Here is a 56,438-nt window from a genome sequence, read left to right as displayed (position 1 = left end):
ACGACGGCGACAGAGTATTCCTCGCGCATCGCCTTGCAGAGCTTTTCGGTAAGCGCCGTCTTGCCCGAGCCCACCGGGCCACCAATGCCAACGCGCAAAGGTCCATTTCTCGATTTCATGTCTGAAACTCCAATAAAGCGGCATGATAGCCAAGCCTACATGCCAAGCACAGCGGCGAATGACGTAGAGGTCTCCGCTCCCGCATCATTTCCCTCACGAACGGAAGAGCCGGGTCGTCTGCGTCTCGTGGCGAAGGCTCGCAATGTCCGCCTGGATAGCTGCAGCGCCGAGGTCATCGATGCTTGACCCAGCTGCCCGATGGGCAAGGCGTGCAATCAATTCTTCGACACCCGCAAGGATGGTCACGCCGTCACGCTGACCAGCCACGCCGAGACGGATGCCGGCAGAGATGCCCTGCGACGCGACTGCGTGCAGGAAGGCGGCGATCGCTTTCTCGCAGTGCAGTTCGTGGGCGCCTGCGACGGCACCTACCGCCACCGGATAGGCAGTCCGCTCGGGGAGGATCGAAAGGACCGGATGAGGCCATGCGTGCGCTGCCGTCAGAAAGGCTTCGCCGAGCAGCATCGTCTCCTGGTGCCTTTCGCGCGAACCGGCAAGCGCCTCGGCGAGATCCGCGACGGCTGCGAGTTTCTCGGCGTCGGCGTGGGCGCGATGGGCCTCCGCAAGAAGCACTGCGTCGTTCCAAATGGAGCCATGCGCAAGCAGCGTCTCGATCCAGGCGCGCAACCCTGCCGCGTCGGTGACGAGCCCATCGTGAACAGCCCGCTCCAGACCCCCGGAATAGCTGAACGACCCCACCGGGAAAGCCGGCGAGAGCCAGGCCATCAGCCGCAGAAGGGCCTGGAGTTCTCTATCCTCGCTCATGGGCGCTCAATCGTGGGAGTGATGATGCCCGTGGTCGTGCCCATCGTGATCATGACCGTCGTGATCGTGACCATCGTGATCATGGTCGTGGTGGTCATGCCCATGGGAATGGCCGCCGTGGGCGTGATAGGCTCCGCGTGCAGGCTGGAATGGCTCGGTCACTTCACTGACTGTTGCCCCTAGCCCCTGCAGCATGGCACGGATGACATGATCGCGCAGGATGAGGATGCGCTCATCCTCGATCTGCGCCGAAAGATGCCGGTTGCCGAGATGCCAGGCAAGTTCGATAAGATGGCGGCTGTCCCTGCCCTTGATCTCGAAGAGTTTCTCCTCGGCAGCGACGATCTCGATGAGTTCGCCATCTTCGAGCACCAGGAGGTCACCGCTCGCAAAGAGCACAGGCTCCTTGAGGTCGAGCATGACCATGTCGCCATTTTCGAGATGAAGCACCTTTCGGCGCAGATGACGCAGGTCATGCGGAAGCACGACTTTGTCGACGGGGTTGGATGATGGTGTGCCCGCAGGCAGATAGGAGGTGATGCGCTGCATGATGAATCCGCTAGATCAGAACTGACCGCGCACGATAGACCCCTACCCGGCAAGCTCCAAGGCGAAATCTGCTGTTCGGGATCATATTCCGCCGAAGCCGTATCGCGGGTCCACCTCGAGCAGTTCGTCGGCGGCGCCTGCCCTGTCTTCGCCCTGCATCGCGCGGATATGCTTCAATCCCTCGCTTTCATGTACGACGCGATTGCGGCCCAGCGCCTTGGCGAGATAGAGCGCCTTGTCCGCCGCCGCATAGACCGCGTCCTTGCCGGTGCCTGTCCAGATATCCGCAATGCCCGCCGAAATCGTAATCGCGACCTCGGAGCCGCCGGCATGGACCGCCCGGGCGCCGATGGCCGCCCTCACCTTCTCGATGCGGGCGATCCTGTCCTGGATGCTGCCGCCGCGGACGATGACGCCAAACTCCTCTCCCCCCAGCCGCGCAACGGTATGCGAACCGCCAAACGTATCCGCAAGGATAAGCGATACCGCGACGATGACAGCGTCGCCGCAGGCGTGGCCGTACCTGTCGTTGATCGACTTGAACCGATCGACGTCGAAGATGACGAGCGAGGCCCCGTTCTCGGTCGCATCGAGCGCCTCGGTGAAGGCGCGTCGATTGAGGAGGCCGGAAAGCATGTCCGTGCGGCTAAGCTTCTCGAATTCGGCGCGTGAGACGGCAAGCTCGTGAAGGGCATGTCCTGCGAGCAGCGCAAGCACGCCGGAAACCAGACCGCAGACCAGCCAGGAGAGGACGACGCCGAACTGGATCGCATGCGCCAGGGGCAACGGAAGGAAACCTATGAAGTCGAGCGTCGGCAGCATCGCGGCAATGGCAAAGCCGGAAAGGATGACAGCGAGAAAGCTCATCTTTAGCGCGAACACGTAAACGGTGCGCCTGTGCTGGAATTTACCGAGCTCCGCGTGGAGTGAAATCCATCTTTTCATTTGATCGACCTCCCCAGGCCCCTGCAATACCACATGATTAAAGGGCCATTTACTTCCAACGACCTAAGACGGTCATTAAAATGCCAGCCATCCCAAGCTTGTGAACGCCAATTTCCACAGAATTGCAGTTGCGGCGAATGCATGTTTTGGTTGTGCAAATATCCCTAAAAAAGAAGGGCGCGGCAAAAATGCCGCGCCCCTATGCTCTCACCCGTAATTTCCGGCCTGTCAGGCGGCCTGCTTGACCGACTTCAGGGCCTCGAGAATGTTCTGCGGCGAGGAAACGCCATAGGGGTCCGAATCGCAATTGTCGGAATAGCCTTCTTCCTCGAACCACTGCTCGACGACGCCATTGCTGACGACCGCAGCATAGCGCCAGGAACGCATGCCAAAGCCGAGATTATCCTTGGCGACCAGCATGCCCATCTTGCGGGTGAATTCGCCCGAACCGTCCGGGATAAGCTTCACGTTTTCGAGGTTCTGCGACTTGCCCCAGGCATTCATGACAAATGCGTCGTTGACCGAGATGCAGTAAATCTCGTCGATGCCTTCAGCGCCGAACTCGGCGGTGAGCTTTTCGAAGTCCGGCAGCTGGTAGGTCGAGCAGGTGGGCGTGAAGGCGCCCGGCAGCGAGAAGAGAACGACGCGCTTGCCGGCAAAGTAGTCGGCGGTCGTCTTGTCTTCCCAGCGGAACGGATTGGGGCCGCCGACGGCTTCGTCGCGGACGCGCGTGCGGAAGGTTACTGCGGGCACTTTCCTGCCGAGCATTTCGATCTCCTTCGTGTTGGAAGGGACCGCAGCAAGTCTTGGGAAAATCCGCGGCCCCGAAAATGGAAGCCCCTCACTAGCGAAGATTCTGCTGCGGCGCAGCACGAAAGAGCGGCCGCATGGCAGCTATACCGGAATTGCATAACCGGACCAAAGACTTCGGCTAATTTTCAGGCAGCCGCCCTCGCCAATTGAGCACCTCGCGTGTCAAAAGAGGAAATATCGCTGTGCCATCGGCAGCACCGTCGCCGGCTCGCAGGTCAGAAGCTCGCCGTCGGCGCGCACCTCGTAGGTCTCGGGGTCGACTTCGACATGCGGCGTCAGGCTGTTGTGAACCATCGAAGCCTTGGAGATGCCGCCGCGCGTATTCTTGACCGCCAGAAGCTTCTTCGCGACGCCGAGCCGCTGCGCAAGACCGCCGTCGAGCGAAGCCTGGCTGACGAAGGTGACGGAGGAGTTCGTGCGCAGCTTGCCGAAGGCGGCAAACATCGGCCGGTAGTGCATCGGCTGCGGCGTGGGGATCGAGGCATTCGGATCGCCCATCGGGGCTGCCGCGATCGAGCCGCCCAGAAGCACCATTTCCGGCTTCACGCCGAAAAAGGCCGGGCTCCAGAGAACGAGGTCGGCGCGCTTGCCCACCTCGACCGAACCGATCTCGTGGGAAAGGCCGTGTGCAATCGCCGGGTTGATCGTGTATTTGGCGATGTAGCGGCGTACGCGGAAATTGTCGTTCTCGCCGGTCTCTTCCTTCAGGCGGCCGCGCTGGCGCTTCATCTTGTCCGCCGTCTGCCACGTGCGGATCGCGACTTCGCCGACGCGGCCCATCGCCTGGCTGTCCGAGGAGATGATCGAGAAGGCACCGATATCGTGGAGAATATCTTCGGCCGCAATGGTCTCCTTGCGGATGCGGCTTTCGGCAAAGGCGATGTCTTCCGGGATCGACGACGAAAGGTGGTGGCAGACCATCAGCATATCCAGGTGCTCGGCGATGGTGTTGACCGTATAGGGCCGCGTCGGATTGGTGGACGACGGAATGACGTTCGGCTGGCCGCAGATCTTGATGATGTCAGGCGCATGTCCACCGCCGGCACCTTCGGTATGGAAGGCGTGGATCGTCCTGCCCTTGATGGCGCCGATCGTATCCTCGACGAAGCCGCTTTCGTTCAGCGTATCCGTGTGGATCATCACCTGCACGTCGTAGGCATCGGCGACCGAAAGGCAGTTGTCGATAGCAGCCGGCGTCGTGCCCCAGTCCTCGTGCAGCTTCAGGCTGGACGCACCGGCAAGGATCATTTCCTCCAGCGGTGCTGGAAGCGAGGCATTGCCCTTGCCGGCAAGAGCGAGGTTCATCGGGAAGGCATCGAAACTCTCAATCATCCGCTCGATATGCCAGGCGCCGGTGCAGGTGGTCGCAAGCGTGCCGTGAGCGGGACCCGTGCCGCCGCCCAGCATGCAGGTGATACCCGACATCAGCGCCTCTTCGATCTGCTGCGGGCAGATGAAATGGATGTGCGCATCCATGCCCCCGGCCGTCACGATCTTGCCCTCGCCGGCGATCGCTTCGGTGGACGGGCCGACGATGATGGTCACGCCCGGCTGGGTATCCGGATTGCCCGCCTTCCCGATGCCGGCGATGCGGCCGTCCTTGAGGCCGATATCGGCCTTGTAGATGCCTGTGTGATCAAGGATCAGCGCATTGGTGATGACGGTATCGACAGCCCCCTCGGCGCGCGTCGCCTGGCTCTGGCCCATGCCGTCGCGAATGACCTTGCCGCCGCCGAACTTCACTTCCTCGCCGTAGACGGTGAAATCCTTCTCGACCTCGATGAACAGCTCCGTATCGGCGAGGCGGACCTTGTCGCCGACGGTCGGGCCGAACATGCCGGCATAGGCAGCGCGGGAAATCTTGTAGGGCATATGTCAGGCTCCTTGCGAGGGAAGGGTCTTGCTGCTTTCGTCAATGCGTCTGAGGCGGCCTTCGGAAACATATCGATCGACGAGCTTCCTCTCTGCGGCGAAGGGATGCCACTCCCAGCCGGAATGGCCGAAGCCGGCGAGCGCAACATCAGCTCCAGGATACTTGTCGAGGACTTCAGCAATCACGATCATGCCGCTGCTCGGAACGACGTAGGGCGCCGGATCATAGGCGCTCAGCGCGGCGTCGACGCCTTCATGAATCAATTTGTCAACGACCACATGTGCCTTGCCAGCTTCTGCGCAGAACTCATTGAACTGACTCGTATAGTCGTCGCAGAGATCGTCGAGTTCCGGATGCGAGATCGCAAGCTGTGGGCGCAGCTCGGCAAACTTCTCCGGATCGCGCACGCTCCAGATGGCGGAGGCCTCGCGCACGGCCGGATGCTCCCGCCAGGCCTCTGATCCGAGCATGGCCTTTGCCGGTCGGCCGGTGTTGCAGACGGCGACGACATCGGTTCGCCCCGGACTTGCCTCGTAGGACCGGCATTCGTTGAAGCGGATGACGAGGTCAGCGGTCGCGATCTCCGCAACCGCGGCCTCCGCAATCGGACCGTTGCCGACGATGATGATCTTCTGCCGGGTGCTCAACTCAATTCCCCAGTCCTTGAGCGAGATCCTTGAGTTCCTTCGTGCGGGCCCGCGTCAGCGTCGCCAGGCAACTGGAGACCAGAAACGGCTCCAGGCTGCCGCCCCGCGCCTGAAAGCCCTCGGCCGCGCATTCGGCATCCCTGTAGGCGATCCACGCGCGCTGAGCCGCAAGCAGTGCTTTCTCGGCACCCTTCAGGTTTTCGCTGAGATCCTTATCCCACTCCACCATCCTGGCCTTGGTCTGGCGGTATTGCTCGTTCAGCTCCTTGTCGGCTGCCTCATAATCCTTCTGGGCACAGATGTTCATATCGGCCTGTGCGTTCTGGTCGCCGCAGTTGTTTGCCGATTCCTGGGCAAGCGCGGAGCCTCCCGCCATCATCACAGCCAGCAACACGCCCGCCGGCAGAAAATTCCTATGCATAATCATCGTATACTGCCTCAGAGCTTTCCCATGACGAGCTGGCGAAAGCCGTAGACCTCGCGCTTGCCGGAAAGCGGGATTAGGGTCACGGAACGCGTCTGACCCGGCTCGAAGCGCACGGCGGTGCCAGCCGGGATGTCGAGCCGCATGCCATGGGCCTTGTCGCGTTCGAAGGAGAGGCCGGCATTGGTTTCAGCGAAATGGTAGTGGCTGCCGACCTGCACCGGCCGGTCGCCGGTATTGGCAACTTCCAGCGTTATGGTCGGCGCGCCCGCATTCAGTTCGATCTCGCCGCTCGCGGCAATGATTTCGCCTGGTATCATCTCTTCTTCCTTTTCTCAGGCCACCCTCGCCGGTCCGCAGCCCTCGGCCTTGAGGACGCGTCTCGTCGAAGCCGGATTCTTCGCGAGCATGGCCGCCGGCCGGATCGGGCGGGTGACGAGGTTGCCACCGCAATTCGGGCAGACGCCCTTCAGGACATTGTCGGCGCAATCCGCACAGAATGTGCATTCGAAGGTACAGATCCTGGCCTCCTGGCTCTCCGCCGGCAGATCCTTGTCGCAGCATTCGCAGTTGGGCCTCAGTTCCAGCATCGTCTTCCTCAGCGGATCGGTTCGTGCACCGTCACAAGTTTCGTTCCATCCGGAAAGGTCGCCTCCACCTGCACGTCGTGGATCATTTCGGCGACCCCTTCCATGACCTGCTCGCGCGAGATCACATGCGCACCCGCCTCCATCAGTTCGGCAACCGGCCGCCCGTCGCGGGCACCCTCGACGACGAAATCGGTGATTAGCGCGATTGCCTCGGGATGATTGAGCTTCACGCCGCGCTCCAAACGCCGCCGTGCCACGACTGCCGCCATGGAAATCAATAGCTTGTCTTTTTCTCTTGGAGTGAGATTCATCGTCTACCTATCTGCTTGACCGATGTATGATGCCGAAAAATGCGGAGCGGTTTTCGGAGAAAATTGTGCATGTGCTTGAACTCATAGATGCCAGACTTTCGGCACCGGTGCACCATTGCGCAAGGCGGAAATCACTGGGATCAGGATTTTTCTGAGAGCGAAGCCATCGGCCGCAGCAAGGCGCAGCACGAGCTTGCCCTGCCACTGGCTGGCACCGCCCATCGTTCCTTCGATCAGACCTCGGACCTTCGAAAGGTGACCTTCCGCCAAGGGCCCGGTGTAGAGCACGGTCGCGAAGGCGACCTGACCGCTGAGTACGGCATTCCTGGCCCCGATCCCCGCGACATCGCCTTCGAGCCGCAGGTCCTCGCCGTGGATTAGCTTTCCTGCCCGGTAAATGCGCCAGCGATCGCGAAAAAGCCCGGTCTCCACCGTCTCGCCCATTGCCTTCCGGCCGAGCAGGATGGCCTCTACGGCCAGGAATTCAGCACTTTCTGAAAGCCGCACGTCGAGAGTTCGGCTGAGAGATGCCCGATCGAAGAGGATGGTTTCCTGCGGCAGCCAATCGACGCGGCTACCCTCCCCGACTTCGATCGTCGTCGTCACGGCGGCCGTTCCCGCTGATGCCTTGTAGATCTTCTCGCAGGCCTGCGTCGTCACGTCGACGCGGGTTCTCGGCCCGGCGACGACGCGCCAATCCATCCGGTCGCCGCCGGTAAGCCCGCCGGCAGTATTGATGAGGACGGCTTCCATCGAGGCGTCGAATGTATCGGGAAGGCGGATTTTTGCCGCTCCCTCCTGGTAGAGTTCGCGTATGCGCGTGCGCCCATCAAGCGCCTTTGCCGCCAGGTGGCCGCGTCCCTCGGCTCTTTGTGGTCTCGTCGCTGCGAGCACGCTCGTCATCCGTTCGTCTTCCCACTTCTTGCCGGCGCACCGGGCTTTACAAGCCTCGGCGCGTTCAAGGCATTGAAAGGAAGCAATTTCCATGCCTCCCGCTGCCGAAAGAGATGCAAAGCTGCGCCGGCTCCCGGAAGGCGGGGCGCCGTCGCCTGGTTGCCGCCTATTTGGGCAACAGATGAATAACCCGGCAGATGGGCACTAGACGGTCAGGTGACGCCGCGCTTCCGCGGTATCGAGCGTCTCGGCCAGCCCCTCGTGGACGATCTCGCCGCGATCCATGATGTAGACGTAGTCGGCGAGTTCACGACAAAAATCGAGATACTGTTCGACGAGCAGGATCGCCATGCCGGTGGAGTCGCGCAGGTAGCGGATCGCCCGGCCGATATCCTTGATGATCGAGGGCTGGATGCCCTCCGTCGGCTCGTCGAGGACGAGGATTTTCGGCCGCGTCACCATGGCCCGGCCGATTGCGAGCTGCTGTTGCTGACCGCCGGAAAGATCGCCGCCGCGACGGGACAACATCGACTTCAGCACCGGGAAGAGACTGAAGATATCATCGGGGACGTTGCGGTCGCGGCGGCCAAGCGGAGCAAAGCCGGTTTCGAGGTTTTCCTTGACAGTCAGCAGCGGGAATATCTCCCGACCCTGCGGCACATAGCCGACACCATGCCTGGCGCGCGCAAAAGGCGCCATGCCATCCAGCTTCGTGCCGTTGAAGGACACGGTGCCGGCAGAGAGTGCATGCTGACCCGTGACCGCGCGCAGCAACGAACTCTTGCCGACACCATTGCGCCCCAGCACGCAAGTGATCTTTCCCATCTCGGCAGTGATGGAGATGCCGCGCAGCGCCTGTGCCGCGCCATAGTGCAGATTGGCGTTTTCGACGCTCAGCATGGTCGTGCATCCTCCTCTGCAACAGTGTCTTCTGTCGGCCTCGCCAGTATCTCCAGTGAAAGGGAGGTCGGCAGGACACGGCCCGCTCGCGCGCCTATCGCGAAGATTGCGAAATCGAGCAGACGCCGCAGGCGGCCGGCGCGATCTCCGCCGTCTTCGCGAGCATGCCTCGCTGCGACGAGGGAATGCATTCCCGATACGCTCCAATCCAAGAACATCGATCGCATCATCACCGCCCCAGATAGTTCTCGATGACCTTCGGGTCGTTGCTGACGAAGTCGATCGTGCCTTCGGCCAGCACCGAGCCTTCCGCAAGGCATGTGACCTTCACCCCGAGATCGCGCACGAAACCCATGTCGTGCTCAACGACGATTACCGAACGCGTCTTGGCGATATCCTTGAGCAGGATTGCCGTCTCCGTCGTCTCGGCGTCCGTCATGCCGGCGACCGGCTCATCCACCAGGAGAAGCTTTGGTTCCTGCGCCAGCAGCATGCCGATCTCCAGCCACTGCTTCTGGCCGTGCGACAGGCTTGCCGCCAGTTCGTCCCGCCGGTGGCGCAGGCGCACGATCTCAAGAATCTCCTCGATGCGGTCGCGATCCTCGCCGCTCAGTCGATAGAAGAGCGTCGGGAAAACGCCGCGCGGCCGGTTCAAGGCGAGTTCCAGATTATCCCAGACCGTGTGGCTCTCGAAGACCGTCGGCTTCTGGAATTTCCGGCCGATTCCAAGCTGGGCGATGTCGGCCTCGTCCTTCTTCGTCAGGTCGATTGTTCCGTTGAAGAAGACCTCACCCTCGTCCGGGCGCGTCTTGCCGGTGATGATGTCCATCATCGTCGTCTTGCCGGCTCCGTTCGGCCCGATGATGGCGCGAAGCTCTCCCGGTTCGACGACGAGCGAGAGCGAATTCAGCGCCTTGAACCCGTCGAAGGAAACGGAGACACCGTCGAGGTAGAGCATGCTGGTGGGCTTGATGTCTGGAATCATGAACTCACTCCGCAGCCTGGATTTTCACGTCGGATTCGCCCATCTCCACGTCCGCAGGCGGTGCCTTGCTGGGACGGCGCGCCTTGCCGAGATATTGCGCGACCGTGCCGACGATGCCCTTCGGCAGCAAGAGGGTCACGGCAACGAAGAGACCGCCCAGCGCAAACAGCCAGAACTCCGGGAAAAGCCCTGTAAAGAGCGTCTTGCCACCGTTTACGAGGACTGCTCCGATGATCGGGCCGATGAGCGTCGCGCGGCCGCCGACGGCGGTCCAGATCACGACTTCGATGGAGTTCGCCGGCGCAAATTCGCCCGGGTTGATGATGCCGACCTGCGGCACGTAGAGCGCTCCCGCGATCCCAGCCATCATCGCCGAGACTGTGAAGGTGAAGAGCTTGACGTGCTCGACGCGGTAGCCGAGGAAGCGCGTCCGGCTTTCGGCATCGCGCACACCGACCAGCACCTTGCCGAACTTGGACCGTACGATCGCAGAGGCGAGGACCAGCGAAAGGGCGAGGAAGATCGCGGTCACTGCAAAGAGGGCCGCGCGCGTGCCGTCGGCCTGAATGTTGAAGCCGAGGATATCCTTGAAGTCGGTCAGCCCGTTATTGCCGCCGAAACCCATGTCGTTGCGGAAGAAGGCGAGCAACAACGCATAGGTCATGGCCTGGGTGATAATCGACAGGTACACGCCGTTGACGCGCGAGCGGAAGGCGAACCAGCCGAAGACGAAGGCGAGGAGCCCGGGCACGAGCAGTACCATCAGGGCCGCAAACCAGAAATGGTCGAAGCCGTGCCAGAACCAGGGCAGTTCCTTCCAGTTGAGGAAGACCATGAAGTCCGGCAGGAGGGGATTGCCATAGACGCCGCGGGTGCCGATCTGCCGCATCAGGTACATGCCCATGGCATAGCCGCCGAGCGCGAAGAAGGCCGCGTGGCCGAGCGAGAGTATCCCGCAGAAGCCCCATACGAGATCGAGCGCCAAGGCAAGAAGCGCATAGGTCAGGTACTTCCCGAACAGCGAGACGAGGTAGGTCGGCACGTGCAGCGGATTGCTCTCGTCGAGCAGAAGGTTCGACACGGGAACGAGGATGGCGATCGCCAGCAGGATCGCGATGGCTATGCTGATCTTGCGGTCCAGCGAGCGGAGGATAAAGGCGGTGATCATGCTTCCACCGCCCTTCCCTTGAGTGCGAACAGCCCGCGAGGACGCTTCTGGATGAAAAGGATGATGAGGACGAGAACGAGGATCTTGCCGAGCACCGCACCGGCATAGGGCTCCAGGAACTTGTTGAGGATGCCGAGCGAGAAGGCGCCGACCAGCGTCCCCCACAGATTGCCGACGCCGCCGAAGACGACGACCATGAAGCTGTCGATGATATAGCTCTGGCCGAGGTTGGGCGAGACGTTGTCGATCTGCGAAAGTGCGACGCCGGCCATGCCCGCAATGGAGGAACCGAGTGCAAAGGTGAAGGCATCGACCCAGGGGGTGCGGATGCCCATGGAGGACGCCATGCGCCGGTTCTGCGTCACTGCGCGCATCTGCAGGCCGAAGGCGGAGCGCTTCAGCAGCATCAGCAGCGCGAAGAAGACAGCGAGTGCAAAGACGATAATCCAGAGACGGTTCCAGGTGATGGTGAGGCCACCGAGTTCGAACGCGCCGGACATCCAGGATGGGTTGCCGACCTCCTGGTTGGTCGGCCCGAAGATGGTGCGCACCGCCTGCTGCAGGATGAGCGAGATGCCCCAGGTGGCAAGCAGCGTCTCCAGTGGCCGGCCATAGAGGAAGCGAATGACGCCGCGTTCGATGACGAGACCGACGGCGCCGGTGACGAGGATGGCGACCGGCAGCGCGATTGCGAGCGACCAGTCGAAGAGCGACGGATAGGAGGTGCGGATGATGTTCTGCACCACGAAGGTGGAATAGGCGCCAAGCATGACCATTTCGCCATGCGCCATGTTGATGATGCCCATGACGCCGAAGGTGATGGCGAGGCCGATCGCCGCAAGCAGCAGCACCGAACCGAGCGACAGGCCGTACCAGACGTTCTGCGCGGCATCGGCAAAGACGAGCGAACTCTCGATGCTGGCGATGGCCGCATCGATATCCGGCCTCAGGCTCTCGTCGACGGAACCGGCGACGGACGACAGGATGCCGATCGCGTCGCGCCCACCCTTGACCTTGATGGTCTCGATCGCGGCTTTCTTGTCCTCGACGGAACGGTCGGAGTTCAGGATGGATACCGCGCGCGCCTCTTCCAGAACCCCTCGGACCTCCGGATCCTTTTCGGCGGCGATCGCCGCGTCCAGCGGTTCGAGCGAATCTGCGCTCGGCGATTTCAGCACCGATTCAGCCGCGGCAAGACGTACACCGCGGTCCGGGCTCATCAGTGTCAACCCGCCGATAGCCGCACGGATGGAGCGACGGAGATTGTTGTTGACCTTGACCTTGGTCATTGCGCCCTTGGCTTCCTCACCGGTCGTTTCTCCGGTGACGGGATCGATAAGCGCGAGGTTCGAACCTGCTGATTTCGTGATGAAAACCTGATTGTCCGACTTGCGGACATAAAGATCGCCGGCGGCAAAGGCCTCAAGCCCGGGCACCACTTTCGGATCACCCGTCTTGGCGATGCCCTTCACGATCTCATCGGCCTGCTGAAAATTGGCCGAACCCAGTCCATTGAAAAGCGCCTTCACATCGTCCTGCGCCCGCGCAGTGCCGGCCAGCAGCATCAGGATGAGGAAGAACCCCGCGACGGTCGTCCCGAGAATGCGGTAGGAAAATCTGTCAAGCATAACCATGTCCCCTCATGGGATCGCGGGCGAAGCAGCCCGCCCGCGATCTTCGTCAGACGTGGGACGGCAAATCAGGAGCCCTTGCCGCCGCACTTACCGGTGGCAACATTGAAGTTGCCGCAGTTCATCGGCAGACGCCAATCGGAGATCAGGTCCTTGGAGTCCGGCAGGAAATCGGACCACTCGTCGCCGACGATCAGGCCAGGCGTCTGGCTGACGATGTCGAACTGACCGTCTTCCTGGATTTCGCCGATCAGCACCGGCTTGGTGATGTGGTGGTTCGGCATCATCGTGGAGAAGCCGCCCGACAGGTTAGGAACGGATACGCCGATCATAGCGTCGATCACCTTGTCCGGCTCGGTGGTTCCGGCCTTCTCTACAGCCTTAACCCACATGTTGAAGCCGATGTAATGGGCTTCCATCGGGTCGTTGGTGACGCGCTTGTCGTTCTTGGTGAAGGCGTGCCACTGCTCGATGAATTCGGCATTGGCAGGCGTGTCGACGGATTCGAAGTAGTTCCAGGCAGCCAGATGGCCGACGAGCGGCTTCGTGTCGATGCCGGCGAGCTCTTCCTCGCCAACTGAGAAGGCCACGACCGGAATGTCTTCGGCCTTGATGCCCTGGTTGCCGAGTTCCTTGTAGAACGGAACGTTCGCGTCGCCGTTGATGGTCGAGACGACGGCGGTCTTCTTGCCGGCGGAACCGAACTTCTTGATCGAGGAAACCTCGGTCTGCCAGTCGGAGAAGCCGAACGGCGTGTAATTGGTCATGATGTCCTCGGGCTTGACACCCTTGGCGATCAGATAGGCTTCGAGGATCTTGTTGGTCGTGCGCGGATAGACATAGTCCGTGCCTTCGAGAACCCAGCGTTCGACGCCTTCGTTCTCCATCAGGTAGTCGACGGCCGGGATCGCCTGCTGGTTCGGCGCAGCACCCGTATAGAAGACGTTACGCTCGGACTCTTCGCCTTCATACTGGACGGGGTAGAAAAGGATGTTGTCGAGTTCCTTGAAGACCGGCAGGACCGACTTGCGCGAAACCGAGGTCCAGCAACCGAAGACGGCCGCAACCTTGTCCTTCTCGACCAGTTCGCGTGCCTTCTCGGCAAAGAGCGGCCAGTCGGAAGCCGGATCGACGACGACAGCCTCGAGCTTCTTGCCCAGTACGCCGCCCTTCTTGTTCTGCTCGTCGATGAGCATCAGCATGGCGTCCTTGAGCGTTGTCTCGGAGATGGCCATGGTGCCCGAAAGCGAGTGGAGAATACCGATCTTGATGGTGTCGTCGGCTGCGAAAGCGCCGTGGAACGCGGTCGTCGACAGGATGGCGCCAAGCAGCGCGCCGGTGACGTGTGCCTTCAGTTTCATTTGAGTGAACCCCTCTTCTAGTTCCGCAACAGCGGTAAATTAACCGTTGCTTAAGGGACTATCGGGCGCTGCACTGCAAAAACGTATACGCAATATAACGTAGGCATGGGGGCGAAATGTGCAGATATATGCGCTGCAGCATCTTAAGCGCCAAAACGATCCGTGTTACGAAACAATGACAAGGGGAACTTAAAGACCGATAGGAGAGGCATGGCGGCGCGGCAACGCATCATCCCGGTCAGACGTGAATATAACCGATGGGTCGCCAACCAGACCCTGGAAGACTATGCGTTGCGTTTCACCGCAAAGAGCGCCAGGCAATTTTCCTCGCAACGCATCTCGCACACGGCGATCGGCGCCATCTCCTTCCTCGCGCTCGAAGCGATCGGCGGCGCGATCACGCTTTCCTACGGCACGACCAACGCATTCTTCGCGATTGTGGTGGCCTCGATCGCCATGCTAGCAATCGGCCTGCCGATCAGCCGCTACGCGATCCGCCACGGCGTCGACATCGATCTTCTGACGCGCGGCGCGAGCTTCGGCTATATCGGCTCGACAATCACCTCGCTGATCTATGCGAGCTTCACCTTCATGCTGTTCGCGATCGAGGCTTCGATCATGTCGGGGGCGCTGGAGCTGACGCTCGGCATCCCCTTGTGGATCGGCTACATCATCAGCGCCGTGATGGTGATCCCGCTCGTCACCCACGGCGTACGGCTGATCAGCAAGTTCCAGCTCATCACCCAGCCGTTCTGGATCGTTCTCAACATCCTTCCCTTCATCTTCATTGCCTTCCTCGACTGGGAGAAGTTTGATCTCTGGCGCGCCTTCGCGGGCATCAGCCATGCCTCCGGCCCGCCGGGTACCGTTGCGCCCTTCGACGTCGTCGAATTCGGCGCCGCCTCTGCGGTGATCCTCGCACTCATGTCCCAGATCGGCGAACAGGCCGACTTCCTGCGCTTCCTGCCGCCCGACGGCCAGCGCAAGTGGCGCCACCGGCTCGCCGTCTTCCTCGCCGGCCCGGGCTGGGTCGTCATCGGTGCTCCGAAGCTGCTAGCGGGCTCCTTCCTCGTGGTGCTCACCTTCACGTCCGGCGTACCCGTCGATCGCGCAGCCGATCCGGCGCAGATGTACCTCACTGCCTTCGGCTACATGATACCGTGGCACAATGCGGCACTTCTGCTGATGGCGGCCTTCGTCGTCGTCTCGCAGCTGAAGATCAACGTGATGAACGCCTATGCGGGGTCGCTTGCCTGGTCGAACTTCTTCTCGCGGCTGACGCACAGCCATCCTGGCCGCGTGATCTGGCTCGTCTTCAACGTTGCGATCGCTCTCCTGCTGATGGAACTCGGCATCTACCGGCTGCTCGAGGAGACGCTCGGCATCTTCTCGATCATCGCCATGGCCTGGCTCTGCACGATTTCCGCCGATCTTTTCATCAACAAGCCGCTCGGCCTCGCCCCTCCCGGCATCGAATTCAAACGTGCCCATCTCTACGACATCAATCCGGTCGGCCTCGGGGCGATGACGCTGTCGGCAACGATATCGCTCATCGCCCATTTCGGCGCCTTCGGCGAAATCGCGGCCTCGCTCGCGCCGTACATTACGCTCGTGGTGGCCCTCATCGCCTCTCCTGCCATCGCCTGGGCCACGAAGGGCCGGTTCTACCTGGCCCGCAAACCCCGGGCGAAATGGCGCGAGAGCGCGACGATCACCTGCTCGATCTGCGAGCATCCCTTTGAGCCAGAGGACATGGCATGGTGCCCGGCCTATGCCGCGCCGATCTGCTCGCTCTGCTGTTCGCTGGACAGCCGCTGCCACGACATGTGCAAGCCGAAGGCACGCTTCAACACACAGGTGGGCACCGTTGCGCGCGCCGTCCTGCCGGAGACGGTCGTCACCAAGCTCAAGACGCGACTGGGGCGCTACGGCATTGCGGTCGTGCTGGCCCTGACCGCCATTGGCGCGATCCTTGCCATGATCGCGCATCAGGTTGCTTCGGCCTCGCCCGAGACGGCAGAGGTCGTCAACCGCACCATCTTCATCGTCTTCTTCGTCTTCTCCGTCATCGCCGGTGTCGTCTGCTGGTTTTATGTGCTCGCCCATGACAGCCGCGTCGTGGCCGAGGAGGAATCCTCGCGCCAGAACACGCTGCTCCTCAAGGAGATCGCCGCCCACAAGAAGACCGATGCGGCCCTGCAGAACGCCAAGGAGACCGCGGAAGCGGCAAACCGGGCCAAAAGCCGCTATGTCGTCGGCCTCAGCCACGAACTGCGCACGCCGCTGAACGCCGTGCTCGGATACGCGCAGATCCTCGAGCGCGACGACACCATTCCGACACCGCGACAGTCCTCGATCAAGGTGATCCGCCGCAGCGCCGAGCATCTTTCCGGCCTGATCGACGGTTTGCTCGATATTTCGAAGATCGAAGCCGGCCGCCTGCAGGTCTATTCCAACGAGATCAACATCCAGGACTTCCTCGACCAGATCGTCGACATGTTCCGGCCGCAGGCACTGGCAAAGGGCCTCGCGTTCATTCACGAGCGCTCTCCCGCGCTGCCGCAATATGTGCGCACTGACGAGAAGCGGCTTCGGCAGATCCTGGTCAACCTGCTTTCCAATGCCATCAAGTTCACAGACGAGGGGCGCGTCACCTTCGAGATCGGTTATCGCAACCAGGTGGCAACCTTCACCGTCGCCGACACCGGCCGCGGCATCGCCGAGAAGGACCTCGGCCGCATCTACGAACCCTTTCAGCGCGGCGAGGCGGACAGCATACGGCCGATGCCGGGTCTTGGCCTCGGGCTCACCATTACCCAGTTGCTGACCAACACGCTCGGTGGCGAAATCTCCGCGAGCAGCGAGAAGGACAGAGGCTCGACCTTCAGGGTGCGCCTGATGCTTTCGGCTGTGCTGCGCCAGAACCTGTCGCCGCCGCAGGAGCAGAGGATCCTGACCTACGAAGGCCCGCGGCGCACTATCGTCGTCGTCGACGACAACGAGGACCACCGCGAGCTGATGCGCGAGGTGCTGACACCGCTCGATTTCGTCGTGCTGACGGCCATGAGCGGTCCGGAGTGCCTGACGCTGATCGAAGGGATCGAACCGGACCTTTTCCTCATCGACATCCTGATGCCCGGCATGAACGGTTGGCAGCTGGCATCGCGCCTGCGCGAGAACGGGCTGGCCGCACCGATCGTAATGCTGTCCGCCAATATCGGCGATGCCGCAGCCATGGCCGAAAGCGACGACAGCCATGACGATGCGATCGGGAAGCCGGTGGATATCCGGCAGCTGCGCGACAGGCTTGCGCTTCATCTCAATCTCCAGTGGATCTATGCCGACAATGGCGGCGCACCTGCGGCCAAGCCTGTGGGCCAGCAGAGGAATCCTGACGGCGAACACGTGCAGGAACTCCTGCGCCTGACCGAGATCGGCTATATCCGCGGGATCGAAGCGAAGCTGGAAGAGTTGGAGAATTCCGGACAGCATGGCTTGTTTGTCGAGAGGGCGCGCAGCTTTTCCCGTGCCTTCGATCTGGCGGGCCTGACGGGATTTCTGAACACATGCATGAATGAAAAGGTGGAATCCGTTGGCTGAGTCATCCCTGCCCCGCGACATCATACTGCTGGTGGATGATTCACCCGAAGCCCTCGGATTTCTCACCGATGCGCTGGAGCAATCGGGCTTCTCGGTGCTGATCGCCACATCGGGAACTGCCGCGCTCAACATCGTCGAACGCATCACGCCCGATCTCATCCTGCTGGATGCGGTCATGCCGGCCATGGATGGCTTCGAGACCTGCCGCCGCCTCAAGGCGACCGCGGTTGTCGGCCAGGTGCCCGTCATTTTCATGACGGGGCTCACGGAGACTGAGCATGTGGTCCACGCGCTGGAATCCGGCGGCGTCGACTACCTGACGAAGCCGATCAATATCGACGAACTGCGCGCCCGCATCCGCGTGCATCTGCGCAATGCCCGCTCGGCCCAGAGCGCTCGCGTCGCGCTCGATGCCACCGGCCGGCATCTGCTCGCCGTCAAAAGCGACGGAACGGTGCAGTGGTCGACGCCGCAGGCCGCGCGATTGGTCAACGCCGCGACGGGCAGCGACGACGGCCTCGATATCGTCGTCAGGCACATCGCCGCCTGGATGGCCGATCGCGCTCCGACGAGCGCCGCACGCGACAATGTGCTTCCCGTCACCCATGCCGGGCAGGCGGCACTTCAACTCGCCTTCCTCGGCACGATCGGTCCGGAGGAATATCTGTTTCGACTGACCGCCGCCAACCGGCGCAGCGAGGATGAGGTCCTGCGCCAGCATTTCACCCTCACCCAGCGCGAGTCCGAAGTCCTGATGTGGATATCCAAGGGCAAGGCCAACCGCGATATCGGCGAGATCCTCGGGCTTTCGGCCCGCACGGTGAACAAGCATCTCGAGCAGATCTACGTGAAGCTCGGCGTCGAAAACCGTGCATCGGCTGCGGTAAAGGCCGCGCATGTTTTGCACGAGATATAATAGACGGCGCGGCGCGAATGCGCCGTTTCCTATAAGCCGGCATGTTTCATCTGTAGCCTCGAAGACCCTTTTCGAAATCAAGCGATGCGCGATCCGCGGCATTGTGCGTTATCATTTCCAAACGGGACCTACCTCAACATGGACACTCAACTCCTGTCGCCGCTTGCCGATCTTGAGCGCGCGGAAGCCGAAGCCCTGCTCGATTTCTACGACGCGGCGCCGGATGACTTCGTCAAGAGCGATGCATCGGCGTTTTCGCGGCTCGGCAACAGCGTAGCGATCGGCCTTCCAAGCATTCCGATGACCGAGTTCAATCGCTGCCTCGAAGCGAGAACCATCGAAGATCTATCCTCGGCGCAGAATTGGCTCGATGCGCATGCCAAGAGCTGGGCAATCCAGATTCCGACACCGGAGATTTCCAACCGCATCCAGACCTGGCTGCGAAAAAATGCACTGCGGCCGCGGGGCAATGGCTGGGCCAAGTTCCACCGCGATGCGAGGCCGCTTGCTCCGTCGGCCTATGAGAGCCGGCTGCGGGTAAGGATCGCAGCGAAGGAAGACGCAGAGCTCTTCAGCAGGCTCGTACGCGAAGGCTTCAACATGCCTCCCCAGACTGCCGAATGGTTTGCCGCGCTTGTCCGCCGTCCAAGATGGAACGCCTATCTGGCCTTCGATGGCGATGTCCCGATCGCTTCGGCGGCAATGTTCATCCACGGCAGGACCGCTTGGCTGGGATTCGGCTCTACGTTGGCTGAACACAGGAAAAAGGGCGCCCAGACCGCCCTGGTCCGCGCACGCGTGACCGACGGGATTGCGATGGGCCTGCAGAGCTTCTCGGTCGAGACCGGCCAGCCGGATCCCGGCAAGGAGGCGAGCCACGCCTCCTATTCGAACATGAGGCGTGCCGGTTTCGAGCAGGCATATGTGCGCGTGAACTACGCCCGGCTCCAGCCGTAGGACAAGCTTCCCGCCCGATGCGCCACGCAGCGGGCAGGTCCTTGCTCAGGCGACCCGATTCGGAAGTTCCCTGCCGTCGAAGAAGGCGGTCACGTTCTCCACGACCTTCATGCCCATCGCCGTGCGCGTCTCCTCGGTAGCGCTGCCGAGGTGCGGCAGGAGGACGACGTTCTCCAGCCGCTTCAGCCCCTCGGGCACCTGGGGCTCGGCTTCGTAGACATCGAGACCGGCACCGCGAATCGTTCCTCCTTCAAGAGCGTCGATCAGCGCCGCCTCGTCCACCACGTCGCCGCGCGCCGTGTTGATGAGGAAGGCACCCGGCTTCATGGCGGCAAAGCGCGTGGCATTCATGAGATGCCGGTTCTCGGCGCCACCGGGGCAATGGAGCGAAACGAAGTCGGAAACAGCCAGCACCTCCTCGACGGACGGCAATTGCTCGGCACCATAGCGTTGGGCTTCATGCGGATCGATCGGCGACCTGTTGTAGAAGACGACATCCATGCCGAAGCCAAAATGGCATCGCTGGGCGAAAGCCCGGCCAATGCGGCCGAAGCCGATGATGCCGACAGTCTTGCCGGCGACCTTGCTGCCGACCATGTGTGTCGGGCTCCATCCGGTCCACTCGCCTGCACGCAACTGCCGCTCGCCCTCCCCGCCACGGCGGGCGACTGAAAGCAGAAGCAGCATTGCGATATCGGCGGTGCAATCGGTAAGAACGCCGGGCGTGTTCGTCACCACGATGCCACGCGCCTTTGCCGCGGCGATATCGATATGGTTGAAGCCGACGCCGAAATTGCCGAGGATCTTCGTTCGTACCGACGCCCCCTCGAAGACCGAGGACGGCAACTTGTCCGAAACCGTTGGAAGCACTGCGTCATATTCGCCGAGCGCTCGACCGAGTTGCTCGAGCGTCAGGGGAACATCATCCCGGTTGAAATCCACGTCAAAACGTTCGGCGAGCGCGGCTTCCGCGGCGACGGGCCAGCGGCGCGTGACAAGAATGCGAGGTCTGGGCATCGGAATTCAAAATCTGTTGGCGGATACGAAGACTTACGGCACCAGTGCGATGAAGGGAATGTGGTTTCTGGCTTCGTTCGAGCGTAGGCAACGAAACGCTGGCGCAGGGCATCACCACCGGCCAGAAAAAGGAAGCCCGGCAAGAGCCGGGCTTCGAGGAGCGGCATTCGCGCCGAAATATTGTGATCAGAAGACCTTAGTCAGCCTTCTGGAAGTAGCTGTACTTGCCGTCGTCGCCCTTCTTCCACTCGTACATGACGTAGCCGGGAAGCTTCGGGTCGCCCTTCTCGTCGAAGGAGATATCGCCGAGCGCCGTCGGGAACGGGCCCTTTTCCTTCATCGCGGTTGCGACAGCTTCTGCTTCGAGCGAGCCGGCAGCCTTGGCGGCGGCGGCGATCGACTGCAGGGCAGCGTAGGAGTAGAGCGTGTAAGCTTCCGGGTTGAAGCCGGCAGCCTTGAACTTCTCGACGAGTTCCTTGTTGGCCGGGTTCAGGGTCGGATCGGGGCCGAAGGTGTTCAGCGTGCCCGCGACAGCGTCGCCGGCGATCGATGCCAGTTCGTTCGAAACGATGCCGTCACCCGAAACGAGGGTTGCCTTCAGGCCCTGGTCAGCCGACTGGCGGATGATGAGACCGGCTTCGGTGTGCAGACCGCCCCAATAGATGATCGAAACGCCAGCTTCCTTCATCTTGGCGATGAGGGCCGAGAAGTCCTTGTCGCCAACGTTGACGCCTTCATAGACGACTTCGGTCACGCCGGCAGCGTTCATTGCCTTCTTGGTTTCGTCGGCAAGGCCCTGACCATAGGGGGTCTTGTCATGGATGACGGCAATCTTGGCGTCCTTGAACTTGTCGGCCAGGTAGGCGCCGGCAATTGCACCCTGCTGGTCGTCACGGCCGCAGGTGCGGAACGTGTTCCAGAGGCCGCGCTCGGTGAACTGCGGGTTCGTTGCAGCCGGGGTGATCTCGAGGATGCCGTTTTCGGCATAGACTTCGGAAGCCGGGATCGAAACGCCCGAGTTGAAGTGGCCAATGACGAACTTGACGCCGTCAGCAACGAACTTGTTGGCGACCGAGATGCCCTGCTTCGGGTCGGAAACGTCGTCGCCGAGCTCGATCTTGATCTGCTCGCCGTTGATGCCGCCTGCAGCATTGATGTCGGCGGCTGCCTGTTCGGCACCCTTCTGGAGCTGAGCGCCGAACGCAGCGTTCGGGCCGGTCAGCGGACCAGCAACACCAATGACAATGTCGGCCCATGCGTTGCCACTAAAGGCAACCATTGCCGTCAGAGCCACTGCCGACAGAAGAGACTTCTTCATATTATTACTCCCAATTTTTGGGCGGGTTTAGTTCAAAGACCTAGCGCGTTACCCACCATTGACTACGCCAGGGAAGCTGTTCCACTCCGGAGGCAATCTGTGCCTAGTTTCAACGGGCTGTCAATGTTTCTCCTTCCATGAAAAGGCAGAAGTCTTTTCGTACAGCCAGTAGTAATTATTCACCATTTGGTTAGTACGGCGATAGCGGTAGCCTGCCGTCGCAAAGATGAGCAGAAGCACGAAATCTATGCTGTAGTAGAAAGCGCTGAGGACCGGTCCATCGAAGAGCGCGTGGTGCAGGAATTGCATCGCGGCGGCCAGAAGAACCGTATAGGCGATTACCAGAGGATAGTTGCTCCAGCCCTCTGCGGCGGCCCTGCCGGCGCGCCAGGCGGTCCAGAAACCGATCAGCATGACGATGCCGCGGATGACAAGGCGCACGCCGGTGTCCTGTTCGAAGAAAAGCCCTTGCATGTCAAATTCCCCCGTCCATCGTCCTCAGTGCCGCCCGCCTTCAAGATAGGCTGCACGCACTTCCGGATTGGCGAGCAACTCCTTGCCCGAGCCGCCCATCGTCACCTTGCCGTTCACCAACACATAGGCGCGGTCCGAAAGCTTCAGCGCGGCAAATGCATTCTGCTCGACAAGGAACACCGTCAGCCCCTCGTCCTTGTTCAGCTTCTTGATCGCCTCGAAAATGCCCTTCACGATCAGCGGCGCGAGGCCGAGCGAGGGCTCGTCGAGAAGGAGGAGCTTGGGGCGCGCCATCAGCGCGCGTCCGATCGACAGCATTTGCTGCTCGCCGCCCGAAAGCGTCCCGCCGCGCTGGTTCTGGCGCTCCTTGAGACGCGGAAACAGCGTGAATATCTTCTCCACGTCCTCGGAGAAGTATTTCAGGTTGTCCAGCCCCGCGCCCATCTGCAGGTTTTCCGTGACTGTCATGCGCGGGAAAATGCGCCGGCCCTCCGGCGACTGGGCAATCCTCAGCCGCGCGATCTCGTGCGTCGGCAGCCGCGTGATGTCGCGACCATCGAAGATGACCGAGCCGGTCCGAGCCTGCGGGCTGCCGCAGATGGTCATCATCAGTGTCGATTTGCCGGCGCCGTTGGCGCCGATCAGGCTGACGATCTCGCCCTTGTTCACCTCGACATCGATGCCGGCAAGGGCGCGGATGTTCCCGTAGTAGGTCTCGACGCCCTGTACCTTGAGAAGAGTTTCACCGGCCATCAGTTCTTGCCCCCTTCGAGCTGCTCGACGGTAGCGATCACCTCTTCCACTTCCTCATCCTCGACACCCAGGTAAGCCGCAATGACGCGCGGGTCGTTCTTGACGTGCTCCGGCGTGCCATCGGAAATCTTCTGCCCGTACTCCAGCACGACGACGTGGTCGGAAATTTCCATGACGACCGACATGTCGTGCTCGATGAGCAGGATCGACGTGTTGTTCTCCGCGCGGATGCTGCGCAGCAGAGCGTTCAGCGCAGCCGATTCGCGCGGGTTGAGGCCCGCTGCCGGCTCGTCCAGGCACAGAAGTTCCGGCTCGGTACACATGGCACGCGCGATCTCCAGCCGCCGCTGCGCCCCGTAGGGCAAGTCGCCCGCCGGATCGTCGGCGCGGTCGATCAGATCGGCCTTCTCCAGCCAGTAGCGCGCACGCTCGATGGCGGCGGCGGCCTCTGTCCTGTACGGACCGATGCCGACAAGACCGAGGACCGTATAGCCCGACGCCTTCATCAGCCTGTTGTGCTGGGCGACGAGCAGGTTCTCGAGAACCGTCAGACCCGAAAACAGCCGGATGTTCTGGAAGGTACGCGCCACCTTGGCTTCCCTGGTGATACGGAAGTCCGGCAGCCGCTCCAGCAGGTACTGCTTGCCGCTCTGCTGCTGCAGGGTGATCATGCCCATCGTCGGCTTGTAGAAGCCGGTGATGCAGTTGAAGACGGTCGTCTTGCCTGCTCCATTCGGGCCGATCAGCGCGGTGATGTCGCCACGCTTGGCCTCGAAGGAGAAGTCGTTGATGGCCATGAGGCCGCCGAACTTCATCGAAAGGTGCTCGACCTTCAGGAGGACGTCGTTGGCCATTGCCTGAGTTACGGGGGTCATCAGCCGTGGCCCTCCTTGGTGAAGCTTCCGGAGACTGCCTTGCGCATCTTGAGGAAGGCAGTTGGTTCTCGCGATCCGACGAAACCGCGCGGCTTGAACAGCATGACCACGACCATGGCGAGGCCGAAGAGCAGCATACGGTAAAGTTCCGGTGTGAAGTCAGGCCCGAAGATCATCTTCAGGAAGGACATCTCGCGAAGCGCCTCCGTGCCGCCCACCATGACGATCGCGGCGATCGCGATGCCGGTAAGCGAGCCCATGCCGCCGAGGACGACGATCGCGAGGATGACGGCGGATTCGAGGAAGACGAAGGATTCCGGCGAAACGAAACCTTGGCGGGCAGCGAAGAACGAACCCGCGAAACCGCCGAACATCGCCCCCGTCGCGAAGGCGGTGAGCTTCGTCGTAACCGTATTGATGCCAAGCGAGCGGCAAGCAATCTCGTCCTCGCGCAGGGCCTCCCACGCGCGGCCGATCGGCATGCGGCGCAGGCGGATTGTGACGTAAGCCGTCAGCATGCACAGCGCGAGGATGACGTAGAAGAGGAAGATCTTGTAATAGGCCGAAGACATCGGCAGGCCGAAGGATTTGGCGAAGTTGTTCGCCGCACCGACGTCAAAGCTCCAGATGCCGAAGATCGAGGCCTTGGCGATGCCCGAAATGCCGAAGGTGCCCTTCGTCACGTCCGTCCAGTTGATGAGGACGAGGCGAATGATTTCACCGAAAGCGAGCGTCACGATCGCAAGATAGTCCCCGCGCAGGCGAAGTACCGGAAATCCGAGAATAATACCCCAGAAGGCGGCCAGAATTCCCGAAAGCGGCAGCAGCAGCCAAAAGGAAAGCCCGAAATGACTGGAAAGCAGCGCGTAGGAATAGGCTCCGACCGCGTAGAACGCGACATAGCCGAGGTCCAGCAGGCCGGCGAGCCCGACGACGATGTTGAGGCCCCAGGCGAGCATCACGTAGATGAGGATCTGGATGCCGAAGTTGTCGACCCATTTCAGGGCGCCCTGCGGGCCGAGCATCGTCGTGACGAAAACGGGATACAGCAGCAGGGCAATGAGAGCGATCTTCAGGAAGTGCCTGTGAAAGAAGCTCTTTTCCGTCGAGATGTCGAGTTCGCCTGACTTGGCCTTCGCAAGCTTGCGTCGGTCGATATGCGGGCCGATGAAGACGATCATGACGAACCGGCCGACGGCGGCGACGGCGACGAAGATCGCGAGTAGCCCCCAGCGCTGTACGATGATGAGCTCGTTGCTGATGTTCTGATCGGTCTTCAGACCGACATAGAGAACAAACATCCCGAACGAAATGAGTGCGGCGAAGAAGGCTTCCGTAAGGCCCTTCTGGACAAGACCGGGCGCCGGCTTGCCTTCAGCAATGCTTGGATTTGCCATGGCGTTATACCTTCTCGACTTCCGGCCGCCCCAGGATACCTGTCGGCTTGAAAATCAGGACGAAAGCGAGGATGGCGAATGTCGCGACATCCTTGTAGGCGATCGTGAAATAGGCCGACCACAGCGACTCGATCAGGCCGATCAGCAATCCGCCGAGAACGGCGCCGGGCAGCGAACCGATGCCGCCAAGAACGGCCGCCGTGAACGCCTTGACGCCCGGCGTGAAGCCGTCGTTGAAGGAGGCAACGCCATAATACATCAGGTACATGGTTCCGGCCACCGCAGCCAGTGCCGCACCCATGATGAAGGTGATCGAGATCGTCCGGTCGACGTTGACGCCGAGGAGAGCCGCCATCTTGCGGTCCTGTTCGGTCGCACGCTGTGCACGACCAAGCGCGGTGTGGTTGACGATGTACCAGAACACCGTAAGCAGCACCGCCGTGATGATGATGATGATGATCTGCTTCAGCGATATCGACAGTCCACCGACCGTGTAGACAGTGCTCACCAGCGGCGGGATCGGCTTGTTGCGCGGACCCTGGGTGACCTGGATGAAGTTGGACAGCGTGATCGACATGCCGATCGCCGTAATCAGCGGCGCAAGGCGGAAGGATCCGCGCAGCGGCCGATAGGCGATGCGCTCGATCGTCCAGTTCCACAGGCTCGTCATCAGCATGGCGACGACAAGCATCACCAGGAGCAGCACTGCCACGGGCAGGCCGACAAAGACGGAAACGAGAACGAGATAGACGATGAGGGCGGCGAAACCGCCAAGCATGAAAATGTCGCCATGTGCGAAATTGATCATGCCGATAATGCCGTAAACCATCGTATAGCCAATAGCCACAAGGCCATAGATGGATCCGAGAGTCAGCCCATTAATGAGCTGCTGGACAAAATACTCCATATATCATTTCCCCTGGATACAGCCTGAAACCGACCGCATCTCATTTTTGATTTTATAGTGCCCGAAGCCAAGGCCCCCATATTGCGCAATCCATACCGCTTTCCGCGAAAATGTGAAGACCAAAAGGTTTTTGTGTTTCAGATTCTTGTCAATACAAACAAAAGTGACGCAATTGAAACCAAACCCACCAGAAAAACGGCATTGGCTGGCAATAATTTAGCCAGCCAATGCCACGCAATGAACTAAAGTCTAAGTGGAAACCTGCCGAGCTATTCCCGCCCTGCGGTCAAGACCGCATGCGTAAGCCATCGGCATCGAAAAGCGGTTGCGGCTGGAGGCGTGCCGGAAGTAGGTCGCCCAGAAGCTCGACATGCCAGCCTTCCGCTTCGTCGGCGATCTCCCTTGGCACATACCCGATCGCGACCGAGACGCCGGAGGCGTGGGCATAACCGCCGGAAGTAACCCAGCCGCGCACTTCGCCATTGTGGTAGATCGGTTCGTCGCCGATCACGTCGGCGTCGCCTGCTACGATGATGAACGTGCGCAGACGAAGCGCGCCGCCTTCCGCCTTTTCCCTTGCAGCCGCCTGCTTGCCGATAAAGTCGGCCTCCTTGGACAACGCCACGAAGCGGCCGAGGCCGGCCTCGTAGGGTCCGTAGAGCGGACGATATTCCCGCGCCCAGCTGCCGTAAGACTTGTCGAGCCGCAGCGCGTTCAGCGCCCGGAGGCCAAACAGCTTGATTCGGTGTTCCGCACCGGCTTCCATGATAAGGTCGAAGAGATAACGCTGGTATTCCGGCTTCATCCAGATTTCGTAGCCGAGATCGCCGGTATAGGAGACGCGCCCCACGATCGCCGGCGCCATGCCGAGATCCATGCGGCGGATTGACATGAAGGGAAACGCCTTGTCCGTCAGATCCTGATGCGTCAGCTTTTCCATCAGCTTGCGCGCATTCGGACCGGCAACCGAGAGGCCGAGAAGCGCAACGCCGAGCGCCGTCAGTTCGACGGAGCCGTCAGCCGGAAGATGCTTCTCGAACCAGCGCATGTGATAAGACTCGGCGATACCGGAGCCTATCAGAAGGAAATCCCCCTCGCCCAGCTTGGCGAGCGTGAAGTCGCCGATCAGCTTGCCGTCTTCCTTCAGCATCGGCGCCAAGGTCATGCGGCCGATCGCAGGGATGCGGCAGGTGAGCATCCGGTCGAGCCAGGCTTCTGCACCCTTGCCCTTGATCGTGTACTTGGCAAAGCCCGAGGTCTCCATCAGGCCGACGCTGTCGCGCACCGCCTTGGCTTCTGCGCCAACGACGTCGAAATCATTCGAGCGCCGCCACGAGAACTTGTCCTCCTCGCCCTCAGGAGCGAACCACAGCGCCTGCTCCAGGCCATAGGACGCGCCGAACACCGCGCCGGCCGCCTTCAGCTTGTCGTAGATCGGCGTGGTCATCAGCGGCCGCCCGGCCGGCAGTTCCTCGTTCGGATAGCGGATCGAGAATCGGCGCTGGTAGTTCTCGCGCACCTTGGCATTGGTGTAGGCAAGCGTCGCATAGTCGCCATAGCGCGACACATCCATGGCAAAGACGTCGAAGCCGGGATCGCCATGGATCATCCAGTTGGCAAGAGCGAGCCCGACGCCGCCGCCCTGGCTGAAGCCGGCCATGACCGCGCAGGCCGACCAGTAGTTGGTGAGACCGCGCACCGGGCCTACCAACGGATTGCCGTCCGGCGAGAAAGTGAAGGGGCCGTTGATAATCTTCTTGATGCCGGCATTGTTGAAGGCGGGGAAGTGGCGAAAGCCGACTTCCAACTCTGGGGTGATGCGCTCGATGTCTTCCGCCAGCAGCTCGTGGCCGAAATCCCAGGGTGTATTAAGCGGCGACCACGGGCGGCAGGCCTTTTCATAGGTACCCATGAGCATACCCTGCCGTTCCTGCCGCAGGTAGATCTCACCGTCGAAGTCGACGCAGTGCATCAGCTCCTTGCCGGTTGCCGCGTTGAAATCGGTCACTTCCTTCATGTCCTCGGTGATGAGGTACATGTGCTCCATGGCAAGAACCGGCAGCTCAAGCCCAACCATGCGGCCGACTTCGCGCGCCCAGAGGCCACCGCAATTGACGACGTGCTCGGCGATGATTTCGCCCTGGTTGGTGATGACGCGCCAGGCGCCATCCTCGCGCTGCACCAGGTCCTCGACCTTGGTGTGCAAATAGATCTCGGCACCATTCTTCTTCGCCGACTTGGCGTATGCATGTGTCGTGCCGTAGGGGTCGAGATGGCCTTCGACCGGGTCGTAGAGCGCGCCAACGAACTGATCGGGATCGAGAAGCGGCATCATCTCATGCGCTTCCTTCGGCGACAGCAGCGTCGCTTCGAGACCGTTGTAACGGCCCTTGGCGAGGATCGACTTCAGCCAATCGAAGCGCTGCGTGGTCGCGGCCAGCATCAGGCCGGAGGTCATGTGCAGGCCCACATCCTGGCCGGAATACTCCTCGATCTCCTTGTAGAGCTCGACCGTGTACTTCTGCAGCTTGGCGACGTTGGGATCACCGTTGATCGTATGCATGCCGCCGGCCGCGTGCCAGGTCGAACCCGAGGTCAGTTCGGAACGCTCGAGTAGTACCACGTCCTTCCAGCCGAATTTTGTCAGATGGTAGAGAACCGAGCATCCGACGACGCCTCCGCCGATGACGACGACCCTGGCATGGCTTTTCATGTGAACTCTCCGGTTGTTGGCCCGCTGGGGACACTATCGCTCTGACAAAGGAAAAGGTCGACGCAAGCCACCGGACGGTCTCCATACCTTTGAAATCAGCTGGAAATTCCGCCTGGATCGGCAAGATCTGGAAGCAGCCTAGTGGCTATTTTCCTGGGCACATAGAGCGAACTGCGAAGCCGATATTCCTGTTTGCGCCATCACGATTGTCCGGATCGCGCCATCGCCTCAATCGGAAAAACCGGCCGTCAGCGCAAATTCGCGCCCCATCTCCATGATCTCCTCGAAGACCGAGCCCGCATAGGAGCGCATGACGACGATTTCGAAGGAATCCGTGCCGAAACGGGCGACATTCGCACTGACGTGGCAGCACAGCATGTTCGCCGATCGCCCCTCGGCAAACACCAATGGATGGAGATCGACGGCAACGCATTTGGCGAGAATGCGACGGACGTTGGGCCCGCTGATGCGCAACACGGCGCGGCCGTCGCTCTGGTCGACTATGGATAGCGGCCATTCGATCGCCGAAATCTCGCGCGCAAGAGTCTCCGCACCGACAGTCTCCGAAATGACGAGCCATTCGCCCGGCGATGCGTTTCGTACGACGGCATCCGGCAGCGCCTTCAGCGCGGCATCGGCCTGATCCGTCTCGCCGCCATGCGCGAGAACCGAGAAGATCGCGGGGCGCCGCAGGATCGCGAGGTGATCGGGGCTCGTCCGATTGTCGAAACCGGACACATGATCTTCCAGCGGGTGCGTGTTCTGGAACGTCGGGGTCATCCAGCAATCCTCAAAGATGCAGCTTGGCGTTTTCGGGATCGACGAAGATGGGGCTGCAGACCTCCGCAAGCACCTCTTCGCCTCTCAGGCCATCCCAGACGACGATCCTTTCGCCGTAACGCTCACGACCGGACTTTAGGAAGGCGAGCGCGATGAAATGGCCAAGCGTCGGCGAGAAGCAGGCAGACGACACATGTCCCTGGTCGTTAGCGGTCGAGGGCTTTGCCCCCTCCTTCAGCAGATGCGCACCCGCCCGGATCTCCTTTGCCGCCTCAACCGGCTTCAAACCGACAAGCTGGATGCGATCGGCAGCCGTCAGGCCGAACCGGCTCGAAAGCCGCTTGCCGATGAAGTCCGTCTTCTGTGTCGACAACATTTTCCCCAGCCCGACATCATCAGGGGTCGTGCGGCCATCGAGTTCGCTATGGGTGACGTGGCCCTTTTCGATGCGGAGCACGTTCAGCGCCTCGACACCGTAGGCGCAGATGCTATGATCCTTGCCGGAATCCATCAGCGCATCCGCGACAGCTTCGCCGTAACCCGAGGGAATGCCGATCTCATAGGCCAGTTCCCCGGAGAAGGAGATGCGGAAAAGGCGTGCCTTCAACCCGCCCTTGAGCGTCACCTGTCCGGCCGAAAGATAGGGAAAGGCCTCGTTGGAAATGTCGTCCTCGACGATCTGCTGTAGGATCACGCGTGCCTTCGGCCCGGCGAGCGACATCTGTGCCCACTGGTCGGAAGAAGAGACGAAGCGGACATCGAGCTGCGGCCAGAGCGCTTGCGCGCAGAACTCCATGTGCGACATGACCTCCGCCGCATAGGCCGTCGTGGTGGTCACGAAGAAATGCTCGTCCCCCAGGCGGCTTGCGGTTCCGTCGTCGAAGACCATGCCGTCCTCGCGCAGCATCAGCCCGTAGCGCGCCCTGCCGACAGGCAGCTTGAGAAACGGGTTGCTGTATATCCGGTTCAGGAATTCCGCCGCGTCCTTGCCGAAGACCTCGATCTTGCCGAGGGTCGACACGTCGCAGAGACCGGCATTCTCGCGAACATTCCTCACTTCACGGTCGACGCTTTCGCGCAGGGTCTTCTCTTCGCCCCGCGGAAACCAGGCGGAACGATACCAGAGCCCGGCCTCGAGGAAGGTCGCCCCATTCCTCTTGGCCCATCCATGCAGCGGCGATTGACGCACCGGAGCAGCATGTTTGCCGCGCGCCGTGCCTGCCAGCGCCCCGAACGAAACCGGCGTATAGAAGGGCCGGAATGTCGTCGTGCCGACGGTGGCCGGATTGACGCCCCGCATGCCGGCCATGATGCCTGTCGCATTGACATTGCCGAGCTTGCCCTGATCCGTCGCCATGCCGCTCGTCGTGTAGCGTTTGGCGTGCTCGATGTGGCCGAAACCTTCGCGCAACGCCAAGCCGAGATCCTTGACATGAACGTCGTTCTGGAAGTCGACGAAGGCTTTGTCCTTCGCCCCCGGGATATGCCAGATCGCCGCAAAGGCAGGATCGTATTCGCCCTCCACCTGGGGCAGATTCGCCTCGTAGGCCGCATAGCCGAGACTGAGCGCTGCCGTCTTTGCCTTCTGCATCCCGTCGGCGAGGCAGGCGGAAACACTTTCCACGCCCGCAGCGGAACCTGCCGCGACGAACCTCCCTCCGACATCAGGCGCCAGGAAGGCCTGCTTCTCATCGGACCAGACCGGCTTTCCGCCGCGCTGGCAGAGAAGGTGAACGACCGGCGACCAGCCGCCGGACATGGCGAGAGCGTCACAGGCGATCGTCTCTTCGAAGCCGGAACGGTCGGTGATGACACCGGAGAGCCGCCGGCGCCCTTTCGTCGCAACGATCGTACCATTGTAAATGACGCGCGCGCCTTCCGGCGCCCTGTCGCTGCCTCCGCCGCGTGTGTCGATGATCGCGCTGATCTCGATGCCCTGCGCAGCAAGATCACTCGCCGTGCGGTATCCCGAGCCGCCATTGGTGAAGACCGCAACCTTCTTTCCGGCCGCCACGGCATAGCGGTTGAGATAGGTGCGCATCGCGCCCGCCATCATGACGCCCGGCCTGTCATTGCCGCCGAAAACGAGCGGCCGCTCCTCGGCGCCGGAGGCGAGGATCGCCCGCTTGGCTGCAATGCGCCAAAGCCGTTCCACCGGCAGGCTGCCGCTCGGCACCGCCACATGCTTCTGCACTTTCTCGACTGCGCCGAACACGTTGTCGTCGTACCAGCCGAAAACGGTCGTCCGTGGCATCAGCGTCACGTTCTCGAAGCTCTGGAGCTCATCGATCAGGCTCCGCGCGAAGGCATCGCCGGCAAGCCCTCCGACCACGACCTTCTCGGACAGCAGCGATCCGCCGAGCCTGAAGCCCTCATCCGCAAGGATGACCCGAAGCCCGGCGCGCGCCGCGGTCAACGCGGCCATCAGCCCCGCGGGCCCCGAGCCGATGACCAGCAGTTCGCAATGCGCCCAGGCCTTTTCGTAGCGGTCCGGATCGGCCTGCATCGCGGCGCGGCCAAGCCCCGCCGCGCGGCGGATGAACGGCTCGTAGACCTTCTCCCAGAAAGCCGCCGGCCACATGAAGGTCTTGTAGTAGAACCCCGCCCCGAGAAACGGCGACAGGATGCTGTTCAACGCGCCGATGTCATGGGAAAGCGACGGCCAGCGGTTCTGGCTTGCAGCTGTGAGGCCCTGGTAGAGCTCAGCGACGGTCGCGCGGGTATTCGGCTCGGTGCGCGCGTCTCGACCTATGGCAACGAGGGCGTTCGGCTCCGAAGACCCCGCCGTCACGATGCCGCGCGGGCGGTGATACTTGAAGCTGCGGCCGACCAGAAGCTCGTCATTGGCAAGGAGCGCGGAGGCAAGCGTGTCGCCCTCGAAGCCGCGCATGCGCTTGCCGTCGAAGGTGAAGGACAATCCGCTCTCGCGGTCGACAAGACCGCCGGAGGCAAGGCGATAGGCTGTCATGCCGCATCCCCTTTGACCTTCGCCGCCGCATCGGTAACGGCAAAGACCTCGTGGGTAAGGTTGTCGCGATCAACCACCAGCCAGCGGCGGCAGCCGGCGGCATGGTGCCAATATTCCTTGTAGCGGCCGCGCGGGTTGTCCCGGACATAGACGTAGCGGTGCCAGTCCTCGTCCGGTGCTGCCGGCGAAGGACGCTCGATGGAGGCATCGCCGCGAATGGAGAATTCCTCCTTGGGACGAATGCCGCAATGCGGACAATGTATCAGGCTCGCCATGTCGGGTGTCTCAATGCAGGTTCGGTTGCGGACCCTTGCCGCCTTCGTCGATCGGGAAGCCGCGCTCGAAGCGATCGAGGCGCATGAAGCGGCTGACGTCGTGTGATTCGTTCTTCGCGATCAGGTGCGCGAAGCAGAAGCCGGAAGCGGGCGTCGCCTTGAAGCCGCCATAGCACCAGCCGCAGTTCAGGTAGAGATTGTCGATCGGCGTGCGGTCGATGATCGGCGAGCCGTCCATGCTCATGTCCATGACGCCGCCCCAGGCCCGCAGCACCCGTGCACGCGAAAGCCCGGGAATGAGGGAGACGCCCTCCTCGATCGTGTGCTCGACCGTCGCCAGGTTTCCGCGCTGGGCGTAGGAGCTGTAGTAGTCGATGTCCGCGCCGAAGACGAGCCCGCCCTTGTCGGACTGCGAGATGTAGAAGTGTCCGGCGCCATAGGTGATGACATTGTCGATGACCGGCTTCAGCCCTTCCGAGACGAAGGCCTGCAGCACGTGCGTCTCGATCGGCAGTTCGAGATCGGCCATGCGCCCGACCGTCGTTGTATTGCCGGCGGCCGCGAGCGCGAGCTTGTTGCAGCCTATGAAGCCTCTCGTCGTCTCCACGCCCGTAACCACGCCGTTTTCACGACGGATACCCGTCACCTCGCAGTGCTGGATCAGGTCGACGCCGCGGCTGTCGGCACCGCGCGCATAGCCCCAGGCGACCGCATCGTGCCGAGCGGTGCCGCCGCGCCGTTGCAGCAGGCCGCCGAGGATCGGGAAGCGGGCATGGTCGAAATTGAGGTAAGGCATCATCGCCCTCACCTCATCGCGATCGAGCAGTTCGGCGTCGACGCCGTGCATGCGCATCGCGTTACCGCGGCGGGTATATTCGTCCTTCTGTCCGTCGGAATGGAAAAGGTTGATGATCCCGCGCTGCGAGACCATGGCATTGTAGTTGAAGTCCTGCTCCAGTCCCTCCCAGAGCTTCATCGAGAACTCGTAAAAGGGCTCGTTGCCGGGCAGCAGATAGTTGGAGCGGATGATCGTCGTGTTGCGGCCGACATTGCCGGAGCCGAGGTAGCCCTTCTCCAGAACCGCCACGTTGGTAATGCCGAATTCCTTCGCGAGATAGTAGGCAGTCGAAAGACCGTGCCCGCCGCCACCGACAATGATGACATCATAATGCGGCTTCGGCTGCGGTTCACGCCACACCGGCGTCCAGTCACGATTTCCTGAAAAAGCTTGTTTTAAAATGGAAAATGCCGAATAGCGCATGCCGTCGCCCAAGATGAGATGGCCGCACATTCGCATACGCATCGCAAACGGCAAGCCCGTAAAGGGCGCGGAAATGACGCAAACCGGACATGATGTTTTTTTCACACAGCCGCGAGCACATTTGCCGCCGGTTGATGTTGATGGGGACTTTCGTGCAACCCATCTATGAAGAAGATGATATTCAAGAGTGGCTGTCGCAGCGTAGGATCGTGGTCGCGCGCAGCCAAGGGCAACCATCCCACGACGACCAGCGAAATGCTCCGGACTTTTGAAAAAGCAGCACTTGAGGCGGGAGAAGCCATTATCGAGGTCTTCCGCGCCGGTTGCTGTGTGGCCTTCAAGGCCGACGCAAGCCCCGTCACCATCGCCGACGAGCGGGCTGAACGCATCATCCTCAGCCATCTTGCAGCGGCATTTCCCGAAGTACCTGTCATCGCAGAGGAGGCCGTGGCCGCCGGCCACATTCCGGATATTGCCGGCAAACCCTTCTTCCTCGTCGACCCGCTCGACGGCACCCGGGAATTCGTCGACAGGCGCAAGGAGTTCACCGTCAACATCGCTTTCATCGAAGGCGGCATACCGACGGCAGGCATCGTCTACGCACCGGCCCTTCATGTCGCCTTCGTCTGCGAATCAGGCAAGGCGGAAAAGCTCGCGGTCGACGACAAGTTCGAGATTGTCGAGCGGCGCCCGATCACTGTCCGCGCGCAGCCGGAGAGCCGCGTTGCGCTTGCCAGCCGCAGCCATGACAGCCCGCGTACTCGCGCCTTTCTGGACGAGCACTCGATCTCGGAGTGCACGAATATCGGCTCTTCGCTGAAATTCTGCCTGATCGCGGAAGGCATGGCCGACATTTACCCACGCTTCACCCGGACGATGCAGTGGGACACGGCGGCCGGCGACGCTGTTCTTCGCGCGGCGGGCGGTTCGACGCTGACGCTCGACGGCACGCCGCTGCACTATGGTGAAGGGGCAAATGCCGACTTCTCCAACCCTCACTTCATCTCCTGGGGCAACGCCAAGCGCAGCTGAGCGGGGACGGCAAAGCCAAGAAGCATTGAGATTTCAATGCAACGCCCATCGCTTCGTCCCCACAACCAACCCTGCACCTAAGATTTCGGACAGATCACGCTGCCGGCAGCACCCCGACTCGCTCGGGATGTGCCCGGCCGCGCAACCGGAGAAGAACCGTGTCCGAAGAAACCGCAAACCTCTCTCTTCCCTATATCCTTCCCTCCCAGGCGCAGAAGCACGTGACCCACAACGAGGCACTGCAACGCCTGGACGCCATCGTGCAATTGACGATCGAAGCCGAACTCGCGACACCGCCGGAGTTGCCTGCCGAAGGATGCTGCTATCTCATCGGCGCGTCGGCGACCGGACCCTGGTCTGGAAAATCCGGCAGGATCGCGTTTCGCCAGGACGGCGCCTGGCTCTACCTCACACCACTCGATGGCTGGCGCGCCTTCTTCCTTGCCGATGACAGGCTGCGCATACATCAGGCCGGCGCTTGGCATGAGCCGGCTCTTCCCGCTGAAGGTTCGTTTGCTACGTTGGGGATCAGCACCGGCGCCGACGCGTTCAACAGGCTCGCGGTCTCCTCCCCCGCGTCGCTCTTCAACCATGCAGGCAACGGCCATCAGCTGAAGATCAACAAGGCAGGCGCTGCGGATACGGCGAGCCTTCTCTTCCAGTCGGCATGGTCAGGGCGTGCCGAGATGGGTCTCGCAGGCAACGACGAGTTTGCAATCAAGGTGAGCGCCGACGGCAGCGATTGGCGCACGGCCCTTTCCGTCTCCGGAGGTGGGATTGCGAGCATGCCGAATCGCCCCGCCGTTCGTGCATCGCTTGCCGCCGCCACCCTGTCGCCGGCAAACGGCAGCCAGACCGGGTTCAATGACCTGCACATCAGCCAAGGCGGTTTTGCGCTCGGCACGGCCGTTGCCGGCGGCACCGGCAACAATCTCGTCGTTCCGGCGGCCGGCATCTATCTTCTCGCCCTTAGTGTCAGCGCGCTGTCGAGCTCCGGCCATGGTGTCACCGTCCTGGCAAACGGGGCGACGACCTTGGCAACCGTCACCGCCCCTTCAGCAAGCACAGCAACGCGGCAGTCAGCCATCGGACTGGCATTTCTTGACGCGGGAAACCGGATTTCTCTTCGCCACAGCGGAAGCGGAAGTATCGAGTTCGGCAGCGGCAAAACCGAGATAACGCTCATCAGACTATAAATAACCGACAGGCGATCAATCTTGCGCATTACCTGTCGATGCAAAGTATTTCTGGTTAAACTATCTGCTCGACGGGGTCAGTGAGGATTGACACTCGATTCCTCAAGCTTTCCGGACTGCCGCTATTTCAGGCATAGAAAGCAATTACTAAAATACAGCCATGCGCTGTGCGCATGGCAGATTTGCGGCAATGCCGGCTCTTTTCAGCAGCCGTCAATCCAATTGGTGAAATACATCGAAAAATTTCAGTATTTTAACGCAGTTGCGAAGGTATATGCGCTGCAACGCGGCATTTTTTATTGGACACATGAGTTCAATTAGATCAAATTATCATTCAATAGGCTTAACGGTTCGTTAAGAAGGTTGATGACAAGCGCCAAACGATAGCCTATGGAGTAACGCCCATAGACTTCCTGTCTCTTAACTGTTTTGAGAGTGGACGATTTTGAGCATCACGGACCTACATCACAGTATTACGCGCGGTGCTTTTAACGTCGGGCCAAAGGGTCTTTTCGGCGGACGGATCAATACGCATCTGTTTGTGGGGCACGGAAACGGCCGGAAGGCCCTGCAGCTCTTTGCAAAGCGCATGCTCGATATCGTCATTGCATCGAGCGCTCTGGTTGTACTTCTGCCTTTTCTACTGGCGGTCGCGATAATGATCAGGGTCGACAGCCGCGGCCCGGTTCTCTTCTACCAGACCCGCTGGGGCAAGAATTGCCGGAAGATCAGGGTCTACAAGTTCCGATCGATGTACACGAATCTCGGTGACCGCTCGGGCGTGGCGCAGACGGTAAGGAACGACCCGCGGATCACCCGGGTAGGCCGCATTCTTCGTCGCACGAACATCGACGAATTGCCCCAGCTCTTGAATGTTCTGAAAGGCGACATGTCGCTTGTCGGGCCGCGCTGCCATGCACTCGGCATGCGCGCCGGCGGGACACTATACGAGGATCTCGTGCCGCAATATCATCGCCGGCATATGATGAAGCCGGGGATGACCGGCCTGGCGCAGATGCGCGGGCTGCGCGGACCGACCGACAAAGCGGCCAAGGCGAAGGCACGCATCAAGAGCGACCTGCACTATATCGAGAACTTCTCCGTGTTGCTGGACATCAAGATCATCGTCGGCACGGTCATCTGCGAGCTGAGGGGCGGAAGGGGCTTCTGATCCCCAAGCCAGCCTTCAGCAGAATCCCTACCCTTTTTTCTCAGAGCAACCGGTAGCGATAGGCCCGCGCCACCGCCTGCATTCGATTGACCGAATCGAGCTTGCGCATCGCGCTCTTGAGATAGCCGGCGACGGTATGGGTGGACAGTTCGAGGATGATGGCGATCTCTTCGCTGCTCTTGCCCGCCGCCGACCAGCGAAGACACTCGATCTCGCGGCGGGTCAGCCGTTCTGCCGGTCCAAGGTCCTTACCTTTCTCGAAGACAAGGTTCTCGAGCACCTCGGCGGACTTGTAATGCAAATCGGCGCTCTGCTTCCGGGAGGGCGCCAATCCTCGGCCGGAGAAGGCGAAGATGTATTGCTGGAGGTCGGCATCGTGGAGCGTGAAGGCAACCGTGCTGGATAGCCCGTGACCGTGAAACGCCGAATTCAGCCGCGCGCTTTCCTGGTTTGCGGCAGCACTACCGAACGGAACCCCGTCGGAAAAAACCGGCAGAATGGTATTCTTGAGGCTGGCGACCAGCTTGCTGTGGTGAAACACATCGCAGCCGCTATAAAAATCCAGCAACTCCTGCGGCCAGTTGGACGCCAGGCAATTGCCGGAAAAGCCGGTCTTGTCGCCGCGCGGGAATGCGGCAAGGAGGAAGTATTCAAAGCCCGCTAGCTGTGCGAGCCCGGTAAGCGACTCCAGGTGCGCATTCGTCTCGGACTCGTCGGTCGACTGTGCAGAAAGCAAGCTGCCATCGACGGCGCCCCAGCGGATCGCGCTGTTTCGCTCTTTCATAACTGGCACTCCTCAAGGCGCGCCGGCTTTCAATTACGTCTTCGGTCGGGCAGGAGTATCCGCGCGGGCTCAAGCCTGGAAACGGAAGAAGCACCAGCCTTGGAACCCAAGGCGGGCCAATCTGACTACAGAACTTCCGGATGACGAATTGCGCTGCCGGAAACGCCGCGCTCGATTAAATTTTGCATGCTTATAATTTAGATCTGACGCGGATTATAACATTTATTGCGCATGGCTCCCATGCAGCCAGTTCAGGTTTACCAATTGGTAAAATATTGCACCTGCGAAAGCTTCCCCGGGCAAGCCCTTAAAATTGTTATCAAACTGTTACTAGGCGCTTAGGCAAATTTTAAATGTGGCAAGCTAGAGTGCCTGCCGTGGTCTTGAGTAGTGTAGAGAGTCCAATGACCGAAATGATACGTCCCCGAGTAAAATATGTCATCGGCCCCGATGGCAGCCCGCTGACCATTGCGGACCTGCCACCGCCCAACACGCGTCGTTGGGTGATCCGCCGCAAGGCCGAGGTTGTCGCCGCCGTCCGCGGCGGCCTGTTGAGCTTGGAAGAAGCATGCGAGCGCTATACGCTCACCGTCGAAGAGTTCCTGTCCTGGCAGGCGTCGATCAATAGCCACGGTCTCGCCGGGCTGCGCACGACCCGGATCCAGCAGTATCGTCACTGACGGGGCCGATGGATCGCCTTTCGCCTGCGCGGACATAACCTGGATTATTTCGGGCCCTTTTCTTCCCCGTCTGTGGAAGAGAGGGCCCGAAATCATTCTGGGCGATCCCATCGCCGTCTGCCGCAGCCCCGTGAATGAAGGACAATCGCCTTCTTGGCATGGGCTGCCCGGCATGCGAACCTTGGTAAACCCGCATCGCTCTTCAAGGAACGCAGATGGAAATCAGCAACGAGGAATCCGGATCAGGCGGCCGCTACGTCGCCGTCGTCGAGGGCCATGAGGCCGAGATGACCTATTCCCGCACATCGCCGAAGATGATCATCATCGATCACACGGCAGTCCCCGACGCGCTGCGCGGCAAGGGCGTCGGCCAGGCACTTGCCCTTCATGCTGTCGAGGAAGCCCGCAGCAATGGCTGGAGGATCTTTCCGCTCTGCCCCTTCTTCAAGGCACAGGCGTAACGCCATCCGGAATGGAGCGACGTGGTCGGCTCCTAGGCTCGCGGCACCTGTCCGATCGGCTACCTGGCCCCGCGGCAAGAGGCGACGCCATTCACCGATAGGCTTGCGGTCAGGCAGAAGCACCGACATGCCAAAAGCCATGTATAACAGGCCGCTTCGAGGCCGGTCATACATGGCTCTTGCAGGAACTGACGGCGGGATCGTCCGCCGTGGACTTTCGGCTCAGGCGCGAATCCTGGCCACCCCGTCCCGCTCCTCGAGTGCGGCGGCCTTGTCATATTCGGCCTGCATTTCTTCCAGTGCCAGTTCGAGCGATTCTTCCTGCATTTTGAGCTCCCGGATGGAAACCTGCAGGTTGTCGGCTCGCTGGCGGGCCGCCTTCGCGAAAGTCGGATAGGCGAAATGTCCCGGATCGGAAATCCCGGACTTCTTTTCCTCGGCCACGATCTGGCTTTCCAGATCCTTCGTCATCCGTTCGAATTCGGACAACATCATCTGCAACTGCTGCAGCTGACGACGTTTTTCGTTCACCTGAAACTCTTTCAGGCGCACTAGGCTCTCACGCGACTTCATACGCAATACTCCCGTGATGCGAGACCCCGGCTCCACATTACAAATGCGCCCAACGCACCGCTTTGACACGGCTTTGCGAAAAATTTCCCGGCGGTGTTAACAAAAACCTACCGCTGGTAACCTTTCGTTTACGGGCATCGTTAATGATAGTGGCGATCATTTAAGGGTCGGTAAATGCCGAGGCCTGATTTCCGGACTAAGGCATTAATGAGTCGGATGAATCACTTGGCGCACTTTCTTAATGTGAAAGTTGAGAGCAGGCGTGCCGAATTTCTTTATGGAAAACAGTGGAATGGAAAAATTATTTAATATTTCCGATAGACCTTGCCAGAGGGAATCAGAATTTGTTAACCATTCCGTGGCAGCTTCCAAATCAGGTAGTGACTGGATCGGGTATCGCGTTGGGGGCAAGACGACCTTTCGGCGGCGGTAAAGGGGATTAAAATGCGGGTTCTACTCATTGAAGACGATAGTGCGACAGCACAGAGTATCGAGCTTATGCTCAAGTCGGAGAGCTTCAACGTATACACGACCGATCTTGGCGAAGAAGGCGTGGATCTCGGCAAGCTCTATGACTACGACATCATTCTGCTCGACCTGAACCTTCCCGACATGTCGGGATACGAGGTGTTGCGCACGCTGCGCCTCTCGAAGGTCAAGACACCCATCCTGATCCTCTCCGGCATGGCCGGCATCGAGGACAAGGTTCGCGGTCTCGGCTTCGGTGCCGACGACTACATGACGAAGCCCTTCCACAAGGACGAACTGGTAGCGCGCATCCACGCGATCGTGCGTCGCTCGAAGGGACACGCCCAGTCGGTCATCATTACCGGCGAGCTGATCGTCAATCTCGATGCCAAGACCGTCGAAGTCGGCGGCCAGCGCGTGCACCTGACCGGCAAGGAATACCAGATGCTGGAGCTGCTCTCGCTCCGCAAGGGTACGACGCTGACCAAGGAAATGTTCCTGAACCACCTTTATGGCGGCATGGACGAGCCGGAACTGAAGATCATCGACGTCTTCATCTGCAAGCTGCGCAAGAAGCTGGCCAATGCCGCCGGCGGAGCAAACTACATCGAGACTGTCTGGGGCCGCGGCTATGTGCTGCGTGAACCCGAGGGTAATGACTACCTGGAAAGCGCATAAGCCGCAGATCCCCGCGGTCGGTCTAAAAAAATCCCGCTGAAAAGCGGGATTTTTTATTTTGTCCGGTTCGGCAATCGGCTGACGCGAATGTGCAGCACGCAAGCCGCGCCCTACGCGGCGGCGACCGTGCGATTTCCAAAGATGGCGGTCAGGATCTTCCGGTCGAAGGGCTTGAGAAGGAAATCCGTCGCCCCTGCCCTCTTCCCCTGCATCAGTTTCTTGAGGTCGGCCTCGATGACGCAGTAGTAGATCTTGACGTTCTTTCCGTCCGGCATGCCACGGATGGTCGCAATGAGCTCGAGTGCGCCTTCCATGCCGGAATCGACGATAAGATAATCCGGAAGCTGGGTCTGGCAGTGCGCGAAGGCCTCATGCGCGCTGGAAGCTTCACTGACGAGAAAATCGAGTTCTGAGAGAATGCGTTTGCCCACCTTCCGAACAACGTCCGAGGCGTCAGTAATCATAAATCTTTGCATTGGCATGCTCCTTGATACCCGCGGGGTGAGCACGAGCACAATCCTTACCCGCCCACGATAGGGGACGGGGGCCTAAGGAAACGTTACGTAGCAACACAAAATTAAGCGAATGCAACCAAAGGTCACATGGATTTCATCGCTGCACTGAAGACAATTTCCTCGCCAGTCGCAATGTATTTCAGCTCCATTCCGCTCTCGTCGGCGAGCAGGACGGTGTAGTAGGGCTGGATCGAATGCGCGTCGACCGCCTCTTCCAGCGAACCCGAGCAGATCTCCGCGAACTTCGGCGGAACGCGCATCATCCTGCCCTTCGCAGTGATGCTGAACTTCGAGTCGCCCTCGGGATCCTCGAGCACGATATCGAGCGTGCCGCCCTTCGGGATCGAGCCATAGGCGACGAGGAAGAGATTGAGCAGCAGCTTTACGCGGTTCTTGGCGATGATCACGCGCGGGCCGGTCCAGGTGACCTCCGTCTTTTTCTCCGCAGCGGCAAAGTCCTTGGCAGCCCGCTCCGCCTCGCCCGTGTCGATGGACGCACCAACGGAACCCGAGGCGCCAAAGGCAAGGCGCGCAAACTTCAGGCGCACGGAAGCGTTGAGGGCGCTCGTCCGGATCAGGTCCATGGCGTCTTCGTCCGCACCGCCCTCGTCCAGGAGTTCCAGCCCGTTGTTGATGGCGCCAACCGGAGATATGACATCATGGCAGACGCGGCTGCACAGAAGCGCGGCCAGATCCGGACCGGATAGCGTGAGATTCGGATTTTTCGTCATCATTTTCTCCTGAAGCTGGCGATGGCCGTCCTGCGCATTCTGATCCATCAAAATTGCATGAAAGTTACGGCCGCAGCGCGCCATAATGACACCATATTTGGTAAACCGATTGTTAAGACAACGGCGGAATGTCGCGGTAAATTCTCCGTGAGGCCCATAAACGGAAATTCCGTAATGTAAAGAGGTCTTTACATGGAATCCGACAATTTACTAATATAAGCAACGAACCAAGAACATCGAAACCCCTATAGTCTAGATGACTTGTAGATAACTTGTATTTCTGGCCCTTAAAAACGATACTGGGCGCCTGCCTCGGAGCCATCAAAATGCGAAAGCCCACCAACCTGCTAACGCCGGAATACATTCGCTCGCTTACGGGAACCCGATGCCAAAAAGTCGACGCCGAACGGAACGACCTATCTATCGTGATGCCGGCCATGACCTGGCAGATGCGCAACGCGGAAGGGAAGCGGGTTAAGATCCCTGGCCCGGTGCACAACGCGGCCAAGTATGATCGCGAGGCGGCGCTGAGGGCCATAGACAAGCTGACCCGCCCACCAGAGGCGGAGCTAGAACCCCTGCCCGCCCCCGACGGCGTTATCACGCTGGGCTATGCAATGGCGGCCTGGAAGCAGCGACGGTTCGCCATGTCGAAAGCGAAGAAGCTACGTGACAGCAGCAAGGACACTTATGGATATTGGCTCAAGCACATCGAGAACTGGACGATAGAAGGACGCCCAGCCACCAGCAAACCGCTGGATGATATCACCCCCGTCGACGTTGATGACCTACAGGAGGAATTGTCAGACCGTTCCACGACCGCGAACAAAGTCATCTTCGTGATACTGAGCGCTGTCTACAAGTTCGCAAAGGGAAAGCGGTGGACCGTGTACAATCCGACCGAGGGGCTTGAGCGACTACCCACCGACCCCTTCCAGCCGATCTTGTCCAAGGCCGAGTTTGCGCAGCTATATGAGGCGGCTTGGCGGGTATCCAATTCCGATCCCGCCGCGTGGCCCCTGCTCCTGATTTGCAACACCGGATCGCGCACCGCAGAAGCGGCCAATATCCCCATCAGCGAGATCGACGGTAACAAATGGGCTATCGCTGCGACCCGCGCCAAGGCCAAGAAGGCCCACGTCTATGCACTGGAATCATCGCAACAAGTATTTATAGCGCGCAGGGCAGCAGGCTGGAAAACTGACGTAGACAAGACCAACGCCGTTCGCCACCTCTACCAGAAGCTACTCAAACAGCTTGGCATCCCGAAATCTGGCGTCCACGCCATTCGTCGTCACATCGCCAGCGTCATCGCTGAGAAATACGGCATCGAGGCCGCAAGCGCCCATCTCGGCCATGCTTCCGTTACACAGACCGCTCAGTATGTGAAGGTCTGGAAGGAGAAGCGGCAGGAGGTTGCCGAGGATATCGCCACGATGCTGTTTCGTGCCGCTGAGGTTGGCTGATTGCTGGCGTCAGGCAGTTGAGGGCACGCGCGTGACAGAGAGCAAAGAACGCGCATAGTTCAGCGCTTGTCGCTGGTTGCCGTGCCATGCTCTGGAGAAGGGTACCAGCAGCCCTTCCGCTCAGAGTTGACGACCTCAGTCGTCGCTAGTCAGGTAGTCTTGAATGTCTTCCGACGAAGCATCGAAGTTTGACCCAAGCACAACCGCATTTCTATCGTTTACCAGCATATACAGTCCGTAATTGTAGGAACTGTAGTCCTTGCGCGACTTGATTACGCGAAAGCCTTGCTTTTTGGCCAGTCGCCTGACCATACTTTCTGATACCAACCTAAACACCCCCTTTCCGTGGCAGTAGCTTACAGAGTCAGTAATACCACATGGCGAGGGGTGGACTATCGCCTTTTTCACGCATGCTGCAACTAGCAGGGGAAGGCCCTTACAAAAGCTTTCTCGATGGTCGTGCCAAGGTCCATCTCGGACTTTTCATCAGCGCGATACTGATTCAGGACAGTGATCAGATATTCCGCCGTCACTGGATCAGCGTCATCCTTGGGTCTGCAGATTGCGCCCTTATGAACCAGAACAGCAAATGCGCCTTCCAAGAAGCCTTGGCAGTAGCCATCAATTTTTTCGCCGACCCGCTTGCCTTGAGCACTAAAGACGAGTGTCTTCTGCCCGCATGCCTTGATGACTTGATCTATCGATGGTTCGGCGGCGGCTGGGCCAACAGTGAACGCCGCAACCAACATGGCCGCGAATAGAGGACCTACCGGTTTACGCATTTCGGAACCCCGCACGGATCCAGGCGACTGTCTTGCCCAGAGCGTAGATGATTGCCGACCCCAGAACCACCATCACCAAATAGATGCCCACCAATATGCCGATGTTTTGCCACCTATCGACCAGCCGGTCATGGTAATAGAGATCCATTGTGAGAGGTTGATTTAGATCGCTCCGATAGCGTCTATGGGTGAAAATGTGCCAGCAGCTTCCCCCTTCCGAAGTGAAAGCAGGCTCTGCCAATTCACTGAACGGCTTCGTTGCGATATCGCGGCAGGCGGGATTCTCGAAATCCTTGCGTATAGCTGATGCGTAAATCCACGAGCTGTCATCCCGCCCAGCTTGAACTAGGCCGGTGATAGCCGCGATAATCACTGCTAGGGCAGTCAAGGCAAGCCATAACCTCCGCCAACCATTCAACGAACGCGTCAACCTTCACCCTCCTGTCGGTTACTTTTCGGAGCGGCAGGTTTATCCCCCTTCGCCTCCCCGAACAGCGCAACAAGAATAGCGCCCATAAGTAAAGAGAACGCGCTCAGGATACCCAAAGTAATCAGCGACGAAACGTCCCTTACATCTGGGTGCGCCGTCACGAACTCATTCAATTTGATAGCACTGGTCGGAATTGGAAAGTCGTATTGATGGTGTGCTACCGCAGCCCAAACCTCATACTTCAAGGTTCGGTAAAGTCCGCTAAACCCGACACCGCCGAATGTAGCTATCCATCCAATGCACTTGAGCGCGGTATTACGTTTCAATGTTGCCCCCGACTACTACGCTGGCTTTTCTCACCTGCCATGTAGGAAGCTACCACAACCGATGTTTGTGCGCCGCTGCCATTCGCTTGTTGTAAGCTGCCAAAATAGACCGCACGATCAGGTCGAGCTTGCTTCAGCAGCAGGAGCATGACAGCCGAGTTCCGAGCAACAACAAGGGAAGTGGTTTACACATGAGAAAGGCCCTCATCATTGGAGCCGTCCTTCTGGGCAGCACCGCCCTCGCGCATGCCGACATGCTTAATGATTTCAAGCTAAGTCGGCAGATCGCGTTCGATTGCAAGCTTTCTCGCGACGATACGGTTGCCACGCTGCGCATGGTATTCATTGGCCACGTGCACGACGGTGCCAAGTTGAAGGATGCAATAGCCGCGATGAACCACGCCATGCAAGAAACTATCAAACCCCAGAAGCAACCCGAAGGTATGTGCGACCAAGGTGCCCCGCTTATGATCCGCGTTGGCCGCGCTCTGGAAGCATCCACCAGTGACGTCAAGATTATTTTCGATGCCATTGTCGCTGAGCGCTGAACTGCGCGCTGCAGATTAATGGAAAATCCCAAATCATGGTCTCATAAACCCCACAACTGGAATTCTTCGAGGTAAACGATCATGAATTCGAGGTCTTTGAGTCTTTGGGCGCGGGCGAGCTTTGAATCGGCGACCCTTTTTGCAATCGCTGCGGTTGTATCTACCTCCGGAAAATTTTGGTGGACGGTTTTTTGGCTGCATGTCGGCTGGTACGGGGTGACTTTGGCGATCGGGGTATACACCGCCATCAGAGACGCGATTGTTTTTCGAGTTGTAAGGAGCCTTGTGGTCGAAGAGACTGTACGAAATCTGTCGATGGCAGGTTTGCCGACCCTGAGCTCGTTCTACGATGGCTCGTCGTATTACGGCGGCTTTGAGAATGGCGGCAGCACCCTCGAATATTACGCTGACTATACGTTGAACGATCCCACGGTGCCCGACAAAGCAAAGTTCCAGCTTGGTGCTATGTTGGGGGTACACGCGTTTCTGAAAGGTCAGGGTAGTTGGCTTGCCGCAGACCGCTTGGAGTCGGTCTTTAGTGACGCAGTGCAACAGCTGCACAAGCAAGCACGCCAAAACCATGAGGCTAAGCAGTACAAACTGCAAATTCCAAGTTGAATACACCTAACTAGTCACAAGATGAGAATTCATTGTCACATAGTAGCGCGCAACAGCCACATCCATCTCCGCTATTACTAGCTTGTAGAGTAGCTCCGCACTCTTCGCTCCATGATCTGCTGCAGCGAGCGTTAGATCGATTATTTCCTTTGGAGCATTGCCCATGCGCAAGGTAGGCGTAACAATCTGGTTGTAACCAAATCCGTCCCATTCGGTATCCGGCTTATGCTCTGCCTTGGTTATGTCCCGTTCTTTTTCGAACTCGATACGTTCCTTCGCCTCCACAAGTTTAGCCAGAAGGCTCTCGAGATCGGTCTGGGTAATGACTTCCTCGCGCTTGCGAAGGCGCGCCTTTGCGTATTTTGCAATGTCTTCCAGTTCGCGCAAAGCATTCATGGCCGCACCGACAGCCGCTCCGAATTCCTTGCCCGGAATTCGGAGGAGTTCAGACGGTTTTGATGATTTGCGACGCAGGAATCCCAACATGGGATACAGTATATCACCGCTGCTCGGATTTTTCAGTACACGCAGCCCGATCGCGTTTTTGGGTTGCCAAATTCTACGAAACGTATTGTTTCCGTTTTGGACATCGACATCTTGCTTCGAAGAAGATCGTGTACTGCTTGCTCCTTGGTTGTCGGAACGATCAGCGGTCGCCCATCGCTATCGAGATAGATACGTTCGATGCCGTACTCATCCTCAATGAGGACGATACAAAGTTCGGTGATCGGATTCTTGGCTGTTGCTGTTTTATTTTTCATCGTGACTTTCCTGCGCTGAAAGTGGCCACGGGTCGTCAATTGAACCCATAATAACCAAGCAATGCCTTTTCCAGCAACGCGCCACCCGCACCGAGGCCTACACCCCAGGCTCCTGACACCGCCTTGCCCATCATGTCGCCAACCCACTTGGTGACCTTCGGACCAAACTTCTTGTTCTCGATCTTGTGCTCTTCCTTCAGCGCGGCTTCCAATAGAGCGAAGTCTTCAGCCGTAACGCCATGTTGCGTTAGGTTCGTTCTGAGGTCCTGGAGATTGCCATGATTCACCGTAACGGTCACAGTCGATGCAGTCGCACCGCCAATAACACCGGCATTGCCATTAGTAATAGTTGTGTTGAATACTTGGCTCACCGTTGCTGCTCCACTCACTTGGCTCTTGATCCACTCCACGTCATCTGCATTCGGATATCGTTTTTGTAGGGCAATCGTAAATTCGAGGACTTTGTTGCGCACGGCATCCAAGATCCCGTTGACTTTGGCCGCAGGCATTTCGGCCCAAAACCTCAGCACGTCCCAACTCTTGTCAACTATCTTGCCGCTGACGACTAGAGCGTAGTTGTCCATGTTCAATACCAAGACGTCTTTCTCAGCATCCTTGTAGTCGATCGTGCCAATGGCCTGCCGGCATTCGAAGGTATCGATGTCGTCTCGGCCCGTTGCCTGCTTCACAAGATATTGGGCAATCGGAGCATTGTTGTGCATGTAGAAGCCGTTGCTAACGCTGGCCTTGAAGTTGAGAGGAATTCTCCGATAATGAGGAACTGGCACATCGTTGGGATAGCCACTAAGTTCGTGCTTCACCCAATCCTCAAGGACGCCGCTGTCCAACTTGTGCGCCAGTAGCATAACTTTTCGCAACAGACCGTTGACCGCAACAGTATCCGAAATTGCGTCATTCTGAATTTCCGTGAGCAGTCCCATTCACGCCATCCGATTCACTTCTGACGTGCACTATCCACCAATACGGGTAGGTGGCACCACTCCCTGTCACAGGTAATCCCTTGGAATTTTGAGATAGCCGCTCATTGCAGCGCAAGGCGATTGAGTATCGCAGGAGCCGCGACCTTACGGTTCGGTAAATCAATCGACCTTGTCGCACTCACCAATGCCTATGTATTCGGGATCGTCGGGCACCCCAATTGTCCAGACGAAATCGCCCTTCCCCTGCACTCTGTATCGCTTATTTCGTAAATCTATCTGATAGTCTGCGCCGTCAGCACCACAATAGACAGTATCGCTCACGAAACCATGTAGTATGATCTCTTCCATGCCGTAGTGACGTGGTTCACGTGACCAGCATTTTTTCGTCTCTGCATCGCTGAATTGCTTCAGGCCAGCATGGTAAATACGAGACTTGTAACCTCCGTCATCTTCCTCAATACGGCCTGTATCCGTCAGTTTTAGCAAGAAGTCAGAGTTGTCCACGTTGAAGACCTTGGGTTCCCATGCGTGTGTCTGCTTATTGAATTCAAGCCCGACTTTAGCGGTTGGTCGACAGTGATAAATTCCCGATTCGTCTCTCGGCACTTGTTGAGCGTTAGCTTGAGACGCCACCAACATGCTTACCGCTACCGCAAATACCCGCATGTCATCCCTCCAAAACACGGCACCCACATTGTTATTCTGTGCAAATTCAAAGGACAAGTCGGGCGTAGGGAAGGAGCGGGTTAACTTTAGGGCGGGTACACCACCGCGTCGGTTTCCGTCGTATCAATGCCGTTGTCGGCGGCCGATAATGGCTTGAGATGAACGTGACTTGCTTAGAGTTCAGCGCGGGCGACAGCGCCAAGGCCTGTACCAAAATCCACGGGTCAGGCTCCTTACCAGTTGCCGCCCGTCAGCCACTGCACACGACCGCTGACTGACATCCCGTAAGCCACATCGGCAATCAGGCGCACGCACGTCAGATCAGCTTGGAAGGCGGAAGTGGTGGGAGTTCCGCGTGTACCTGCGGGCGCTGTGACTGCGGTTGGATCATCCCGCGCAACCAGCGTCGCCTCGCGGCTGACGTCGATCTGAAATGCTGATGGATCCTCGACGCTGAAGAAGTGCGCGGCATCAATCGCGGCCAGCGACTTCGGAGCCATTGTCGGTGAGGCGATCAAGCTTGATGCCATGCTCGGCGAATATGAAATCAGGCGCGGCCAGTCAGCGGTGCTGCAAACATACAGCAGGTCAATCGGCATCGAGATTCCAGATGCCAAGTTGCCGAGGTCGGCGGCGAAGTTCTCAGCAGGACTGCCGCCCGTAGCTGGCGGTGTTGGGACGACGCCATTGAACAGTCCGGGGGGCGATACGCCCGCCACTCCCGCGTTACCGCTCAACAGTTGGCTATCGATCGAGATTGCGGCATCGAGCGCTAGCTGCTGGCGGATGACATCCTCGATATTCGGCGTGGAATATTTTCCCAACGCGCCTGAGAAATACGAAATGGTAGCGCCCTTGTAAGGCGTAGCGGTTGCGCCTGAGAGGTTGAGGCTGACAACAGGTATAGGCTGGCCCTCGCCAATCCAAAATCCGGGGATCGACTTTGGTACGCGACCTGGCACCACCGTGGTTCCGACGCCCGCGAACGAAACTGAGACGCCACGAGCCGAAAGCTCGGCATAGGCACTGATCGGCGCTGACAGTGCCGCGAGCATGCCAGCGGCTCCGCGTCCGACAAGTTCTGCGGCCCAACCGGCGACGGTGGTTTGGGCGGGGCTGGTCGTGGCCTTCTGGACTTGCTGCTTGCGAAGCCATCCAGACAAATCAAGGCTCGCTAGGATGACCTGCGGCTGGCCGGGATAGATATCCTTGCAGGCAGTGTTGACATCGGTCTTGCGCTCGATGGCGACGACATGCGCCGCCAGCGTCTTGACAACGGTATCAAGGACAGGAGGACGTTCAGGCAGAGTAAGGGCGTTCATCGGTCACTCCTTTCGAGGGCGAGAATCAGGCGAGAAGGCGGCGTACAGTGGCGAAGTGTCTGTCTCTGGCATGTCACTGGCGAGCGCATGAGGCGTGCTGTCAGCGGCGACAATCACGCGCATGTCAGGCACACCCCAAAGGCCCTCGCTATCATAGGGGGCCATCAGCAATGTCCTCACCAACAGCTTTAGGTCGCCGACGCCGAACTCGCTCACGATGCCCTCCGCGAGCCGCAACGCTTCCTCGACGTCGGCCGGAGGGGCTAGGCCCTTGACGACAAACTGGCCGGTCGTGACGAACACTGCCGCTTGCAGGCCGCACATTTCAGCCAACGGGTTCGGCTCCATCAAAACAGAGACCGGAGTCGGGTTCTCGCTCACCAACGGAATGCCAAGACCTCCCGCAATGATGTGATCTGGAATCGCGCTCAGAACCGCTGTCGGCTTCAAGCGCAGACGCCATGCCGCAATCAATCGACCGGCGACGGAACCTGCTGAAAAAACCCGGCCTATGTCGTTGCCGGTCATTGCCATGAAATACCGGACGGCCATCGTGTCACGCATCGGCTTGACCTCCCAGATACTTCAGCCGGAAGGGCTGGCCCGCAACGTAGCGCGCAGCACATTCGCCGTATCGGTCATGCACGGAGGCAGGAGATGGCAATGGAGTGTCGGACTTTTGGAGGTGAGCGGCATGCGCCTCGCGGTATGCGGTTCGCCCGAACTTGATGGCAGCAGCTTCCCACTGGTCTGCGGCAGCTTCCAAAGTCGTGATGACGTGTCTCAGGCGACGTTCAAGGAGACGGATGGCGGTGGTATCAGCGCCCATTGCAGATGCTTCAGAGAGCAGGCTGCAAAAGCGGGCGGTGACGGGGGAACCTAATGGATGATCGCGCAAGCCATCCGAGAACGCACGGAGGCGTTCGGCTTTCGCGAATAAGAACAAGTGGCTTGCAGATGATTCCAAGATGGCGGCAGGGTCATGCTTGTTCAGCGCAACCACGCGGCTGATATCGACGGAGCCTTTGACAAGTCTGCCACGCAGGATCGGGGTTCCACAAATCCTCTCGACCTCGACTAGGTGCAAGAACCTCAACCGGTCAAAACGTTGCGCTTGCTTCTCGGCCATCAGCGCTGAGCCGTTCGGCAACTCCAACGGTACTGAGAATGGCAGGCCTGTCGCGAAGTAGTATTCACTCAGCGCGTCACCCAGCGGCTGCGCATAATGGCGCTCGCAGTAGGCCGCGCAGTCCATGCCGTCGATGGTGATCTCAAGGCCGAGGGCGTCCAGTCCGCGCCGAACGCTATTCAAGTGACGTTCGATGGCGACTGAGGGAATGCCGAGGCGGATTTCGTCAAGCTGTGCTTGGAGTGCACCGATGCGACGGCCTACGGCTTCAATGATCTGTTTTGCTTCATGGTCGGCCATTGCACAGCGCCCCAAAGTTGCACCGACAACAATGCGCGCATCAACTCAGGATTGCAACCGGCCATATCGTCAGCGTCCCCTGCCATGTCGGGCGGTGGCATCGTTGATGGACTTGACGATACCGCCGAGCTTGTACAGGTCGCCGGAATGTATCAGCTTCCTGCCAGTTGATTTGGCGATCTTGTGGTAAGCGGCGCGCACTGCCACCGTGCTCCAGTCTGACAAGCGTTGTCCGTCCGCGAGGGTCAGCCCTCCGCTAATCAGACCGTGGAACAATTGATCCCTCTTGCTGTCTTTCTCGAATCTGGTTCCGTCAGGCATGGGCGTTGCTCCCTCGTTGCGATACGGGAAGCGTACAACCTGTCGGCGGTCATGCAAAAGCCCGGTTTGCGAACGTTCGCAGACCGGGCTTTTGTTACTCTGCGAACGTTCGCAGAGTAGAGTTCAGGCGAGGCGATAGGTTTCGCCGTCGCGGGTGAGCTTCTTGCGCGAAAGCCTGCCGATCTCCCAAAGCTCCGAGGAGCAGACACTCCGCGACCAGCCCAACATCTCGACGGCGGCGGCGAGCGTCAGACCTTCCGGCCGGAGCAAAGCAGCATAAGCCATGCCTCTCTTGCTCGTGGCACTGGGGTTGAAAGGCCTCGGCTCGGATGACTTGGCGGGCTTCTCCTTGGGCGGGGACTTGGCGATGGGTGCAGGCTGCTTCTTCGCCTTGGCAGGCTTGGCTTCGGCGGGGGCAGTTTCAGCGGGTGCAGACGGCTCGGCAATCAGCGACATGACCGTCTCGAACCCAAGGTCGGTGAAGCTGACGGTTGCCTCCTTGCCAGTGCCATCGCAGACGATCATGTTCTTCTGGGCGAGGTTGGAGAGCAACGCCTTTTTGCCTTTGGTGGCCTTCACAGCGCCGCCGTCCCAGTTCTCGACGGCCGACCAGGTGTCCAAGTCCTGACGGGTCTGTGCGAGCTTCGGGTTGCCATTGACGGCAGACATTTCGTCGTGGGCGATAGCGAGGAGCATTGCGGTTTCATTAGCGGTGAGCGGGGTCATATGGTTGTTCCTATCGGTAGTAGTTACGCAACTCCTGGTTGCTTATCAATACGTATAGCGGTGCAACCAATGGGTTGTAAAGACATCTTTACATGACGAGCAAAAAGAGTGGTCTGCTTACGTAAGCACGCCAGATTTAGTTGACGATCTTCGGCTTTCCGCGACGGGGGATCAGGTCGTCCTGCTCATGTCGAGGGCGGAGGCGCTGGATGAGCGGGTCGTCAGCGGCATGCTCTTCACGCTGCTTGGCGAAGCGCTCGGCAATTCTGGCATGCTTTCTGTCTGTAGCATTTCCCGCCTCGACGTCGAAGTGGAGCCTGGACTCGTACCTAAGCACCATCGAGCGGAGGCTGTTGACTATGCCTGCACGTGGATTGGCTACCAGACCGCCTTTAGGTCCGGTGACAACGGTGCCCTCCTTGCGGAGCAGATAAGTTTCACGGTCCAACTCGCACATCGTCTTGGCAAGGGTAACAGCCAGATGGAGGTCAATGCCGCATGCCCATTCTTTTGCCGAGCGGGCGTTGATGATGTCGTCGTACTTGCTGCGCTCTTTGACGCTGAGGGGGACAGGAGGCCTCAAGTCCATGTTAACGCGGTCAGCGAGTTCTTGGGCAGTGTTGGATGAGCGGATATCGTTTCCCATAGCGCAATTGTGCGCGGATTGAATTGCAATCGCAAGTGGTGAGCGGTTGGCGTTTGGATGTCGCCGGATACGAGAGGAGACTATAGGGTGGAGCGGGCATGCTCGGCGGTTAGGTTTTGTGAGTATTAGGTTAAAACAGCCCAAGCCGCTCGCCCGTCTGGTGGGGGGCCGACCCTGAAAACCCTCCCCCCGGCCCCCTCGCGGTGCGTCCCGCGTGGTTCATTCCGCTAGCTCAAGCTGATCCATACCAGACAGCCTTGCTTTGGTCCTTGGCGGTGGACTTGGAACCATCCTCGATTGGTTGCCTGCATCGACAAATCCGCAACCGTCTCCTTGACGACCTTGCGCGGTATCAACGTGCGTTCCTCGATAGCGTCGTAGCTCATCGGACTGTCTAGCAGTGCCGCATATATGCGTCCGCGATAGCTGTCAGCGCTGAACGGCTGTGCCAGTGTTGGTATGTGGCGCTTGGTGGATGGGGGGCTAGGCGGGCGGGGCTTAGGCGGTGTGGCGGTAGGCGTGACACGCTTGATGATGTTGCTGCGTGGCTGCGATGCATAGAAGGGTGATGTGTCCTGCGCTGGACGATAGGCGATACGGCAATGCGATTGGCAGTAGCTCCTAGCTGTCTGTCTATCGGCATTACAGAACAGATGCGGCACGTCATTGTTGATAGGATACCTGCATCCAGTGCAGTCTGTCAGCGGCACACCTTCAACTGCTACAGGCACAGGAGCATCAGCTGTGGGTATCAGGTAAGCCACACCCATCGATAATCGTGGCGCAAGCTGAGGGGAGACGAGAGAGGGCGGAAGCAATGGGGCGACACGGACTGCCGCCGGCGACGTATCAAGCCTTTTGCTCCACATGTGCCGCCCTCCCGTCAGCGGCAGTGTAGCGCTGGACGGTAAGTGCATGCAACCTGAGGGTGATGTTGGGGCTTTGAGGGGTTGCCTGCGGTAGTAACAGGAGTAACAGGATAGTAACAGGATCCAAACCCCATCCTGTTACTACCAATCACGCAATAAATTCAATAACTTATATTAAATTAGTAACACAGTAACATGTATATACGAAGAAAATCTACGTGCGTGCGCGCGTACGTGTACCCTCTCTCCTGGGTTGGTCCTGTTACTATGTTACTATCTGGTGGCAAACCACTGAGGGTGCTGAGCAATTCATAGTAACAGGATGGATTTTTATCCTGTTACTATCCTGTTACTCCTGTTACTATCTCCCCGCTTAAGCTGCTGAATTTGCTCGCTTTGTATTCACGCACGTCTTGCCCACACATGCAACCCCTAATGGAGCTTGTCGGGCGACATGACGCCTGTGACGGCGCCGTCAAGTAGCTCGGGCTTGTCCTTCGCAGCACTGCCGTTCCCCGCCTCAGCGCTGCCGTTCGGCGTCGTTGTCCCAGGGTGATTAACGTCAGCACCTTCCCTGAACGCCGCCTCATAGCCCAGCCCGCCATAGTCCCAATAGAACTGTTGCGCGCTTCTGTAGTCCTTCTCCTTCAGTTCAGGGCCCAACCACTCACGGTGCAGTACCTTCCTGCCGTCGACATAGCCGTGTGCCTTCTGCCCTGTGCGGGTGAAGCCAAACCGCCTCATCGTTTCCGAAATTTGATGGTTGTTGGGACGCCTGTTGTGCGCAGTCATCCACTTCGCCAATTCGGTATCGTGGAACCACCCACCGCTTTTAATCACTGGCTTGAGGTCACCTAGAAGCTGCACCTCCCAAGTCTCAATCGCCACATGCCTGTCATTGTCCTCCTTGATTGCCTTCAAGTCTTCATCAGAGAGACGCAAGCTCCCTTTCCACTCAAGCTCGTCGTGGGCGATAGCCGACAGCACCGCATAGTTCTCTATCAGCCACTTAATGTTCAGCTTGAAGAGTTCAGGCTTGCCCTTATTGCGCAGCGTTTCAAATACTGCCGAGTCGTTGACATTGCTTACCAGCCACCGCCGCCATGCGTGCTTCCAGTTAAGGGGTTGGAAGTCCTCAGTCGTCATCACCATCATGTAGCGACGGAAGTAGGTCACCTGCTTGTTGAGGAACTTCGGATCGAAGCGGAACTCACCTCTGTCAATTTCTGCTTTGTTGTCGTCGGCATCGCGGGCAAAGCCCAAGCCCTCCTTGACCTCCGCCACGAGAGCAGACGAGCCGACACGGTAAAAGCGGGTTCGGTCATCCATCTTGGTAAAGTCAAACTTGGCGCAGCATAGGTCACGACCGAAGCGAGATTCCGTGTTGTCCATATCGCCGTTCGCCATCACGTAGATGAGCAAGCTTTTGCCAACCCCGCCGTATCCAGACAGGATAACCATGCCCTGAGGCTTCACCGCTCGGTTCTGCGTGGGGGGCACAAACTGATAAGCAAGGAAGTCCCGCCACAGCATGCGCGAGGAGGCTGACAGCACAGGTGTCTGCTTCATGCGCAGCACTTTCGCGAGCATCTGGTCCAGGAGCGCCAGATCGATATCGCCGCCACGACGCGCTATCTCTGCCCGCCCCTCAAGCACCAGTTCAACACGCTGCTCGTAGAACAAGTCGAAGCGCGCCCTGTCGGCAATCTCGGTCAGGTACTTGCACAGGCGCGATGGCTCGATAGTAATGCCATCTGGACCCTCGCTCAGTATCGCCCAAACCGCTTCCATCGTCGGGTTGCCACTCAGTGTCGGGCGAAATGAAAAACTGACCCCCTAACGAAGCGAAGAACAGACCCCTCGTGTAAAAACGAGGAGGAATGGATGACGAGCGCGATCTTATCGCATCCTGCATTGTCGCGAACGATGCAGGGCGGGGATATGCTTCAGGCTGACGAGGTGGTGGCAATGCTGCGGCTGCACGAGCTTGGTTGGGGTAGCAAACGTCTATCGAAGGAATTTGGATGCGCGCGGAATACCGTTCGCCGATATCTTCGAGAGGGCGGAGCTGTACCGTTTAGACAGCCTGCTCGTCGCAGTGCGTTCGACGG

At 59.6% G+C, this 56,438-nt stretch carries 59 protein-coding genes and 1 pseudogene (1 of these 60 running past the window's edge); 13 read left to right on the top strand and 47 right to left on the bottom strand.

The genetic code is table 11. From position 1 onward, the window contains the following. The 17 genes from ureG to urtA form a co-directional block, all read right to left on the bottom strand. On the bottom strand, positions 1-119 hold the beginning of the coding sequence (gene ureG, locus EV286_RS04245; protein WP_132955781.1) for an urease accessory protein UreG. 493 nt of this gene lie to the left of the window's left edge; the window shows 119 of its 612 coding nt (coding positions 1-119); the start codon lies at positions 117-119; the stop codon falls past the left edge of the window. A 94-nt stretch (positions 120-213) separates the two neighbouring features. Next, a complete protein-coding gene (locus tag EV286_RS04240) occupies positions 214-885 on the bottom strand; it encodes an urease accessory protein UreF (RefSeq protein ID WP_132955780.1) in 672 nt (223 codons plus the stop codon). A 6-nt stretch (positions 886-891) separates the two neighbouring features. Beyond that, positions 892-1,434 carry an urease accessory protein UreE gene (ureE, locus tag EV286_RS04235; RefSeq protein ID WP_132955779.1) on the bottom strand — a complete coding sequence of 181 codons (543 nt, stop codon included), beginning with the start codon at positions 1,432-1,434 and terminating at the stop codon, positions 892-894. Between the two features lie 81 nt (positions 1,435-1,515). After that, positions 1,516-2,379 (bottom strand): GGDEF domain-containing protein, encoded by an 864-nt coding sequence (locus EV286_RS04230; RefSeq protein WP_132955778.1) that lies wholly within the window; start codon positions 2,377-2,379, stop codon positions 1,516-1,518. Between the two features lie 228 nt (positions 2,380-2,607). Next, positions 2,608-3,147 (bottom strand): peroxiredoxin, encoded by a 540-nt coding sequence (locus EV286_RS04225; RefSeq protein WP_132955777.1) that lies wholly within the window; start codon positions 3,145-3,147, stop codon positions 2,608-2,610. Between the two features lie 207 nt (positions 3,148-3,354). Then, positions 3,355-5,064 carry an urease subunit alpha gene (gene ureC / locus EV286_RS04220; protein ID WP_132955776.1) on the bottom strand — a complete coding sequence of 570 codons (1,710 nt, stop codon included), beginning with the start codon at positions 5,062-5,064 and terminating at the stop codon, positions 3,355-3,357. Between the two features lie 3 nt (positions 5,065-5,067). Next, positions 5,068-5,691, bottom strand: coding sequence for a Urease operon accessory protein (locus EV286_RS04215; RefSeq protein ID WP_132956303.1), 624 nt, complete (start codon positions 5,689-5,691; stop codon positions 5,068-5,070). A gap of 22 nt (positions 5,692-5,713) precedes the next feature. Continuing rightward, on the bottom strand, positions 5,714-6,139 hold the full coding sequence (locus tag EV286_RS04210; RefSeq protein WP_245500604.1) for a lysozyme inhibitor LprI family protein: 426 nt from the start codon (positions 6,137-6,139) through the stop codon (positions 5,714-5,716). Between the two features lie 11 nt (positions 6,140-6,150). Next, entirely contained in the window at positions 6,151-6,456 is a 306-nt protein-coding gene (locus tag EV286_RS04205; protein ID WP_132955775.1) for an urease subunit beta, read from the bottom strand. A 15-nt stretch (positions 6,457-6,471) separates the two neighbouring features. Then, positions 6,472-6,726: a DUF1272 domain-containing protein gene (locus tag EV286_RS04200; protein WP_132955774.1), complete on the bottom strand. Its 255-nt coding sequence runs from the start codon at positions 6,724-6,726 to the stop codon at positions 6,472-6,474. An 8-nt stretch (positions 6,727-6,734) separates the two neighbouring features. After that, a complete protein-coding gene (locus EV286_RS04195) occupies positions 6,735-7,037 on the bottom strand; it encodes an urease subunit gamma (RefSeq protein ID WP_132955773.1) in 303 nt (100 codons plus the stop codon). Between the two features lie 81 nt (positions 7,038-7,118). Continuing rightward, the gene (locus tag EV286_RS04190; protein WP_132955772.1) at positions 7,119-7,940 is read right to left on the bottom strand and encodes an urease accessory protein UreD; all 822 of its coding nucleotides are present in this window, start codon (positions 7,938-7,940) and stop codon (positions 7,119-7,121) included. Between the two features lie 195 nt (positions 7,941-8,135). Then, a complete protein-coding gene (gene urtE / locus EV286_RS04185) occupies positions 8,136-8,831 on the bottom strand; it encodes an urea ABC transporter ATP-binding subunit UrtE (RefSeq protein ID WP_132955771.1) in 696 nt (231 codons plus the stop codon). 229 nt (positions 8,832-9,060) lie between these two features. Next, the gene (gene urtD, locus EV286_RS04180) at positions 9,061-9,816 is read right to left on the bottom strand and encodes an urea ABC transporter ATP-binding protein UrtD (RefSeq protein ID WP_132955770.1); all 756 of its coding nucleotides are present in this window, start codon (positions 9,814-9,816) and stop codon (positions 9,061-9,063) included. Between the two features lie 4 nt (positions 9,817-9,820). Continuing rightward, positions 9,821-10,984 carry an urea ABC transporter permease subunit UrtC gene (urtC, locus tag EV286_RS04175; protein ID WP_132955769.1) on the bottom strand — a complete coding sequence of 388 codons (1,164 nt, stop codon included), beginning with the start codon at positions 10,982-10,984 and terminating at the stop codon, positions 9,821-9,823. Further along, entirely contained in the window at positions 10,981-12,612 is a 1,632-nt protein-coding gene (urtB, locus tag EV286_RS04170) for an urea ABC transporter permease subunit UrtB (RefSeq protein ID WP_132955768.1), read from the bottom strand. Before urtB ends, urtC begins: the two co-directional genes overlap by 4 nt. A 71-nt stretch (positions 12,613-12,683) precedes the next feature. Next, a complete protein-coding gene (gene urtA / locus EV286_RS04165) occupies positions 12,684-13,976 on the bottom strand; it encodes an urea ABC transporter substrate-binding protein (protein WP_132955767.1) in 1,293 nt (430 codons plus the stop codon). A 210-nt stretch (positions 13,977-14,186) separates the two neighbouring features. Between urtA and EV286_RS04160 the strand changes: the two genes are divergently transcribed. From EV286_RS04160 to EV286_RS04150, 3 genes are all read left to right on the top strand, one after another. Beyond that, on the top strand, positions 14,187-17,576 hold the full coding sequence (locus EV286_RS04160; RefSeq protein ID WP_132955766.1) for an ATP-binding protein: 3,390 nt from the start codon (positions 14,187-14,189) through the stop codon (positions 17,574-17,576). Next, complete coding sequence (locus EV286_RS04155; RefSeq protein WP_132955765.1) at positions 17,569-18,492, top strand: response regulator transcription factor; 924 nt, start codon at positions 17,569-17,571, stop codon at positions 18,490-18,492. The genes EV286_RS04160 and EV286_RS04155 overlap by 8 nt, the downstream gene beginning before the upstream one ends. A 138-nt stretch (positions 18,493-18,630) precedes the next feature. Further along, positions 18,631-19,449, top strand: a complete 819-nt coding sequence (locus tag EV286_RS04150) for a GNAT family N-acetyltransferase (protein ID WP_165932777.1) — start codon at positions 18,631-18,633, stop codon at positions 19,447-19,449. 45 nt (positions 19,450-19,494) lie between these two features. Here the strand turns inward: EV286_RS04150 and EV286_RS04145 are convergent, their stop codons facing one another. From EV286_RS04145 to EV286_RS04090, 12 genes are all read right to left on the bottom strand, one after another. After that, complete coding sequence (locus EV286_RS04145; RefSeq protein WP_132955763.1) at positions 19,495-20,466, bottom strand: D-glycerate dehydrogenase; 972 nt, start codon at positions 20,464-20,466, stop codon at positions 19,495-19,497. Between the two features lie 196 nt (positions 20,467-20,662). Further along, a complete protein-coding gene (locus EV286_RS04140; RefSeq protein ID WP_132955762.1) occupies positions 20,663-21,784 on the bottom strand; it encodes a branched-chain amino acid ABC transporter substrate-binding protein in 1,122 nt (373 codons plus the stop codon). 120 nt (positions 21,785-21,904) lie between these two features. Then, on the bottom strand, positions 21,905-22,258 hold the full coding sequence (locus tag EV286_RS04135; RefSeq protein ID WP_132955761.1) for a DUF6867 family protein: 354 nt from the start codon (positions 22,256-22,258) through the stop codon (positions 21,905-21,907). 24 nt (positions 22,259-22,282) lie between these two features. Beyond that, the gene (locus tag EV286_RS04130) at positions 22,283-23,011 is read right to left on the bottom strand and encodes an ABC transporter ATP-binding protein (RefSeq protein WP_132955760.1); all 729 of its coding nucleotides are present in this window, start codon (positions 23,009-23,011) and stop codon (positions 22,283-22,285) included. Then, complete coding sequence (locus EV286_RS04125) at positions 23,011-23,886, bottom strand: ABC transporter ATP-binding protein (protein WP_132955759.1); 876 nt, start codon at positions 23,884-23,886, stop codon at positions 23,011-23,013. Before EV286_RS04125 ends, EV286_RS04130 begins: the two co-directional genes overlap by 1 nt. Then, positions 23,886-25,283 (bottom strand): high-affinity branched-chain amino acid ABC transporter permease LivM, encoded by a 1,398-nt coding sequence (gene livM / locus EV286_RS04120; RefSeq protein WP_132955758.1) that lies wholly within the window; start codon positions 25,281-25,283, stop codon positions 23,886-23,888. Before livM ends, EV286_RS04125 begins: the two co-directional genes overlap by 1 nt. Positions 25,284-25,287: 4 nt before the next feature. Then, complete coding sequence (locus EV286_RS04115) at positions 25,288-26,190, bottom strand: branched-chain amino acid ABC transporter permease LivH (protein ID WP_132955757.1); 903 nt, start codon at positions 26,188-26,190, stop codon at positions 25,288-25,290. A gap of 286 nt (positions 26,191-26,476) precedes the next feature. Then, a complete protein-coding gene (locus EV286_RS04110) occupies positions 26,477-28,903 on the bottom strand; it encodes an FAD-dependent oxidoreductase (protein ID WP_132955756.1) in 2,427 nt (808 codons plus the stop codon). 228 nt (positions 28,904-29,131) lie between these two features. Then, on the bottom strand, positions 29,132-29,683 hold the full coding sequence (locus EV286_RS04105; protein ID WP_132955755.1) for a sarcosine oxidase subunit gamma family protein: 552 nt from the start codon (positions 29,681-29,683) through the stop codon (positions 29,132-29,134). A gap of 10 nt (positions 29,684-29,693) precedes the next feature. Further along, positions 29,694-32,651, bottom strand: a complete 2,958-nt coding sequence (locus tag EV286_RS04100) for a sarcosine oxidase subunit alpha family protein (RefSeq protein WP_132955754.1) — start codon at positions 32,649-32,651, stop codon at positions 29,694-29,696. Next, positions 32,648-32,926, bottom strand: coding sequence for a sarcosine oxidase subunit delta (locus EV286_RS04095; RefSeq protein ID WP_132955753.1), 279 nt, complete (start codon positions 32,924-32,926; stop codon positions 32,648-32,650). The genes EV286_RS04100 and EV286_RS04095 overlap by 4 nt, the downstream gene beginning before the upstream one ends. 10 nt (positions 32,927-32,936) lie before the next feature. Next, entirely contained in the window at positions 32,937-34,187 is a 1,251-nt protein-coding gene (locus EV286_RS04090; RefSeq protein WP_132955752.1) for a sarcosine oxidase subunit beta family protein, read from the bottom strand. A 255-nt stretch (positions 34,188-34,442) separates the two neighbouring features. Here EV286_RS04090 and cysQ point away from each other — a divergent pair, with 255 nt between their 5' ends. From cysQ to EV286_RS04075, 3 genes are all read left to right on the top strand, one after another. Beyond that, positions 34,443-35,219: a 3'(2'),5'-bisphosphate nucleotidase CysQ gene (gene cysQ, locus EV286_RS04085; protein ID WP_132955751.1), complete on the top strand. Its 777-nt coding sequence runs from the start codon at positions 34,443-34,445 to the stop codon at positions 35,217-35,219. A 158-nt stretch (positions 35,220-35,377) separates the two neighbouring features. After that, on the top strand, positions 35,378-36,415 hold the full coding sequence (locus EV286_RS04080; RefSeq protein ID WP_132955750.1) for a DUF2793 domain-containing protein: 1,038 nt from the start codon (positions 35,378-35,380) through the stop codon (positions 36,413-36,415). A 445-nt stretch (positions 36,416-36,860) separates the two neighbouring features. Then, positions 36,861-37,586 (top strand): sugar transferase, encoded by a 726-nt coding sequence (locus EV286_RS04075; protein ID WP_245500603.1) that lies wholly within the window; start codon positions 36,861-36,863, stop codon positions 37,584-37,586. 40 nt (positions 37,587-37,626) lie between these two features. Here the strand turns inward: EV286_RS04075 and EV286_RS04070 are convergent, their stop codons facing one another. Beyond that, positions 37,627-38,370, bottom strand: coding sequence for a LuxR family transcriptional regulator (locus EV286_RS04070; RefSeq protein ID WP_132955748.1), 744 nt, complete (start codon positions 38,368-38,370; stop codon positions 37,627-37,629). 404 nt (positions 38,371-38,774) lie between these two features. On the opposite strand from EV286_RS04070, the gene EV286_RS04065 reads away from it, so the two are divergent. Continuing rightward, positions 38,775-39,050 carry a DUF1153 domain-containing protein gene (locus EV286_RS04065; protein WP_132955747.1) on the top strand — a complete coding sequence of 92 codons (276 nt, stop codon included), beginning with the start codon at positions 38,775-38,777 and terminating at the stop codon, positions 39,048-39,050. A 215-nt stretch (positions 39,051-39,265) separates the two neighbouring features. Continuing rightward, on the top strand, positions 39,266-39,511 hold the full coding sequence (locus EV286_RS04060) for a GNAT family N-acetyltransferase (RefSeq protein ID WP_132955746.1): 246 nt from the start codon (positions 39,266-39,268) through the stop codon (positions 39,509-39,511). 222 nt (positions 39,512-39,733) lie between these two features. Here EV286_RS04060 and EV286_RS04055 read toward each other — a convergent pair whose 3' ends face one another. Further along, entirely contained in the window at positions 39,734-40,084 is a 351-nt protein-coding gene (locus tag EV286_RS04055) for a flagellar export protein FliJ (protein WP_132955745.1), read from the bottom strand. Positions 40,085-40,528: 444 nt separating this feature from the next. Here EV286_RS04055 and ctrA point away from each other — a divergent pair, with 444 nt between their 5' ends. Next, positions 40,529-41,230, top strand: a complete 702-nt coding sequence (gene ctrA, locus EV286_RS04050; protein ID WP_132955744.1) for a cell cycle two-component system response regulator CtrA — start codon at positions 40,529-40,531, stop codon at positions 41,228-41,230. A 110-nt stretch (positions 41,231-41,340) separates the two neighbouring features. Here ctrA and EV286_RS04045 read toward each other — a convergent pair whose 3' ends face one another. Continuing rightward, on the bottom strand, positions 41,341-41,706 hold the full coding sequence (locus tag EV286_RS04045; protein WP_132955743.1) for a response regulator: 366 nt from the start codon (positions 41,704-41,706) through the stop codon (positions 41,341-41,343). A gap of 122 nt (positions 41,707-41,828) precedes the next feature. Continuing rightward, entirely contained in the window at positions 41,829-42,476 is a 648-nt protein-coding gene (locus tag EV286_RS04040) for a histidine phosphotransferase family protein (protein ID WP_132955742.1), read from the bottom strand. Positions 42,477-42,802: 326 nt separating this feature from the next. On the opposite strand from EV286_RS04040, the gene EV286_RS04035 reads away from it, so the two are divergent. Next, the gene (locus EV286_RS04035; protein WP_132955741.1) at positions 42,803-43,942 is read left to right on the top strand and encodes a site-specific integrase; all 1,140 of its coding nucleotides are present in this window, start codon (positions 42,803-42,805) and stop codon (positions 43,940-43,942) included. Positions 43,943-44,361: 419 nt separating this feature from the next. On the opposite strand, the gene EV286_RS04030 is transcribed toward EV286_RS04035, so the two are convergent. The 3 genes from EV286_RS04030 to EV286_RS04020 are packed head-to-tail and all read right to left on the bottom strand — an operon-like array spanning position 44,362 to position 45,480. After that, the gene (locus EV286_RS04030) at positions 44,362-44,724 is read right to left on the bottom strand and encodes a hypothetical protein (RefSeq protein WP_132955740.1); all 363 of its coding nucleotides are present in this window, start codon (positions 44,722-44,724) and stop codon (positions 44,362-44,364) included. Then, positions 44,717-45,154: a hypothetical protein gene (locus EV286_RS04025; protein ID WP_132955739.1), complete on the bottom strand. Its 438-nt coding sequence runs from the start codon at positions 45,152-45,154 to the stop codon at positions 44,717-44,719. The genes EV286_RS04030 and EV286_RS04025 overlap by 8 nt, the downstream gene beginning before the upstream one ends. Further along, complete coding sequence (locus EV286_RS04020; RefSeq protein WP_132955738.1) at positions 45,151-45,480, bottom strand: hypothetical protein; 330 nt, start codon at positions 45,478-45,480, stop codon at positions 45,151-45,153. Before EV286_RS04020 ends, EV286_RS04025 begins: the two co-directional genes overlap by 4 nt. Before the next feature lie 191 nt (positions 45,481-45,671). On the opposite strand from EV286_RS04020, the gene EV286_RS04015 reads away from it, so the two are divergent. Beyond that, positions 45,672-46,028 (top strand): hypothetical protein, encoded by a 357-nt coding sequence (locus tag EV286_RS04015; protein WP_132955737.1) that lies wholly within the window; start codon positions 45,672-45,674, stop codon positions 46,026-46,028. A gap of 81 nt (positions 46,029-46,109) precedes the next feature. Further along, positions 46,110-46,646, top strand: coding sequence for a hypothetical protein (locus EV286_RS04010; protein WP_132955736.1), 537 nt, complete (start codon positions 46,110-46,112; stop codon positions 46,644-46,646). Between the two features lie 6 nt (positions 46,647-46,652). Here EV286_RS04010 and EV286_RS04005 read toward each other — a convergent pair whose 3' ends face one another. The 11 genes from EV286_RS04005 to EV286_RS03950 form a co-directional block, all read right to left on the bottom strand. Then, the gene (locus EV286_RS04005) at positions 46,653-47,132 is read right to left on the bottom strand and encodes a hypothetical protein (RefSeq protein ID WP_132955735.1); all 480 of its coding nucleotides are present in this window, start codon (positions 47,130-47,132) and stop codon (positions 46,653-46,655) included. 32 nt (positions 47,133-47,164) lie between these two features. After that, on the bottom strand, positions 47,165-47,407 hold the full coding sequence (locus EV286_RS04000) for a hypothetical protein (protein ID WP_132955734.1): 243 nt from the start codon (positions 47,405-47,407) through the stop codon (positions 47,165-47,167). A 35-nt stretch (positions 47,408-47,442) separates the two neighbouring features. Next, positions 47,443-48,348 carry a hypothetical protein gene (locus tag EV286_RS03995; RefSeq protein ID WP_132955733.1) on the bottom strand — a complete coding sequence of 302 codons (906 nt, stop codon included), beginning with the start codon at positions 48,346-48,348 and terminating at the stop codon, positions 47,443-47,445. A 159-nt stretch (positions 48,349-48,507) separates the two neighbouring features. Then, positions 48,508-49,014, bottom strand: a complete 507-nt coding sequence (locus EV286_RS03990; protein ID WP_132955732.1) for a hypothetical protein — start codon at positions 49,012-49,014, stop codon at positions 48,508-48,510. Between the two features lie 233 nt (positions 49,015-49,247). Further along, complete coding sequence (locus EV286_RS03985) at positions 49,248-50,336, bottom strand: hypothetical protein (RefSeq protein ID WP_132955731.1); 1,089 nt, start codon at positions 50,334-50,336, stop codon at positions 49,248-49,250. Between the two features lie 3 nt (positions 50,337-50,339). Continuing rightward, positions 50,340-50,900 carry a hypothetical protein gene (locus EV286_RS03980; RefSeq protein WP_132955730.1) on the bottom strand — a complete coding sequence of 187 codons (561 nt, stop codon included), beginning with the start codon at positions 50,898-50,900 and terminating at the stop codon, positions 50,340-50,342. Continuing rightward, entirely contained in the window at positions 50,893-51,765 is an 873-nt protein-coding gene (locus EV286_RS03975) for a hypothetical protein (protein ID WP_132955729.1), read from the bottom strand. The genes EV286_RS03980 and EV286_RS03975 overlap by 8 nt, the downstream gene beginning before the upstream one ends. A gap of 69 nt (positions 51,766-51,834) precedes the next feature. Next, complete coding sequence (locus EV286_RS03970; RefSeq protein WP_132955728.1) at positions 51,835-52,086, bottom strand: hypothetical protein; 252 nt, start codon at positions 52,084-52,086, stop codon at positions 51,835-51,837. A gap of 123 nt (positions 52,087-52,209) precedes the next feature. Next, complete coding sequence (locus EV286_RS03965) at positions 52,210-52,812, bottom strand: hypothetical protein (RefSeq protein ID WP_132955727.1); 603 nt, start codon at positions 52,810-52,812, stop codon at positions 52,210-52,212. Between the two features lie 136 nt (positions 52,813-52,948). Then, on the bottom strand, positions 52,949-53,458 hold the full coding sequence (locus tag EV286_RS03960) for a hypothetical protein (protein WP_132955726.1): 510 nt from the start codon (positions 53,456-53,458) through the stop codon (positions 52,949-52,951). Positions 53,459-54,759: 1,301 nt separating this feature from the next. Continuing rightward, on the bottom strand, positions 54,760-56,118 hold the full coding sequence (locus tag EV286_RS03950; protein ID WP_132955724.1) for a VapE domain-containing protein: 1,359 nt from the start codon (positions 56,116-56,118) through the stop codon (positions 54,760-54,762). Between the two features lie 93 nt (positions 56,119-56,211). On the opposite strand from EV286_RS03950, the pseudogene EV286_RS03945 reads away from it, so the two are divergent. Further along, a pseudogene (locus EV286_RS03945) lies at positions 56,212-56,438 on the top strand (IS21 family transposase); the annotation flags it as partial.

The sequence above is a fragment of the Rhizobium sp. BK251 genome (genome assembly GCF_004345245.1).
GTDB lineage: Bacteria > Pseudomonadota > Alphaproteobacteria > Rhizobiales > Rhizobiaceae > Rhizobium.
The sequence above is the reverse complement of the archived record's forward strand: the minus strand, read 5'-3'. Positions and strand labels throughout refer to the sequence as shown.

Bases quoted from the DNA above. Each gene is read 5' to 3' on its own strand.
- EV286_RS04240 (WP_132955780.1), bottom strand. From the start codon at position 885: ATGAGCGAGGATAGAGAACTCCAGGCCCTTCTGCGGCTGATGGCCTGG.
- ureE (WP_132955779.1), bottom strand. From the start codon at position 1,434: ATGCAGCGCATCACCTCCTATCTGCCTGCGGGCACACCATCATCCAAC.
- EV286_RS04230 (WP_132955778.1), bottom strand. From the start codon at position 2,379: ATGAAAAGATGGATTTCACTCCACGCGGAGCTCGGTAAATTCCAGCAC.
- EV286_RS04225 (WP_132955777.1), bottom strand. From the start codon at position 3,147: ATGCTCGGCAGGAAAGTGCCCGCAGTAACCTTCCGCACGCGCGTCCGC.
- ureC (WP_132955776.1), bottom strand. From the start codon at position 5,064: ATGCCCTACAAGATTTCCCGCGCTGCCTATGCCGGCATGTTCGGCCCG.
- EV286_RS04210 (WP_245500604.1), bottom strand. From the start codon at position 6,139: ATGATTATGCATAGGAATTTTCTGCCGGCGGGCGTGTTGCTGGCTGTG.
- EV286_RS04205 (WP_132955775.1), bottom strand. From the start codon at position 6,456: ATGATACCAGGCGAAATCATTGCCGCGAGCGGCGAGATCGAACTGAAT.
- EV286_RS04200 (WP_132955774.1), bottom strand. From the start codon at position 6,726: ATGCTGGAACTGAGGCCCAACTGCGAATGCTGCGACAAGGATCTGCCG.
- EV286_RS04195 (WP_132955773.1), bottom strand. From the start codon at position 7,037: ATGAATCTCACTCCAAGAGAAAAAGACAAGCTATTGATTTCCATGGCG.
- EV286_RS04190 (WP_132955772.1), bottom strand. From the start codon at position 7,940: ATGACGAGCGTGCTCGCAGCGACGAGACCACAAAGAGCCGAGGGACGC.
- urtE (WP_132955771.1), bottom strand. From the start codon at position 8,831: ATGCTGAGCGTCGAAAACGCCAATCTGCACTATGGCGCGGCACAGGCG.
- urtD (WP_132955770.1), bottom strand. From the start codon at position 9,816: ATGATTCCAGACATCAAGCCCACCAGCATGCTCTACCTCGACGGTGTC.
- urtC (WP_132955769.1), bottom strand. From the start codon at position 10,984: ATGATCACCGCCTTTATCCTCCGCTCGCTGGACCGCAAGATCAGCATA.
- urtB (WP_132955768.1), bottom strand. From the start codon at position 12,612: ATGCTTGACAGATTTTCCTACCGCATTCTCGGGACGACCGTCGCGGGG.
- urtA (WP_132955767.1), bottom strand. From the start codon at position 13,976: ATGAAACTGAAGGCACACGTCACCGGCGCGCTGCTTGGCGCCATCCTG.
- EV286_RS04160 (WP_132955766.1), top strand. From the start codon at position 14,187: ATGGCGGCGCGGCAACGCATCATCCCGGTCAGACGTGAATATAACCGA.
- EV286_RS04150 (WP_165932777.1), top strand. From the start codon at position 18,631: ATGGACACTCAACTCCTGTCGCCGCTTGCCGATCTTGAGCGCGCGGAA.
- EV286_RS04145 (WP_132955763.1), bottom strand. From the start codon at position 20,466: ATGCCCAGACCTCGCATTCTTGTCACGCGCCGCTGGCCCGTCGCCGCG.
- EV286_RS04140 (WP_132955762.1), bottom strand. From the start codon at position 21,784: ATGAAGAAGTCTCTTCTGTCGGCAGTGGCTCTGACGGCAATGGTTGCC.
- EV286_RS04135 (WP_132955761.1), bottom strand. From the start codon at position 22,258: ATGCAAGGGCTTTTCTTCGAACAGGACACCGGCGTGCGCCTTGTCATC.
- EV286_RS04130 (WP_132955760.1), bottom strand. From the start codon at position 23,011: ATGGCCGGTGAAACTCTTCTCAAGGTACAGGGCGTCGAGACCTACTAC.
- EV286_RS04125 (WP_132955759.1), bottom strand. From the start codon at position 23,886: ATGACCCCCGTAACTCAGGCAATGGCCAACGACGTCCTCCTGAAGGTC.
- livM (WP_132955758.1), bottom strand. From the start codon at position 25,283: ATGGCAAATCCAAGCATTGCTGAAGGCAAGCCGGCGCCCGGTCTTGTC.
- EV286_RS04115 (WP_132955757.1), bottom strand. From the start codon at position 26,190: ATGGAGTATTTTGTCCAGCAGCTCATTAATGGGCTGACTCTCGGATCC.
- EV286_RS04110 (WP_132955756.1), bottom strand. From the start codon at position 28,903: ATGAAAAGCCATGCCAGGGTCGTCGTCATCGGCGGAGGCGTCGTCGGA.
- EV286_RS04105 (WP_132955755.1), bottom strand. From the start codon at position 29,683: ATGACCCCGACGTTCCAGAACACGCACCCGCTGGAAGATCATGTGTCC.
- EV286_RS04100 (WP_132955754.1), bottom strand. From the start codon at position 32,651: ATGACAGCCTATCGCCTTGCCTCCGGCGGTCTTGTCGACCGCGAGAGC.
- EV286_RS04095 (WP_132955753.1), bottom strand. From the start codon at position 32,926: ATGGCGAGCCTGATACATTGTCCGCATTGCGGCATTCGTCCCAAGGAG.
- EV286_RS04090 (WP_132955752.1), bottom strand. From the start codon at position 34,187: ATGCGCTATTCGGCATTTTCCATTTTAAAACAAGCTTTTTCAGGAAAT.
- cysQ (WP_132955751.1), top strand. From the start codon at position 34,443: ATGCTCCGGACTTTTGAAAAAGCAGCACTTGAGGCGGGAGAAGCCATT.
- EV286_RS04070 (WP_132955748.1), bottom strand. From the start codon at position 38,370: ATGAAAGAGCGAAACAGCGCGATCCGCTGGGGCGCCGTCGATGGCAGC.
- EV286_RS04065 (WP_132955747.1), top strand. From the start codon at position 38,775: ATGACCGAAATGATACGTCCCCGAGTAAAATATGTCATCGGCCCCGAT.
- EV286_RS04060 (WP_132955746.1), top strand. From the start codon at position 39,266: ATGGAAATCAGCAACGAGGAATCCGGATCAGGCGGCCGCTACGTCGCC.
- EV286_RS04055 (WP_132955745.1), bottom strand. From the start codon at position 40,084: ATGAAGTCGCGTGAGAGCCTAGTGCGCCTGAAAGAGTTTCAGGTGAAC.
- ctrA (WP_132955744.1), top strand. From the start codon at position 40,529: ATGCGGGTTCTACTCATTGAAGACGATAGTGCGACAGCACAGAGTATC.
- EV286_RS04045 (WP_132955743.1), bottom strand. From the start codon at position 41,706: ATGCAAAGATTTATGATTACTGACGCCTCGGACGTTGTTCGGAAGGTG.
- EV286_RS04040 (WP_132955742.1), bottom strand. From the start codon at position 42,476: ATGACGAAAAATCCGAATCTCACGCTATCCGGTCCGGATCTGGCCGCG.
- EV286_RS04035 (WP_132955741.1), top strand. From the start codon at position 42,803: ATGCGAAAGCCCACCAACCTGCTAACGCCGGAATACATTCGCTCGCTT.
- EV286_RS04030 (WP_132955740.1), bottom strand. From the start codon at position 44,724: ATGCGTAAACCGGTAGGTCCTCTATTCGCGGCCATGTTGGTTGCGGCG.
- EV286_RS04015 (WP_132955737.1), top strand. From the start codon at position 45,672: ATGAGAAAGGCCCTCATCATTGGAGCCGTCCTTCTGGGCAGCACCGCC.
- EV286_RS04010 (WP_132955736.1), top strand. From the start codon at position 46,110: ATGAATTCGAGGTCTTTGAGTCTTTGGGCGCGGGCGAGCTTTGAATCG.
- EV286_RS04005 (WP_132955735.1), bottom strand. From the start codon at position 47,132: ATGTTGGGATTCCTGCGTCGCAAATCATCAAAACCGTCTGAACTCCTC.
- EV286_RS04000 (WP_132955734.1), bottom strand. From the start codon at position 47,407: ATGAAAAATAAAACAGCAACAGCCAAGAATCCGATCACCGAACTTTGT.
- EV286_RS03995 (WP_132955733.1), bottom strand. From the start codon at position 48,348: ATGGGACTGCTCACGGAAATTCAGAATGACGCAATTTCGGATACTGTT.
- EV286_RS03990 (WP_132955732.1), bottom strand. From the start codon at position 49,014: ATGCGGGTATTTGCGGTAGCGGTAAGCATGTTGGTGGCGTCTCAAGCT.
- EV286_RS03985 (WP_132955731.1), bottom strand. From the start codon at position 50,336: ATGAACGCCCTTACTCTGCCTGAACGTCCTCCTGTCCTTGATACCGTT.
- EV286_RS03980 (WP_132955730.1), bottom strand. From the start codon at position 50,900: ATGCGTGACACGATGGCCGTCCGGTATTTCATGGCAATGACCGGCAAC.
- EV286_RS03975 (WP_132955729.1), bottom strand. From the start codon at position 51,765: ATGGCCGACCATGAAGCAAAACAGATCATTGAAGCCGTAGGCCGTCGC.
- EV286_RS03970 (WP_132955728.1), bottom strand. From the start codon at position 52,086: ATGCCTGACGGAACCAGATTCGAGAAAGACAGCAAGAGGGATCAATTG.
- EV286_RS03965 (WP_132955727.1), bottom strand. From the start codon at position 52,812: ATGACCCCGCTCACCGCTAATGAAACCGCAATGCTCCTCGCTATCGCC.
- EV286_RS03960 (WP_132955726.1), bottom strand. From the start codon at position 53,458: ATGGGAAACGATATCCGCTCATCCAACACTGCCCAAGAACTCGCTGAC.
- EV286_RS03950 (WP_132955724.1), bottom strand. From the start codon at position 56,118: ATGGAAGCGGTTTGGGCGATACTGAGCGAGGGTCCAGATGGCATTACT.